We start from the raw sequence: 57,671 nt of genomic DNA on the forward strand, positions 1-57,671 counted from the left end.
CTTTGTACTCACCCTCTCGGGCTTTCCTCCGGGCGCTTCCCTTCGGTCTTGCGTTTCCGACTCTATCAGACCGTTTCCGTATCCGATTTCCTCGGTGCTTTCCAGGTTCCCGCTTCCGCGTTTCCCTTTCCGGCGAGTCCGACTCTATCAGATCCTTTCGGGCCTGATTTCCTCGGTGCTTTCCAGGTTTGCGCTTTCGCACTTTCCTTTCCGGCGACTCCGACTTTATCAGAATCTCTGAGTCGGAATTCCCGCCCCACTCGGGGACTGGTTCCGGCGCACGAAGGTGCCGGGTTCCCGTTCAGGCGGAGACGTAAACGTACTGGAGCGGGGCTCCCCGATGCAAATCGGGGAGCCCCGCTCCTGGTTGGCGCTTGTCGGGGTCAGACCTCGACGACGACCGGGAGGATCATCGGGCGCCGGCGGTAGTTGTCGGAGACCCACTTGCCCAGCGTGCGGCGGATGAGTTGCTGCAGCTGGTGGGGCTCGACCACGCCGTCCTGAGCGGAACGTTCCAGGACTTCCGTGACCCTCGGGATGACATCGGCGAACGCGGAGTCGTCGATGCCGGAGCCGCGTGCCTGCACGTGCGGGCCGCCCGTGAGCTTGCCGGTGCTGGAGTCCATCACCACGAAGACCGAGATGATGCCCTCGTCGCCGAGGATCTTGCGGTCCTTGAGCGCGGGCTCACCGACGTCACCGACCGAGAGGCCGTCGACGTACACGTACCCCGCCTGGACCTTGCCGGAGATCTTCGCCTTGCCCTCGATCAGGTCGACGACGACGCCGTCCTCGGCGATCACGATGCGGTCGTGCGGGACGCCCGTCAGGGCTCCGAGCTCGGCGTTGGCGCGCAGGTGGCGCCATTCGCCGTGGACCGGCATCAGGTTGCGCGGCTTGCAGATGTTGTAGAAGTACAGCAGCTCGCCCGCGGAGGCGTGACCGGAGACGTGCACCTTGGCGTTGCCCTTGTGGACGACGTTCGCGCCCCAGCGGGTCAGGCCGTTGATGACGCGGTAGACCGCGTTCTCGTTGCCCGGGATCAGGGACGACGCCAGGATCACCGTGTCGCCCTGGACGATCCGGATCTGGTGGTCGCGGTTCGCCATCCGGGAGAGGGCGGCCATCGGCTCGCCCTGGGAGCCCGTACAGACGAGGACGATCTGGTGATCCGGAAGGTCGTCGAGCGTCTTGACGTCGACCACCAGGCCCGGCGGGACCTTCAGATAGCCGAGGTCGCGCGCGATGCCCATGTTGCGGACCATCGAGCGGCCGACGAAGGCGACCCTGCGGCCGTACTCGTGGGCGGTGTCGAGGATCTGCTGGATGCGGTGGACGTGGCTGGCGAAGCTCGCCACGATGATCCGCTTGCTGGCGCCGGCGAAGACCTGGCGCAGCACGTTCGAGATGTCGCGCTCGGGCGGGACGAAGCCCGGGACCTCCGCGTTCGTGGAGTCCGAGAGAAGGAGGTCGATGCCCTCTTCGCTCAGGCGCGCGAACGCGTGCAGGTCCGTGAGGCGGCCGTCCAGCGGCAGCTGGTCCATCTTGAAGTCGCCGGTGTGGACGACCATGCCCGCGGGGGTGCGGATGGCGACCGCGAGGGCGTCCGGGATGGAGTGGTTGACCGCGACGAACTCGCAGTCGAACGGGCCGATGCGCTCGCGGTGCCCTTCGGCCACCTCGAGCGTGTAGGGCCGGATGCGGTGCTCCTGGAGCTTCGCCTCGATGAGAGCGAGGGTCAGCTTGGAGCCGATCAGCGGGATGTCCGGCTTCTCGCGCAGAAGGAACGGGACGCCGCCGATGTGGTCCTCGTGGCCGTGCGTGAGCACGATGCCCTCGATGTCGTCGAGGCGGTCCCTGATGGACGTGAAGTCCGGCAGGATCAGGTCGATTCCGGGCTGCTCCTCCTCGGGGAAGAGCACTCCGCAGTCGACGATCAGCAGGCGGCCTCCGTACTCGAAGACCGTCATGTTCCGGCCGATTTCGCCGAGACCGCCGAGCGGGGTGACCCGGAGGCCGCCCTTCGGGAGGACCGGCGGTTTGCCGAGTTCAGGATGCGGATGACTCAAAAGACTCTCCTCACCACTCACGCCACGTACCTGGCAAGGCACGTGGCGCGCGTGACGTTCGTGCAGTAGCAGTTGTCTGTGTGGGGTGCAGGCCGATGGCCTGCGGGTCCTGCGTATTCAGTTGTGAAGTCCGTGTTTAGAGCTCTACCCCGCCGGCGCCAAGATCGATCTTGAGCTGGATGGTCTCCTCGGGGGACAGTTCGACCATCGGGGCGCGCAGCGGACCGGCGGGCAGGCCCTGGAGGGCGAGCGCGGCCTTGGTCGTCATGACGCCCTGGGTGCGGAACATGCCGGTGAAGACGGGCAGCAGTTTCTGGTGGATCTCGGTGGCCTTCTGCACGTCGCCCGAGATGTACGCGTCGAGCATCGCGCGCAGTTCCGGGGTGACGACGTGGCCCACGACGGAGACGAAGCCCACCGCGCCGACGGAGAGCAGCGGCAGGTTCAGCATGTCGTCGCCGGAGTACCAGGCGAGGCCGGAGCGGGCGATGGCCCAGCTGGCGCGGCCGAGGTCTCCCTTGGCGTCCTTGTTGGCGACGATACGCGGGTGCTCGGCGAGCCGCACCAGGGTTTCGGTGTTGATCGGGACGCCGCTGCGGCCGGGGATGTCGTAGAGCATGACCGGCAGTTCGGTCGCGTCGGCGATGGCCGAGAAGTGCCGGTACAGGCCCTCCTGCGGGGGCTTGTTGTAGTACGGCGTCACGGTGAGCAGGCCGTGTGCGCCGGTCTTCTCGGCGTCGCGGGCCAGCTCGATGCTGTGGCGGGTGTCGTTCGTGCCGACGCCGGCGACGATGTGGGCGCGGTCGCCCACCGCCTCCAGTACGGCGCGTACGAGCTCCGATTTCTCCGCGTTGCTGGTGGTCGGGGACTCACCGGTGGTGCCGTTGATGATCAGGCCGTCGTTGCCTGCGTCCACCAGGTGGGTGGCGAGCCGCTGAGCGCCGTCGAGGTCGAGTGCGCCGTCCGCCGTGAAGGGCGTGACCATGGCGGTGAGGACCCGCCCGAAGGGGGTCTGCGGAGTGGAGGTCGGAGCCATGGGTAATACGCTACTCGCTGCTCAACGCGGGGTCTGCCCTCGGGGGATACGACAAAGCATGACAAAGGTGGAACCCGGCACTGCCTGCTCGGGGGTTCAAGCAGTGCCGGGTCCGTTTGATCAGGCTAGATGAACTTCGCGAAGTGTCGCAATACGGACACTTCGCTCGGCTGGTCCGTACATCTGTGCCGAACGGGTGCGCTGGGGCGCGTTACGGCGCCACGCGCCCGTTGGCGTTGTAGGCCGCGTGCGTGAGCGGCATGAGCCTGGCCCACTCCGCCTCCATCTTCTCGCCGACCATCTCGATCTCCCGCTGCGGGAAGGACGGGACCTTGGCGAGCTCGTGCTGGGTGCGCAGGCCGAGGAAGTGCATCAGCGAGCGCGCGTTGCACGTGGCGTACATCGAGGAGAAGAGGCCGACCGGGAGCACGGCGCGGGCCACCTCGCGGGCCACACCGGCGGCGAGCATCTCCTGGTACGACGCGTACGCCTCGCGGTAGGAGTCCTCCATCACACGACCCGTGAGCTCCTGCTGCGCCTGCGTGCCCTCGACGAAGACGTACTTGCCGGGGCGGCCCTCCTGGACCAGCTTCCGGGAGGCGTCCGGGACGTAGAAGACCGGCTCCAGCTCCCTGTAGCGGCCCGATTCCTCGTTGTACGACCAGCCGACGCGGTGCCTCATGAACTCGCGGAAGACGAAAATCGGGGCGCTGATGAAGAAGGTCATCGAGTTGTGCTCGAAGGGGCTGCCGTGCCGGTCCCGCATCAGGTAGTTGATCAGGCCCTTGGAGCGCTCCGGGTCCTTCTGCAGCTCTTCCAGCGACTGCTCTCCGGCGGTGGAGACACGGGCGGCGAAGAGCACGTCGGCGTCGGAGGCCGTGTGCTTGATCAGCTCGACGGTGACATCGCTGCGGAAGCTGGGCTTAAGGTCGTCGGCTGAGGTGTCGGTCACGGTGCGGAGGGTCCTTCCCATCACTGGCTCGGGCGGCGACCACTCTACGGCCCGGCACTGACAACGGGGCGTTCGGTGCCGTGCCGCGACATTCGCCTGCGAACTTCTGCGAATTCGGAGAATCTGGGCACCTCTTGGGCCATTCGACCGTCTGTATGAGTGAGAATGATGAGTTCGAGTCGCTTTGTCGCCGGACCGTCGTGTCCCCGCGAGCCCCCCAGAGGAGAAGCACCGCTCATGTTCCGTCGGCGCGAGCCCGTCCCGTTCGCCTTCATCGCCGAAGCCGACCAGTTCCGCAGCAATGTCGCTCCCCCGCCCCGCGAGCGGCCCTCCGCCGGGCAGATGGCCGGCCGGTGGCTCATCGGCCTCACCGTGATCGCCGGGATCGCCGGGTCCCTGATCCTCGGGATGCCTGCCCTGTCACAGGATCAGTCACCTGCGCGGACGCAGGGTTCCCAGGCGTCGGACGGCCGCTGACTCTCTTCCGGACCCCCAAGGGTGGTGACCCGGCATCCGGCTCGATAACCTCACCGGGCACAGCCCATGCGTGGATTGAGTGAGGATCAGTCGTGCCCCTGCCCTTCCTGACGGCGGACCGCGTCTTTGACGAGGCGGCGGAGGATGTCGCGCTGCCCTTCGACGACCGCGACCGCTGGCGGCGCCCCTACCGGCCCGGCCCGTGGCGGGTGGGCGCGGCCGCGCTCATCCTGCTGCTCGCCTCGTATGTGCTCGTCGCGGCCGTGATCATCGGCGTGGCCGGGACGCTGCCTGCCGCCGGGGCCTGTATGGCCGGGGCGACGGCCGCCATACTGTGCGCGCTGCGGCTGCTGCGCGTGGGTGCGTGGGTCAGCGCCCGAGGGCTGCGCAGGGTGGGCTTCTTCGTCACCCACACGACTCCGTGGGAGCAGGTCGTTGCGGTGCGCACGGTGCAGCAGCCGGTGCGCTGGCTGGGACTGCCCCGCACGGTTCAGGGCCAGGCCCTGACGCTCGTACGCGGCGATCGTGCGCCCGGGGACGTGCCGCCGCTGATGACCACGCACAACGCCGACTTCCTGGCGCGTACGGAAGCCTTCGACCGGGCGGCGGACGCCGTCGAGGTCTGGGCCGACGAGTACCGCCGGGTCTGAGACTCCCGCCTCGGCGGATCTCCGCACACGGCTTCGACGACGAAGGGCCGGCCCGCTCAGCGCGGGCCGGCCCTTCGTCGTACAGCCTGGTCAGGCTTCCAGCGTCCGGCCCTCGTGGAGGGCGATGGCCCGCTGCATGGCCTTGCGGGCGCGCGGGGTGTCGCGGGCGTCGTGGTAGGCGATCGCGAGGCGGAACCAGCTGCGCCAGTCGCCCGGGGCGTCCTCGGTCTCGGCCTTGCGGCGGGCGAAGACCTCGTCGGCCGAGTCGCGGTCGATGCGGCCGCCCTCGGTGCGCCTCAGCTCGTCCGGAGGCAGACCGCCCTCGGCGTCGAGCACGGCGGCGAGCCGGTTGGCCTTCCGGACGAACTGGGTGTTCTGCCAGAGGAACCAGACACCGATGACCGGCAGGATGAGCACCGAGACGCCGAAGGTGACGGTGATCAGGGTGCCGTGCTGGATGAGGAGCACGCCCCGGCTGCCGACCAGGACGAAATAGACGACCAGGACGGCGGCCGTGATGGCATAGGTGATCTTCGCGCGCATGTCTGCCGGCTAACTCTTGTACGTCCCCCGGCTCAGCCGAGGTCCAGGAAGTGTTCCAGGCCGAAGGTGAGGCCCGGAGTGGTCACCACGCGGCGGGCGCCGAGCAGGATGCCCGGCATGAAGCTGCTGTGGTGGAGGGAGTCGTGGCGGATGGTCAGCGTCTCGCCCTCGCCGCCGAGCAGGACCTCCTGGTGGGCGAGGAGGCCGCGCAGGCGGACCGCGTGCACCGGCACGCCGTCGACGTCGGCGCCGCGGGCACCGTCCAGGGCGGTCACCGTGGCGTCGGGCTGCGGAGCGCTGCCCGCGCGCTCCCGGGCCGCCGCGATCAGCTGAGCCGTGCGCGTGGCGGTGCCGCTGGGGGCGTCCACCTTGTTCGGGTGGTGCAGCTCGACGACCTCGACGGACTCGAAGTACGGCGCGGCGACCTCGGCGAACTTCATCGTCAGCACGGCCCCGATGGAGAAGTTGGGCGCGATGAGCACGCCCGTCTCCGGGGAGGCCGCCAGCGAGGTGCCGAGCTGCGCGAGGCGCTCCTCGGTCCAGCCGGTCGTACCGACCACGGCGTGGATGCCGTGCCGGACGCAGAAGTCGAGGTTGCCCATCACCGAGGCCGGAGTGGTCAGCTCGACGACGACCTGCGCCCCCGCGTCGACCAGCGTCTCCAGCTTGTCGCCGCGGCCCAGCGCGGCCACCAGCTCCATGTCCTCGGCGGCCTCGACGGCTCGTACCGCCTCGGCTCCGATCCGGCCCTTGGCACCGAGGACCGCCACGCGCAGCTTGCTCATTGCTTCGTTCCTTACCGAGACGGGATTTACGCGACCGCGTCGTGCAGTCGGGACGCCTGCTTGTCCTTGACCGGGCCGATGACCGCCAGCGAGGGCCGCTGTCCGAGGACGTCCCGGGCGATCGAGCGGACCTCGTCCGGGGTGACGGACGCGATCCGGGCCAGCATGTCGTCGACCGACATCTGCTCGCCCCAGCACAGCTCACTCTTGCCGATCCGGTTCATCAGCGCGCCGGTGTCCTCCAGACCGAGGACCGTGGAGCCCTGGAGCTGACCGATGGCGCGGCCGATCTCGTCGTCCGAGAGGCCGTGCTCGGCGACCTTGTCCAGTTCGTCACGGCAGAGCTTGAGGACGTCGTGGACCTGGCTCGGGCGGCAGCCCGCGTAGACGCCGAAGAGGCCGCAGTCGGCGAAGCCCGAGGTGTACGAGTACACGCTGTAGGCCAGGCCGCGCTTCTCACGGACCTCCTGGAACAGCCGCGAGGACATGCCGCCGCCCAGGGCGGTGTTCAGGACCCCGAGGGCCCAGCGGCGGTCGTCGGTACGGGCCAGGCCCGGCATACCGAGGACGACATGGGCCTGCTCGGTCTTGCGGCCGAGCAGTTCGACGCGGCCCGCGGTGCGGATGGTGCGGTCGCCGTCGCGCGGGGCGATGGGAGCCGCCGCGGCGTTCTTGAAGGCTCCGGCCTTCTCGAACGCGGTGCGGACCTGGCGTACGACCTTGTTGTGGTCGACGTTGCCCGCGCAGGCCACAACGAGGTGGGTCGGGTCGTAGTGCTTCTTGTAGAAGCGGCGGATGCGGTCCGCGGTGAGGGCGTTCACCGTGTTGACCGTGCCGAGGACCGGGCGGCCGAGGGGTGTGTCGCCGAGCATGGTGTGCGCGAACAGGTCGTGCACACAGTCGCCCGGGTCGTCCTCGGTCATCGCGATCTCTTCGAGGATCGCGCCGCGCTCGACGTTGACGTCGTCCTCGAGGATGAGCGAGCCGGTCAGCATGTCGCAGACGACGTCGATGGCCAGCGGCAGGTCGGTGTCGAGCACGCGTGCGTAGTAGCACGTGTACTCCTTGGCCGTGAACGCGTTCATCTCGCCGCCGACCGCGTCGATCGCCGAGGAGATGTCCAGGGCGGACCTGCGGTTCGTGCCCTTGAAGAGCAGGTGCTCCAGATAGTGCGTGGCGCCGTTCAGCGACGGCGTCTCGTCACGGGAGCCCACGTGCGCCCAGATGCCGAACGTGGCGGAGCGCACGGAGGGGAGCGTCTCGGTGACGATGCGCAGGCCGCCGGGGAGGGTGGTCTTGCGGACCGTACCGATGCCGTTCGCGCCCTTGATGAGGGTTTGGGTACGGGCGACGGCCCGCGCCTCCGAGGAGGTGCGGGCCGTCGTCGTGGAGCTACTCGACGTCACTTGTCGGTGTCGTCCTTCTTCTCATCGTCGCTTTCGCCCTCGATCACGGGGATCAGGGAGAGCTTGCCGCGGGAGTCGATCTCGGCGATCTCGACCTGGACCTTGGAGCCCACGCCGACGACGTCCTCCACGTTCTCCACGCGCTTGCCACCGGCGAGCTTACGGATCTGCGAGATGTGCAGCAGACCGTCCTTGCCCGGGAGCAGCGACACGAACGCACCGAAGGTCGTCGTCTTCACGACGGTGCCCAGGTAGCGCTCGCCGACCTCCGGCATGGTCGGGTTGGCGATCGAGTTGATCGTGGCGCGCGCGGCCTCGGCCTGCGAACCCTGCTGGGCACCGATGTAGATGGTGCCGTCGTCCTCGATCGTGATGTCGGCGCCGGTGTCCTCCTGGATCTGGTTGATCATCTTGCCCTTCGGGCCGATGACCTCACCGATCTTGTCCACGGGGATCTTGACGGTGATGATCCGCGGGGCGTTCGGGGACATCTCGTCCGGCGTGTCGATCGCTTCCATCATCACGTCGAGGATGTGGAGGCGGGCGTCGCGGGCCTGCTTGAGGGCCGCGGCCAGGACGGAGGCCGGGATGCCGTCCAGCTTGGTGTCGAGCTGGAGGGCGGTCACGAACTCCTTGGTGCCGGCGACCTTGAAGTCCATGTCACCGAAGGCGTCCTCCGCACCGAGGATGTCGGTGAGGGCGACGTAGTGCGTCTGGCCGTCGATCTCCTGGGAGATCAGACCCATGGCGATACCCGCGACGGCGGCCTTCAGCGGCACACCGGCGTTGAGCAGCGACATGGTGGAGGCGCAGACCGAGCCCATGGACGTCGAGCCGTTGGAGCCGAGGGCCTCGGACACCTGACGGATCGCGTAGGGGAACTCCTCGCGGGTCGGCAGGACCGGCACGATCGCGCGCTCGGCGAGCGCGCCGTGGCCGATCTCGCGGCGCTTCGGGGAGCCGACGCGGCCCGTCTCACCGACGGAGTACGGCGGGAAGTTGTAGTTGTGCATGTAGCGCTTGCGGGTCACCGGGGAGAGGGTGTCCAGCTGCTGCTCCATGCGGAGCATGTTCAGGGTGGTGACGCCCAGGATCTGGGTCTCGCCACGCTCGAACAGCGCCGAGCCGTGCACGCGCGGGATGGCCTCGACCTCGGCGGCCAGCGTACGGATGTCCGTGACGCCGCGGCCGTCGATGCGGACCTTGTCCTTGATGACGCGCTCGCGGACCAGCTTCTTGGTCAGCGCGCGGTACGCGGCGGAGATCTCCTTCTCGCGACCCTCGAACTGCGGGAGCAGCTTCTCGGCGGCGATCTCCTTGACGCGGTCCAGCTCGGCCTCGCGGTCCTGCTTGCCGGCGATGGTGAGCGCCTGGGCGAGCTCGCTCTTGACCGCGGCGGTGAGGGCCTCGAAGACGTCGTCCTGGTAGTCCAGGAAGATCGGGAACTCGCCGGTCGGCTTGGCGGCCTTCGCGGCGAGGTCCGACTGCGCCTTGCACAGGACCTTGATGAAGGGCTTCGCGGCGTCGAGACCGGCGGCCACGACCTCCTCGGTCGGCGCCTCGGCGCCACCCTGGACCAGCGTGATCGTCTTGTCGGTGGCCTCGGCCTCGACCATCATGATCGCGACGTCGCCGTCCTCGAGGACGCGACCGGCGACGACCATGTCGAAGACGGCGTCCTCGAGCTCGGTGTGCGTCGGGAACGCGACCCACTGGCCGTTGATCAGCGCGACGCGGACGCCGCCGACCGGGCCGGAGAAGGGCAGACCGGCCAGCTGGGTGGACGCGGAGGCGGCGTTGATCGCCACGACGTCGTACAGGTGGTCGGGGTTGAGCGCCATGATCGTGGCGACGACCTGGATCTCGTTGCGAAGGCCCTTCTTGAAGGACGGACGCAGCGGGCGGTCGATCAGACGACAGGTGAGGATGGCGTCCTCGGAGGGACGGCCCTCGCGGCGGAAGAAGCTGCCGGGGATCTTGCCGGCGGCGTACATCCGCTCCTCGACGTCCACCGTCAGGGGGAAGAAGTCGAGCTGGTCCTTGGGCTTCTTGGAAGCGGTGGTGGCCGACAGCACCATGGTGTCGTCGTCCAGGTACGCGACGGCGGAGCCGGCGGCCTGCCTGGCCAGCCGGCCCGTCTCGAAGCGGATGGTGCGGGTACCGAAGGAACCGTTGTCGATAACGGCCTCGGCGTAGTGGGTCTCGTTCTCCACTAGTGTTTTCTCCTCGTCTTCGTCCCGTCCTGCCCGTGTGGCAGGGGGACGGTGGCGGAGAGGCGCTCCTTCTGGTGCGGGCCGGTCTTCGATCGAAGCACCCGGGGTTCTTTCGTCCGGGGGCCACTACCGAGGACCGGCGGCGGCGAGGCGCGCTTCTCCTCGTTCGTTGTCGTGAGATGCCCTACCCGGCGGGTACGGCGTCGTCACGCTGTGTTCGTACGTGCGGTTTCCTGCGTATTGCGTTGTGCTACCACACTACAAAGCGTCGGTGACACTCCGCACGTAGAGAGCACGTGCGGCAGCACATACGGCAAAGGGAGCGGCTCCCAAGATGTGGGAACCGCTCCCTTCACGGCGTCTTACTTGGCGCCGCCGGCCGCACCACGGCGGATGCCCAGGCGGTCGACCAGCGCGCGGAAGCGCTGGATGTCCTTCTTGGCCAGGTACTGAAGCAGGCGGCGACGCTGGCCGACCAGGATCAGAAGACCACGGCGGGAGTGGTGGTCGTGCTTGTGGGTCTTGAGGTGCTCGGTCAGGTCCGAGATCCGGCGCGAAAGCATGGCGACCTGGACCTCGGGGGAGCCGGTGTCGCCCTCCTTCTGACCGAACTCGCTGATGAGCTGCTTCTTCGTAGCGGCGTCGAGCGGCACGCTTACTCCTTGTAGTCTCGTGTCTGCCACCGAGTGCCCCTGGTCGAATTCTCAGGGGAGCTTCCGTTACTCGGGAGGCGGGATCCGTTGGGCGCGGCCTCCGGAGCAGCGCTCCGGGGGTGCGTACACAAACGGCCGTTACACAGGGTACCAGCCTGGCCGGATACGCCTGCCCAGGTCCACGAACCTTCCCGGACGGCGCGGACCAGGCCACTAGGGTGACGGCAGAGGTCATTCGTACGTGGGGAAGGGGCCGGCGGAACATGGCCGAGGAAGCGGAGAAGGACGTCAAGGCGCGCAAGGAGCGGGAGAAGGACGAGCTCTACGCCCTCGACATCTCGGACGTCGCATGGCAGAGCGCACCGGGTACGGAGGAGCACGAGGAGCGCGTCGAGATCGCGTACCTGCCCGAGGGCGCGGTGGCCATGCGGTCGTCGCTCGACCCCGGGACGGTCCTCCGGTACACGGAGGCGGAATGGCGGGCCTTCGTGCTGGGCGCCCGGGACGGAGAGTTCGACCTGGAGCCCGCGCCGCACACCGGCGGTCTGCCGACGGAGTAGCGAGGCGGCCGGGGTGGCCGGGACACCGGCCGACCGGGCCTCGCGGGCGTACGGACGCGACCGGGCATCGTGGGCCGGCCGGAACGCCGGGAACTGCGGGGCCGGCACGGAGAGGTTCTCCGTGCCGGCCCTTTCTCTGTCCGCTTCCCCTGTTCTCTGTCCGCTTCCCCTGTTCTCTGTCCGCTTCCCCTGTTCTCCGTCCGCTTCCCCTGTTCTCCGTCCGCTTCCCCTGTTCTCCGTCCGCTTCCCCTGTCCGCACCCGCTGGCCCCTGTCCGCCTCGCGGCCCTCGCCCCCTCAGTCGCTCGTCGACTGGAGACAAGTGGCCCTGTCGATGCCATTGTTTGTCCGCTTTGAGAGTCAATGGTGAGCGTGCGTACGCCACTTCTGGGCAGGGTGTGACGTAGCGGGCGGTCGCGCGTGGGTGGACAGGCCTGCCCCACGGACAGTCATGGTGATTAGGCTGGGACCGGGCGCGATGCCAGAACCCGTGGACGGGTGGCTCGTGTTCCAGGGGGAGCCGGGTCAATTCGGACAACCTCGCACGGACTTCGGGCGGCCTCGGTCGCCCAAGGACGTCCATGGACGACAAGCAGACGGTCGCCCCGGCACGGCTTGAGGGTGCTCGACCACACCAGGAGGAATTGTGAACAGCGATCGGGACGGGATCCGCGGGGGCTGGGCCACGCCCGGCGATGACCAGTCCGACGCCGAGTCCGCCGTCGAGACGACGGGCGAGTTCACCATCGACTACGCCCCGCCCGCCTGGTACACGCAGAACGCCTCGGGCGGTTCCGGGGATTCGGGGGACCCGGAAGGCTCGGAGGACTCGGCGGCTTCGGGTGCCTCGACGACTTCGGAGAACCCTACGGCTTCCGACGGTTCGGATTCCGGGAACGGGGACCTGGAGAGCGGTGCGACCATGCGGTTCTCCGCTGTCGCCCTGAAGCGTGAGATCGCGGAACGGTCGGCCTCGGAGGACTCCGAGCCCGCGCCTGTGGATGCGGTCTCGGATGAACCCTCGGACGTGCCGGCGGCTACGCCCGCGGCTGCGACAGCGACCGGCTCCGACAGCGAGGGCCCGGAGGGCCGGGCGCTCTCGGAGGCCGATGGCGCGGCGGAGGCCGTGTCCGAGGCCGAGGTCGGCGCCAAGTCCGGTAGCGAGGGCGGAGACAGGGGCGACAGCGGCGCGACGGACGTCCAGGGCGAGGCAGAGGGCGAGGCCCCGAGCGCGCCTGTAGCCCTGGTCGAGCCCGACGCCGAGGTCCAGCCCGTCGCGGACATCCAGTCCGACGCCGAGGTCCAGCCCGCCGCCGAGGTCCAGCACCAGCCCGTGGCCGTACCCGAGCCCGTGACCGTCCCCGAGCCCGTGACCGTCCCGGAGCCGGTGGCCGCGCCCGACCCCGTCATTGATCCCGTGCTCGCCTACCAGTCGCTGGAGGCCGCCTCCCAGCGGGCGGGCGTGACAGACGCACAGGTGGCGGACCGCGCCGCCGATGACGTGGTCGCGTGCCCGGGCGCCGAGTACGCCGGGGAACCGATCGACGCCTCCGCGGAGGCCGAGGCCGCCGATGACGTGGAGCCGCGTTCCGCGGACGACGAGGTCGGCACGGACCACGCGACCCATGAGGCCGGCCGGCCCGGGCCGCAGGACGACATCCAGGACGCGGTGCCGGCGCGGGGGGAATCCCTCGTCGAGGAACCGCAGGACGTCGTCCCCGAGGTCAGCGAGCCCCAGGACGCGGTGCCCGCGGTCCGGCCTGATGAGCCGGAGGACGTGCAGGACACACCCCCCGCCTGGGCTCCGCCTCCGCTGCCGCAGGGTGGGCTGCCGCCCTTGCCGCCCGCCTACCAGCCCGCGGCGCCCGCACCGGCCCCGCAGTGGCCCGCCTCCACGGAGCCCGCACCTGCCGCGCAGAGCCAGGTGCCGGTGCCGTACCAGGCACCGGTGGCGCAGCAGGCCCCCGCCGCACCGGCACCGGGCCAGCCCTTCCAGTCACCCGCGCAGGCACCCGCTCCCGGCCAGCCCTTCCAACCGCCCGCCGCGCAGGCACCCGCTCCCGGCCAGCCCTTCCAGCCCGCCGCTCCGAGCCAGCCCTTCCAACCCCCCGCCGCACCAGCTCCGGGCCAGCCCTTCCAGTCACCCGCGCAGGCACCCGTGCCCGCTCCGGGCCAGCCCTTCTCGTCACCCGTGCCGCAGCCCGTGCCGTCGGCTTGGCCCTCCCCCGGCACGCCCGTTTCCGCGGGTTCGCCGCAGGGGCCCGTACCCGTGCAGCCGGCCGTGTCCGAGGGCCCCGTACCGGCTCCACCGCAGGCTCAGCCGCCGGTACCGCCAGCCCCGGTCGCGGAGGCGCCCGCGCCGAATCCACCGCAGCAGGGGAACTACGGGTTCCCCCAGCCCGGCACTCCGGACCCGGCTCCCGCCCCGCAGGGCAGCTACGGCTTCCCTCGGCCCGGCGCGCCCGCCCCCGCTCCGGTGACCCCGCCCGCCCAGGCTTCTGGGTACGGGTTCCCGCAGCAGAGTGCCGCCGCCCCGGACCAGCAGGCCCCCACTCCGCCCGCACCGGCACCCGCACCCGCACCCGCACCCGCACCCGCACCGGGCTACGGATTCCCGCAGCAGAACACCGGGCCGCAGGACCAGCGGCCCCCCTACCCGGGCGCCCCGCAGGCTTCCGGTTACGGTTTCCCGCAGCCTCCCGTGCCCGCGCCGAACGCCGTGCCGCCGCAGGCACCGGCTCCCGCTCCCGTCCCGGAGCAGGGCTACGGATTCCCGCAGCCGGCGGCCGACTCGCCCGCCCCGCAGCCCGGTTACGACCTCGCGCAACCGCAGCCCCCGGCGCCGGCCCAGCCGCAGCCTCCGCACCAGCCGGGCCCGCAGCCCGTGCAGCAGCACCCCGCCGCTCCGACGGCCCCCGTCGACCCGCGGACCGGCACCGCCTGGCCTCAGCCCGTGCGGCACGATCAGCGGCAGCCCACCAACCCCGGGGCGGCTCCGCTCGGGTACACCGCGGCCGTGGAGCTGTCTTCCGACCGGCTGCTCAACAACAAGAAGCAGAAGGCCAAGAGCGGTCGCCCGGCCGCCGCGTCGTCGCGCTTCAAGCTGGGCGGGAAGAAGGAAGAGGCCGAGCGCCAGCGGAAGTTGGAACTGATCCGTACTCCGGTGCTCTCCTGCTACCGGATCGCCGTCATCAGCCTCAAGGGCGGTGTCGGCAAGACGACCACGACCACCGCGCTCGGCTCCACGCTCGCCACCGAACGGCAGGACAAGATCCTCGCCATCGACGCCAACCCGGACGCCGGCACGCTCGGCCGCCGGGTGCGTCGCGAGACCGGCGCCACCATTCGTGACCTCGTGCAGGCGATCCCGTACATCAACTCGTACATGGACATCCGGCGGTTCACCTCCCAGGCACCCTCCGGGCTGGAGATCATCGCCAACGACGTCGACCCGGCCGTGTCCACGACCTTCAACGACGAGGACTACCGGCGCGCGATCGACGTCCTGGGCAAGCAGTACCCGATCATCCTGACCGACTCCGGTACGGGTCTGCTGTACAGCGCGATGCGCGGGGTGCTCGACCTCGCCGACCAGCTCATCATCATCTCGACGCCGTCGGTGGACGGGGCGAGCAGCGCCAGTACGACACTGGACTGGCTGTCGGCGCACGGCTACGCGGACCTCGTCTCGCGCTCGATCACCGTCATCTCCGGGGTGCGCGACACCGGCAAGATGATCAAGGTGGACGACATCGTCAGCCACTTCGAGACGCGCTGCCGCGGTGTCGTGGTCGTGCCGTTCGACGAGCACCTGTCCGCCGGCGCCGAGGTGGACCTCGACATGATGCGGCCCAAGGTGCGGGAGGCGTACTTCAACCTCTCCGCGATGGTCGCCGAGGACATCGCGCGGCACCAGCAGTCGCTCGGGCTGTGGACGAACGACGGCAACCCGCCGCCGGTCGCCGCGCCGCCGATGCCGGGCCAGTACGTGCCCGGACAGCCCGGACAGCCCGGACAGTACGTTCCTGGACAGCAGGTGCCCGGACAGCAAGTTCCGGGACAGCCGGCTCCGGGACAGGCTCCGCAGCAGCCGCAGCCCGGACAGCCGTACGCCCAGCCGGGGCAGCCCTACCCGCAGCAGCCCGGGCAGCCCTATCCCCAGGGGCCGGGTCAGGGGTACCCGGCGCCCGGGCAGGCGTATCCGCAGCCCGGGCAGCCCTATCAGCCGGACCACGGACAGACCCCGCCGCCTCCGGCACCCCCTCAGCAGTAACCCGATCGGCCCCATCGAGGGACCGATTCCCGCTCGGGCCCGCACCGTTCACGGACGGTGCGGGCCTTCGCGTTTCCGGGAACGGCACAAGCGCGTGTACAGGGACGTCAGAAGCCGTCACGCCGTCACCTGGGGGGCTTCACCGGTCTGAACCAATGAGCGAGAAATTCGCGTCAACTCGTTATTTCCGCAGGCCACATGGGGTTCATGCGCCGTTGACTCGTGCAGACCACCGCTGGTAGACACACACATCAACCCGCCGGCGTCAGCCCGATCACGTCGTTCAACCAGCCATCTCTGTGCAAGCGATGACGCGAGGTCACCGACCCATGAACACACAAGATCAGCACCACAGAGGCCTGCTGCGCCCCCGGCTCATCGCCGCCGCAGGAGTCGCCGCCCTCACCCTCTCCGCCGGTCTCGCGACCCCCCTCAACCCCACGCCGCAGCAGGCCCAGGCCAAGGAGAACAAGAAGGTCCTCACCGTCGCGGTCGCGCAGAGCGTCGACTCGCTGAGCCCCTTCCTGGCGTCGCGGCTCGTCAGTACGAGCATCCACCGGCTCATGTACGAGTACCTGACCAACTACGACCCGGCGGACAACCACGCGATCCCGGGCCTCGCCACCAAGTGGGAGCCGTCCGCGGACAAGCTGACCTGGACGTACACGATCCGCTCCAACTCCAAGTGGTCCGACGGACAGCAGGCCACGGCCGAGGACGCGGCGTGGACGTTCAACAAGATGATGACCGACGACGGCGCGGCCACCGCCAACGGCAGCTTCGTCGCCAACTTCAGGAAGGTCACCGCCCCCAGCGCCACCCAGCTGGTGATCGAACTGAAGAAGCCGCAGGCCACGATGGCCGCGCTCGATGTGCCGATCGTGCCGAAGCACGTCTGGGAGAAGGTCGGCGACTTCTCCAAGTTCAACAACGACAAGAGCTTCCCGATCGTCGGCAACGGACCGTTCGTCCTGACGGACTACAAGGCCGACAGCTACGTACGTCTGAAGCCCAACAAGAGCTTCTGGCGTGGGGCGCCCAAGTTCGACGAGCTGGTATTCAAGTACTACAAGGACGGGGACGCGGCCGTCGCGGCGCTGCAGAAGGGCGAGGTGTCCTTCGTCTCCGGTCTGACTCCGGCGCAGTCGGCCGCGCTCGAGTCCGAGCGGAACATCAAGGTCAACGACGCCCCGGGACGCCGCTTCTACGCCCTGGCCAGCAACCCGGGTGCCCAGGCCAAGGACGGCAAGCGCTTCGGTGACGGCGCCGAGTCGCTGCTCAACCAGAAGGTCCGCCAGGCGCTGTTCCTGTCGATCGACCGGCAGACGCTGATCGACAAGGTCTTCCAGGGGCACGCCGTCGCCGGCAAGGGCTACATCCCGCCGCGCTTCTCGACGTACTTCTGGAAGCCGTCGGCGAGCCAGACGCTGGCGTACGACCCGGCCAAGGCGGCGAAACTCCTCGACCAGGCGGGCTACAAGAAGAACGGCGACGGCAAGCGCGTCGAGAAGAACGGCAAGCCGATCACCTACCGGATCCTGTGCCACGCGACCGACCCGAACGACAAGGCGGTCGGGCAGTACGTGAAGGAGTGGTTCGGGAAGCTGGGCATCGGGGTCACGCTCAACTGCCTGGACAACGTGACCGACCCCTGGCTGGCCGGCGAGTACGACCTCGCCTTCGACGGCTGGTCCGTCAATCCGGACCCCGACTTCGTGATGTCGATCCACACCTGCGCCGCCCTGCCCGCCACCCCCAAGGACACGGGCGCGACGGACAACTTCATCTGCGACAAGAAGTACGACGAGCTGTACGACCAGCAGCTCGCCGAGTACGACACCACCAAGCGGACGGACCTCGTCAAGCAGATGGAGTCGCGGCTGTACGACACCGGGTACATGAATGTCATGGCGTACCCGAACGCGGTCGAGGCCTATCGCACCGATCAGATCAAGTCGATCGAGACGATGCCGAAGGCCGCGGGCAACATCTACGGCCAGGACGGTTACTGGAGCTGGTGGTCGGCGGTTCCGGCGGGCTCCTCCGGTGCGTCCTCCGACGGTTCGGACTCGACGGGCGTCATCATCGGCATCGTCGCGGGCGTCGTCGTCCTCGTGGGGGCCGGTGTGTTCTTCGCGATGCGCCGCCGCTCGACGGCCGAGGACCGTGAGTAGCGCACGCAGCGCACCCGAGGGCACCCCGCACGTACACCCGCGGGGTCCCGATGAACGTACGAGCGAATGAGTAGTTCATGACCGCTGAGGCAACACCCTCGCTGGTCGAGGCGACCGGCGGTCCGGCAGCGGCCGGGCCGTCGGTCCGCGGGACGAAGGCGCGCACCCGTACCGCCTACCCGCGTTACGTGGCGGGCAAGTTGGGCGGCGCGGCCGTCTCCCTGCTCGCCGTCCTCGTCACCAGCTTCTTCCTCTTCCGACTCATCCCCGGCGACCCGGTCAAGTACATGACGGGCGGCCGTCAGGTGTCCGCCGAACAACTCGCCAACTACCGCAAGGAGTTCGGGCTCGATCTGCCCATGTGGGAGCAGTTCACCGACTACTGCGGCAAAGCGCTCACCGGCGATCTCGGCACCTCCTACCAGTTCCGCGCCCCCGTCATCGACAAGATCACCGAGGCGCTGCCGAACACCCTCCTGCTCACCGGGACGGCGTTCGTCCTGTACACCGCGCTCGGCATCTTCATCGGCACCCGCTCCGCGTGGCACAACGGCGGGAGGAGCGACCGCATCAACACCGGTCTGGCGCTGATCCTCTACTCGATCCCGTCCTTCTGGCTGGGGCTGCTGCTCATCATCGTCTTCTCGGTGGGCATGGGCCCGATCCCCGGTCTGTTCCCGACCGGTGGCATGGAATCGGGGGGCGAGGAGGGCTTCGCGTACGTCCTCGACGTCGCCCACCATCTGGTCCTGCCGGTGGTGACCCTGGTCGCCGTCGAGTACGGGCAGACCCTGCTGGTCACGCGCTCGGCCCTGCTCGACGAGATGGGCAGCGACTACCTGACCACGGCCCGCGCGAAGGGGCTGCGGGACGACCTCGTACGCCGTCGGCACGCCGTGCCCAACGCACTGCTGCCCACCGTCACCCTGATCTTCATCAACCTCGGCCGGACGGTCGCGGGCGTGATCCTCGTGGAGACCGTCTTCTCCTGGCCCGGCCTCGGCGGGCTCTTCTACCAGGCGCTGAGCGTGCCCGATCTGCCGCTGGTGCAGGGGCTGTTCTTCATCTTCGCGGCAGCGGTGATCGTGATGAACACGCTGGCCGATCTGATCTATCCGCTGCTGGACCCACGGGTGGGCCGATGACCACGACCGAGCCGGACGGGCCGATGCCGGCCGAAGCACCACCGCGGGTGGCCCAGCCGAGTCCGCGGGCCCTCGCGTGGCAGCGCCGCCGTCGCTCCGCCGCCCGTTTCTGGAAGCAGTACCGCACCCACCGGGCGGGCGTCTTCGGGCTCGCCGCTCTCGGCCTCTTCGGGCTGATCGCGGTGACCGCGCCGCTGACGGTGGGATCCGACGTGCAGAGCGTGACCAGCGCGCCGGGCGACCCGCTGGAGAGCCCGAGCGCCGAGTTCCCGCTCGGCACGGACCAGTTCGGCCGCAATCTGCTCGGTCTGGTGGTGTGGGGCGCCCGCGTCTCGCTGCTGGTCGGACTGCTCGCCGCCGTGCTGTCGGTGGCGATCGGGGCGCTGATCGGGATCACCGCCGGGCACTTCCGCGGCTGGTACGCGACCGTACTGATGCGGATCACGGACTGGTTCCTGGTGATGCCGACGCTGGTTCTCGCCATCGCGCTGGCGACCGTGATGACCCGCTCCCTGGGCACGATCATCCTGGCGATCGGCGTCACCACCTGGCCCACGACGGCCCGGCTGGTGCGCGCGCAGACCCTCGCGGTGGAGTCCCGGCCGTACATCGAGCGGGCCAAGGCACTCGGCGGCGGCCACTGGCACATCATGTCCCGCCATGTGCTGCCCAATGTGATGCCGCTGGTCCTGGCCCAGACGACGCTCATCATCTCCTCGGCGATCCTCGCCGAGGCTACGCTCGCGTTCCTCGGCCTCGGCGATCCGACCGTCGTGTCGTGGGGCGGGCTGCTCCAGGACGCGCGCGAGGCGGGTGCGGTCAGCGCGGGCAAGTGGTGGTACCTGGTGCCGCCGGGTGTCGCGATCGCGGTGGTCGCGCTGGCGTTCACGCTGTGCGGTCGCGCGGTCGAGTCGGTACTCAACCCGAAGCTGGGGGTGGCGCGTTGAGCACGGCGACCGAGGGAACTCCGAGTGCTCCGAGCACGTCGAGCGGGCGACGGCTGCTGGAGGTCCGGAATCTCGACGTGACGTACCCGGGCGGCGCCGCCGCGGTACGCGGGGTGGATCTCTCGCTCGACGCGGGCCGGAAGCTCGGCATCGCGGGCGAGTCCGGCTGCGGCAAGTCCACACTGGCGCTGGCACTGCTGCGACTGCTGCCCGCGGGCACCCGCACCAGCGGGGAGATCCTCCTCGCGGGCGAGGACGTGCTGAAGATGAAGTGGGGGCGGGTGCGAGCGGTGCGCTGGGCGGGCGCGTCCATCGTCTTCCAGGGCGCGATGCACTCGCTGAACGCCGTGCACCGTATCGGCGACCAGATCGCCGAGCCGATCCTGCTCCACAAGAAGGCGACCCCGGCGGGCGCGCGGAGGAAGACCGGCGAACTGCTCGAACAGGTGGGGCTGCCGGCCGCACACGCGGACGCCTATCCGCACGAACTCTCCGGCGGCCAGCGCCAACGCGTCATGATCGCCATGGCGTTGGCCTGCGACCCCCGGCTGGTCATCGCCGACGAACCGACGACCGCGCTCGACGTGATGATCCAGGCGCAGATCCTCCGTCTGATCCAGCAGCTCGTCAGCGAGCAGGAGGTGGGGCTCGTCATGATCAGCCACGACCTCGCCGTGCTGGCCGACACCTGTGACCGGCTCGCGGTGATGTACGCGGGCCGCGTGGTCGAGGAGGGGCCCGCCCGGCAGGTCTACGACGATGCCCGGCACCCGTACGGCAAAGCCCTCTCGGCGGCCTTCCCGCGCATCGGCGACGCGGCGTCACGGTTCGCGCCGCGCGGGCTACCCGGTGATCCGCCGGACCCGTCGGCGCTGCCGTCCGGCTGCACCTTCCACCCGCGCTGCCCGGTGGCGCTGGACGTGTGCGCGACGGAGGACCAGGTGCTGCGGGACGCGGGGGCGGGACGATGGGCGGCCTGTGTCCATGCGGGCACGGCCGTGGGCGCGGAACCGGTCAGGAGCACGCCATGACGACAACCCCCGTGACGACCGGGCCGCTGCTGCGCGCCGAGCGCCTGCACGTCTCGTTCCCCGGCCGGCAGGGCGCCGCCCGTGCCCGTGCCGTCGACGGCGTCGACCTCGACATCCGGCCCGGCGAGATCGTCGCCCTGGTCGGCGAGTCGGGCTGCGGCAAGACGACGCTGGCCCGCTCGCTCCTCGGCCTGGTCCCGCCGACCGGCGGCGGTGTCACCTTCGACGGCAAGGCGCTGGACTACTCCTCACGCGCCCTGAAGGCGTACCGCAAGCGGGTCCAGCTGGTCCTCCAGGACCCCAGCGGCTCGCTGAACCCCCGGCACACGGTCTACGACGCGGTGGCCGAGGGCCTGCGCATCCACAGGTACGGCGGCGACGAGCGGGCGGCGGTCGCCGAGGCCCTGTCCCGGGCGGGCCTGCGCCCTCCGGAGCGCTTCTTCCTGCGCTACCCGCACGAGCTGTCCGGCGGCCAGCGCCAGCGCGTCGTCATCGCCGGCGCACTCGTCCTGGATCCCGAACTCATCGTCGCCGACGAGCCGGTGGCCTCCCTCGACGCCTCGGTCCGCGGCGAGATCCTCGCGCTGCTCCTGCGGCTGCGTGACGAACTCGGCCTGTCAGCGCTGGTGGTGACGCACGATCTGGGCCTGGCGTGGAACATCGCCGACCGGGTCGCGGTGATGTACCTCGGCCGGATCGTGGAGACCGGAGCCGTCGAGCAGGTCCTGACGACACCTCAGCATCCGTATACCCAGGCCCTGTTGTCCGTCCTTCCGGAGGCCCCGGGCGATCCCGTCGTGCTGAGCGGCGAGCCCCCGGACCCCTCCCGTATCCCCGGAGGCTGCCGGTTCCACGCCCGCTGTCAGATTCTGGCGAGCGGTGCGGCCGAACGGGCGGGTGTGGCGGACGCATGCCGGAGCCAGGACCTCGAGGTCCTGGACGGCGGCGGCGGGACGCAGGTGGCGTGCCACTGGGCGCGGGCGGTACGCGGCGACGCCTGACGGAGCGAGGGGGCGGCCGGTGCCGGGCGAAGGCGCCGGCCGCCCCCGTCGTCGCACACCTGAGCCGACCGCACACGAACGGCCCGTCGGGGACGGGTCGTTCGGGGTGAGGGTCTGCGAAGGAACAGCCGTGCCGAAGCCCGGAAGGTCGGACGCCGGCCGGCGACCGGCGAGTGGAACGGGTCGAGGAGGGCTACTCCCCGTCGTACGCCTCGATCAGTTCACGCGAGCGCTTCACGTCGTCGCCGATGGCTTCCAGCAGGGCCTCGATGGACTCGAACCTGGCCTGGCCGCGGACGAAGGCGAGGAAGTCGACGGCGACGTGCAGGCCGTAGAGGTCGAGGCCCACGCGGTCGATGGCGTACGCCTCCACCGTGCGCTCGGTGCCGTCGAACTGCGGGTTCGTGCCGACGGAGATCGCGGCGGGCATGGCCTCGCCCTGGACGTGCAGCCAGCCCGCGTACACGCCGTCGGCGGGGATCGCGGTGTGCGGGAGGGTCTCGACGTTCGCCGTGGGGAAGCCGAGCTCGCGGCCGCGCTGAGCGCCGCGGACGACGATGCCCTCGACGCGGTGCGGCCGCCCGAGGATCTCGCGCGCGCCCTCGACATCGCCCTCGGCGACGAGCCGCCGGGTGAGCGTGGAGGAGAACGGCTCGCCGCCGCCCGCCTCGCCGGACACGGAGAGGTCCACGACCTCGACCTCGAAGTCGTACGTCTCCCCCTGCTCGCGCAGGAAGCCGACGTTGCCCGCGGCCTTGTGGCCGAAGCGGAAGTTGGGGCCCTCGACGACGGCCTTGGCGTGCAACCTGTCGACCAGCACCTTCGCCACGAAGTCGGCGGGCGACAGCTTCGAGAACTCGGTGGTGAACGGCAGGATGAGCAGGGCGTCCACGCCCAGGTCGGCCATCAGTTCGGCGCGCCGGTGGTGCGGGGCGAGCAGCGGGGGGTGGCTGCCGGGGCGGACCACCTCGCTGGGGTGCGGGTCGAAGGTGACCACGACGGAGGGAACACCCAGCTCACGGGCGCGGTCCACGGTATGCCGGATGATCAGCTGGTGTCCGCGGTGCACCCCGTCGTAGGAACCGATGGTGACGACGCTGCGCCCCCAGTCCTCGGGGATGTCCTCCAAGCCACGCCAGCGCTGCACTGTGACCGCTCCTTGTCGAACCCGTGTCCGTGATTGCCTCAATCGCAGCTCTAAGGGTGCCATGCCGTGTGCGCTCGGCTTGCATCGGCATCGGGCTGTGACGCATTGCTCAGCGCCACGGAGTGCCGTGGCGGGCATGGTTCAGGCGGGAACCCCTGTCCCGGCCAGGCTCTCGATCATGCGGCGGGTGCTGGGGCCGACCACGCAGGACCACTCCTCGGGGGTGTCGGTCAGCCAGCGGGCGACCAGGGCGGCGAAGCCCGGGACGCGCCGGGCCAGGTCGACGAGGCCGCGGTCGAAGCCGGTGGCCCCGGCCGGTGTGCGGACGAGGAGGAGGCCGACCCGGTGCACCAGCTCGCGGGTGGACTCCTCGCCCCGCCGGTCGGCACCGTCGGCGGCGGCCCTCAGAACGGTGTCGAGCACGACCGGATCCCGTTCGTGCGCCAGCAGCAGATCGAGCAGCTCGCGCCGCGACGGGGCCGACGCCTTGCCGCCCGGCGCGGCGAGGATCTGGGCGAGCGCCGCCCGCGGCGGTGCGGCACACCCTTCCAGCAGGCCGCCGACCAGGAGAAACAGCACGTCGTCGGTGGCACTCCCGTGGTCGAGGCGCCGGTCCACGTAGGCGGCCAGGTGCGCTGCGGCTCCGGGGCACAGCTCCAGGGACTCCAGCATCGTCGCGGCGACACGGCGGGCCAGCGCCGGTGTGGCGGCGTCGGCGAGGGTGCGCAGCAGCTCGGCCGTGTCGGGGCCGGACCGCCGCAGCCGGTCGCGGAAGGCGGCGAGCACGGGCTCCGGATGGGTGGTGAGCGCGGCGGCCGGCGCGCTCGGGGGCAGCCGTGGGTCGCCGTCCGCGAAGCGCTCCAGGGCCTGCGGCAGATAGTGGGCGCGGGTGAGCGGATCGCGTACGAGGATGCCGAGGGCCCCGCCGTGCAGCGTGCAGTCGGCCGGACGGGCGAGCAGGGTGAAGGCGGCGTATCGCAGCAGCTCGCGGTCCGCCCGGGTCCCCACGAACGGCGCCGCCCGCAGCCCGTAGGCGACCGCGGCCACCCGTCGCGCCGGCTGTTCGTCGTGCGCCCACCGGTCCACCGCCCGGCACACGGCCGACGGCTCCTCCTCGGCCAGGACGGCCAGCAGCTCGTCGCCCCGCCGGTGCGCGCAGGCCACCAGGGCCTCGGCCAGATCGTCCAGGGCCCGCCGCCGGTGCGCGTACAGCAGTGCCTGCGCGGCCGTCGCCACGGTCGCGTGCGGGGTCGCGGGCAGGGGGCGCTCGTCGTCGAACCAGCGGGTGAGGTGGCGGTGCGCGGCGATGGGGTCGGCGGCGAGGAGCCGGGAGACGGTATCGAGGTAGCGCGGGGCGGCGGAGGCCTCGCCGGGGCGCGGGGACTCGGCCCCGGGGGCTCGGCCGGGGTCGGCGGTCACCAGGCGCCTGAGCAGGTCGAAGCGTTCCGTGTCCGGTACGGGCAGCGCCGTCCAGAAGGCCGGGCCGAACTCCGCCGGCACGGCCCTTCCCTGCTCCCGCCAGGCCACGATCCGCTCGGTGAGCAGCCGCAGCACGCCGATGTACGGGGTCGCGTCGGGCACCCGGAGCAGGACGGTGGAGCAGAGGTGGCCGGCCCACCAGAGCGGGTCGCCGAGCGGGTCCGGCGCCCGTGGCAGCAGATCGTCGACCGCGTGGACGAGATCCTCCAGACGGAAAGTCAGTTCCTCGGTCCCTTGTTGACGGGCGAGCAGGAGCAGGGTCTCCACGACGGGGCCGATGCGGTGGCGGGGGACGGGAGGGATGTCCGCCGCGGAGTCCGGTGCCGTGGTCCGGGAGCGGCGGGCGTGCCGGCGGCTCGATGCCGTGGTGCCCGTGCCACCGGAGTCGGGGGCGGGTGCGGCGCGCCTGCGGTGGACCAGGGTGTGCAGCGCCGCGTCCAGGTCGAGGTGGGTGCCCTGGATCCAGTCGGCGAGCTCCTCGTGGGCGAAGCGGTAGCCGTCGCCCGCGGGGACGAGGAGTCCTTCGGTAAGCACGGCGGACGCCCATCCGGTGATGCCCGCCAGGCGGCGGCCCGGGGCGGGGCCCCAGGGAAAGACGGCTTCGAAGGACGCCCGGTCCAGCTCGCCCTGCCCGGGGCCGAGGCAGCGTCGCGCGGCCTCGTGCACCTGGCCGGAGACCCGGGCGGCGAGCCGGCGGACGGCGGTGCCGCGCAGTCCGTTCGCCGCGGCGAGCCGGACGGCGACGCGCAGGCACATCAGGTCGAGATGGGCGGCGAACACGTCGTCGCGGCCGAGCGGCTCGGCGGGCGGGTCCGGCAGCGTGGCCCGTACTTCGGAGAGCAGGCGCAGCATCAGGGGGTGGCGGGCGTCGGCCGGCGCGAGAACGCCCTCGGGGATACCGGCACACGACCGTGCCCGCAGGGCCTCGTCCTCGGTCAGATCGCCGAGCCGCACACAGGCGGGCAGGGCCCCGTCCGCGTCCGGCCACGGCTGCCCTCCCGGGTACCCCGACGACGGGCCGGCCGGCCGGTGCAGCAGTTCCGCGGGAAATCCCGCCCCGGCCCGTTCCCAGTGTTCCGCCCTGCACCCGACCACGAGGCGTGCGCCGGTCTCCCCCAGCCAGGCGGCCGTTCCCTCGGTCCAGGCGGGGAGCCGGTGGGCGAGCTCGGGCGGCATCTCCTCGGGTCCGTCGAGAAGGAGCAGCAGCGGCCGGCCGGCGGCGCGCGCCAGCCGGGCCAGCCGGTCGGGCCCGATGTCGCCGAGTTCCCCGCCGTATCCCTGGGGAGGCAGTACATCGGCGGCCGCCGACCGCCACGCGGTCTCCCGGCCGCCGGTCCCGGGGCTCTGCCGCGACGCCGCCACGATCCGCCCCGCGCGCTCCAGGGCGCGTGTCGCCGCGTCCGCCACCGAGCTGTCGTCGGCGAGGAGGTCGGCGCCGCGCAGCCACAGCGTGGGGGCCGGTGCCGGGCCCCGGAGGCGGCGGGCGGCGAGGGCGGCCAGTTCCGTCGTACGGCCGCTGCCGGGCGGTCCGACGAGTCCGAGGACGGCGGCCGGTCCGCTCTCGAACGCCGTGAACTCCCTGATGACCTCGGCCCGTTCGACGGGTCCGGGGTCCGTGCCCGCGCCCCCGGCCGGTGGACGGGGTCCGTCCGATCCGACCGAGGTCGCGGCGAGCTCCAGCGCGCCCGCGAGATTCAGATCGGCGCCGTAGGCGGGCACGGTCGCCGCGTTGCGGGCCAGCAGTTCGGCGAGCGGCCCCGCGACGCCCCGCAGGGGGACGGCGAAGCCGGCCGCCCGATGGCCGGCCGGGGTCTCCCCCTGCGCGGTGCCGTCCAGGGCCCGGGGCAGCAGGGCGGTGCCGACGACCGCCACCACGGCGCCGGTCTCGGCGTCGAGGACCGGTCCCCCGGCCGCTCCGCCGCCCAGCCGGAGCGCGTCAGCGCCCGCCGTGCCGATCGCCAACTCCAGCGCGTCGCCCAGGAGATGGAAGCGGTCGGTGGCCGTGTACGTCACGGTGGAGGAGCCCAGCACCCGCGCCTCACGCCAGCCGCCCGCCGCGATCCGGACGTACGTACCGGTCTCGACCCGGTCCCGCACGGTGACGGGGAGCGGGCCGAGGCCGAGACCTTCGGTGCGTACGAGGGCCAGACCGGCGTCGGGCAGGGGTGTGACGGCGTCGGCGGTGACGACGCACGTGCGGTCGCCGGAGATGTGCAGGACGAGTCGGGCCAGGCCGTCGACGGCCTCGTGGCTGGTGATCACGGTGCCGTGGTGGTCGGCCGCGAAACCCGTGCCGCGTGGGCGCCCTGCCAGGTCGCAGACGCGTACCAGGGCATCGTCCCGTGGCTGTCCGGCGTCGTCCGCCGCCTCTTCGTCCCCGGTCCGCGGGCCTCGTCCCGCCATGCTCGAACCTCCCCGCCGCGCTCCTGACTTCCGACGGTAGGGGCGAGGTGATCAGCGGGACAGATCGCGTGGCGAACGCGCCCCCTTCTGCTCCCTGGGTTCACTCCGAGCGCCTGCCCGATGGGGTGAATACGGGAGGTCGGATGGATACACCCTTGGGTGGGGGAGACGAGGGGGAACCGTGGAGCGGCGGGCACGAGACCCCGTGATCGCCGCTCCACGGGCGGAGCGTCCGCCCGGCCGCCGCACGGCCTTCGCAGCCGGCGTCCGCGCGGGAACCTCAGCCGAAGACGGCGAGGCTCTTCGCCTTGCCCTTCTGCTCCTCGACCAGCGCGAGGAACTGCCCCTCGGGGTCGAAGACCGCCACGGTGCCCTTGCCCGCGTACTCCTCGGGCATCTCGAGCCGGACGCCGTTCAGCAGCAGCCCGGCCCGCCTGGTGTCCACGTCCCAGCGCGGGAACGCGGCCGCGGCCGCCTCCGCGATCGGCATCACCGTCAGCTCCTCCTGGAGCTGTTCGAGGGTGCGCGCGGAGTCCAGCTTGTAGGGGCCGACGCGGGTGCGGCGCAGAGCGGTGAGGTGACCGCCGACGCCCCCCAGGTCCGCGCCGAGATCGCGGGCGAGCGCCCGGATGTACGTCCCGGAGGAGCAGACGACGGAGACGACCAGGTCGAGCACCGGGGTGCCGTCCTCGGCGACGGCGTCACGGATGTCGTACACCGCGAAGGACGAGATGGTCACCGGGCGGGCCGGGATCTCGAACTCCTCGCCCTCACGCGCCCTCTTGTACGAGCGCACACCGTCGATCTTGATGGCGCTGACCTTGGACGGCACCTGCATGATGGCGCCGGTCAGCTTGGCGACCCCGGCGTCGATCGCGTCGCGCTTCACGCCGGAGGCGTCCGCCGAGGAGGTGATGTCGCCCTCGGCGTCGTCGGTCAGCGTGTTCTGGCCGAGCCGGATCGTGCCGAGGTACTCCTTCTCGGTGAGCGCGAGGTGACCGAGGAGCTTGGTGGCCCTCTCGACACCGAGGACGAGCACGCCCGTCGCCATGGGGTCGAGGGTGCCCGCGTGGCCGACCCGGCGCGTCCGGGCGATCCCGCGCATCTTGGCGACCACGTCGTGCGAAGTGAAGCCCGACGGCTTGTCGACAATGACAAGCCCGTCGGGCGTCTGGGGCTTCTGCGTCATTCCGCGGCGTCGTCCTCGTCGTCCTCGTCGTCCTCGTCCGGCTTCTTGTACGGGTCCGCGTCACCCGCGAAGGCGGCGCCGGCCGAGACCTCGCGCACCTTCGCGTCCGAGGCCCGCGCCTTGTCGAGCAGGTCCTCGATGGTCTTGGCGGTGTCCGGCAGGGCGTCCGCGACGAACGTCAGCGTCGGCGTGAACTTCACGCCCGCCGCCGCGCCGACGGCCGAGCGGAGCACGCCCTTGGCGCTCTCCAGGCCCGCGGCCGCCTCGGCACGCTGCTCGTCGTCCCCGTACACCGTGTAGAAGACGGTGGCCTCCCGGAGGTCCCCGGTGACCCGGGTGTCCGTGATGGTGACGTGAGTGCCGAGCCGCGGGTCCTTGATCCCGCGCTGCAGCTTCTTGGCCACCACCTCTCGGATGAGGTCCGCCAGCCTCTTCGCCCGCGCGTTGTCGGCCACTGGTCCGTCTCCTTCTTCGCCTTGCTTGTTTCGTCAGTCTTCGTCTGTGTGGAGTCTGCGTCGTACCGACAGCAGTTCCACCTCCGGCCGCGCCGCGACCAGCCGTTCGCACCGGTCCAGTACGTCGGTCAGGTGCGTGGTGTCCCCGGAGACCACCGCCAGGCCGATCTCTGCCCTGCGGTGAAGGTCCTGATTGCCCGTCTCGGCGGCACTCACCGCGTACTTCCGCTGGAGTTCGGCCACGATCGGCCGGACGAGAGAGCGTTTCTCCTTGAGCGAGTGAACATCGCCCAGGAGCAGATCGAAGGACAGCGTCCCCACATACATGTGTAACCGGATGTCCCGCCGGTACGGGATAGATGGCCTGCCAATGCACTTGGCAGGGACATCAGAACCGTACAACGAACCGTCGGCTCGCTCGACGGGGTTTCCGGGCCCCCGGGTCGTTCGCCGGCCGGGGCCGGTCACGCGTTTCCCCGCGCCCCCGAAGGAGGGACGCGGGGAAACGCGTGAGCAGACAAACGGCAAGCTGGCCGGCGGTGACTGCTCACCGCCGGCCAGCTTACGCAACCGCTTTACGAGCGCGGCTTCTCGCGCATCTCGTACGTCGCGATGACGTCGTCGACCTTGATGTCGTTGAAGTTGCCGAGGTTGATACCACCCTCGAACCCTTCGCGGATCTCGGTGACGTCGTCCTTGAAGCGACGCAGCCCGGAGATGTTGAGGCTCTCCGCGATGACCTTGCCGTCGCGGATGAGGCGCGCCTTGGTGTTGCGCTTGACCTCGCCCGAGCGGACCAGGACACCGGCGATGTTGCCCAGCTTGGACGACTTGAAGACCTCGCGGATCTCCGCCGTGCCGAGCTCGACCTCCTCGTACTCCGGCTTGAGCATGCCCTTGAGGGCCGCCTCGATCTCCTCGATGGCCTGGTAGATCACCGAGTAGTACCGGACGTCGACGCCCTCGCGCTCCGCCATCTGCGCCGCGCGGCCCGCAGCGCGGACGTTGAAGCCGATGACGATGGCGTCGGAGCCGGTCGCCAGGTTGATGTCGGACTCGGTGACCGCACCCACACCGCGGTGCAGGACGCGGATGTCGACCTCTTCGCCGACGTCGAGCTGGAGCAGCGAGGACTCGAGAGCCTCCACCGAACCGGACGCGTCGCCCTTGATGATGAGGTTGAGTTCCTGCACCAGACCGGCCTTGAGGGCCTCGTCCAGGTTCTCCAGGGAGAACCGGACACCCCGGCGGGCGAAGTTGGCGTTGCGCTCACGCGCCGCGCGCTTCTCGGCGATCTGACGCGCCGTGCGGTCCTCGTCGACAACCAGGAAGTTGTCGCCGGCGCCCGGGACGTTGGTGAGGCCGAGGACGAGGACCGGGGTCGAGGGACCCGCCTCTTCCACGTTCTCGCCCTTGTCGTCGAGCATCGCTCGGACACGGCCGTACGCGTCGCCGACCACCATGGTGTCGCCGACCCGCAGGGTGCCTCGCTGGACCAGGACGGTCGCGACGGCGCCGCGGCCACGGTCGAGGTGGGACTCGATCGCAATACCCTGCGCGTCCTGCTCCGGGTTGGCCCGCAGGTCGAGCGAGGCGTCCGCGGTCAGGACCACGGCCTCCAGCAGGCTCTCGATGTTGAGGCCCTGCTTGGCGGAGATGTCGACGAACATGGTGTCGCCGCCGTACTCCTCGGCCACCAGACCGAACTCGGTGAGCTGACCGCGCACCTTGGTCGGGTCGGCACCCTCGACGTCGATCTTGTTGACCGCGACCACGATCGGCACGTCGGCCGCCTTGGCGTGGTTCAGCGCCTCGATCGTCTGGGGCATCACACCGTCGTTGGCCGCCACCACGAGGATCGCGATGTCGGTCGACTTCGCACCACGTGCACGCATGGCGGTGAACGCCTCGTGACCCGGGGTGTCGATGAAGGTGATCTTGCGCTCTTCACCGTTGACCTCGGTCGCCACCTGGTACGCACCGATGTGCTGGGTGATACCGCCGGCCTCGCCCGCGACGACATTCGTCTTGCGGATGGTGTCGAGAAGGCGGGTCTTACCGTGGTCGACGTGACCCATGACGGTCACGACCGGCGGACGCGCGACGAGGAACTCCTCGCCACCCTCGTCCTCGCCGAACTCGATGTCGAAGGACTCGAGGAGCTCGCGGTCCTCCTCCTCCGGGCTGACGATCTCGAGGACGAAGTTCATCTCGTCCGCGAGGAGCTTCAGCGTCTCGTCGGAGACGGACTGCGTGGCAGTGACCATCTCGCCGAGGTTCATCATCACGCCGACGAGCGACGCCGGGTTGGCGCCGATCTTCTCCGCGAAGTCGGTGAGGGACGCACCGCGCGACAGGCGGACGGACTGTCCGTTGCCGCGAGGCAGCATCACGCCGCCGACCGACGGGGCCTGCATGGCCTCGTACTCCTGGCGCCTCTGCCGCTTCGACTTGCGACCACGACGCGCCGGACCGCCGGGACGGCCGAACGCACCCTGCGTGCCACCACGGCCACCGGGACCACCCGGACGACCGCCGAAGCCGGGACGGCCACCGCCGCCACCACCGGGACCACCGGGACGACCGGCGAAACCGCCGCCGCCACCACCGGGACCGGCCGGACGACCGGCGAAACCGCCACCGCCGCCACCGGGACGACCGGCGAAACCGCCGCCGCCACCCGGACGACCGCCACCGCCGCCACCGGGACCACCGGGACGACCGCCGCCGCCACCGGGACCACGGCCACCGGGGCCGCCGCCGGGACGCGGGCTGCCCGCGGCCGGACGCTGAGGCATCATGCCGGGGTTCGGACGGTTACCGCCCGGACCGCCGCCGGGACGCGGAGCGCCACCCTGCGGACGAGGCATACCGCCCGGAGTCGGACGAGCACCGCCCGGACCGCCCTGCGGACGCGGAGCGCCGCCGGGACCGCCCTGGGGACGGGGAGCACGGTCCTGGCCGCCGGCGCCCTGCGGACGCGGACCACCGGGAGCACCGGCGCCACCGGGACGCGGGGCACCGCCCGGACGGGGCGTCTGAGGACGCGCCATGCCGGTGGAGCCACCAGAGGTGAACGGGTTGTTGCCCGGACGGGGACCGGCCGGACGGGCGCCGGGACGCGGAGCCTGGCCGGCGGGACGCGGAGCGCCCGGACGGTCGCCGCGCTCGGGACGGTCACCGCGCTCGGGACGGTCGCCACGACCCTGACCACCCTGACCGGGACCACCGGCCGGACGGGCACCGGGACGCGGAGCCTGGCCGGCGGGACGCGGAGCGCCCGGACGGGGGCCCGCGGCGGGAGCCGAGGGAGCGGACGACGCAGCCGGCGCCGACGGGGGCGCGGTGAACTCGGCCGCGACCGGAGCCGGAGCCGCCGGAGCGGGCTTCGGGGCCGGCTTGGGACCCGGAGTCGGGCGCGGACCCGAGGCGGCCGGGGTGACCGGAGCAGCCGCGGGCGTCTCGGCCGCGGCCGGCTTCGGGGCCGGCGGGCGCGGGGCGGCCGGACGGGCCGCCTGCGCCGGAGAGGGGGCGCCCGGCTTGGCCGGGGCAGCCTTGCGGGGGGCGGGCTTGCCGCCACCGTTGCCCTGCTGGAGGGCATCTGTCAGTTTGCGTACGACGGGGGCCTCGATAGTCGAGGACGCCGAACGGACGAATTCACCGAGTTCTTGGAGCTTGGCCATGACGACCTTGCTCTCCACCCCGAACTCCTTGGCGAGTTCGTATACCCGGACCTTAGCCACTTCGCTCCTTTTAGGTCCGGGTTTGCGTCCGGACCGTCGCTACTTCATGGGCGTACTCATCGCGTGCTCATCGAGTGCTCATCGCAATCTCGACCTACTTCCAACTCGCGGAATACCAGGGCCGCACGGGGGTTCCGTGCGACGCTTCTTACGGTGTTGCCTGCTCGACGTAGTGGCGCAACGCCGCCGTGTCGAGCGGTCCCGGGGCGCGCAGCGCCCGTGGGATCGCCCGGCGGCGGACCGCCTGGTCGAGACAGACCAGGGCGGGATGCACGTACGCACCCCGGCCGGGCAGCGTACCGCGATGATCGGGGGCGCATTCGCCCTCGACCGCCACGATGCGCAGCAAGTCTCTCTTGGCCGCTCGCTCCCGGCACCCCACACAGGTGCGTTCAGGGCATGCGCGGGCTCGCGTCCGGCCAGACACTCTTAAGTCTACCTCCCCGTACCGACCTCACCCCTTTGGGGCAAAAATCGAACGGTTGTTGTCGTGATGTAAGCGATCTACGGCTCGGATCTATTCCCCGGACTACTCGCCGCGCTGCTCGGTGTCCGGACGGATGTCGATCCGCCAGCCCGTGAGGCGGGCGGCGAGGCGGGCGTTCTGGCCCTCCTTGCCGATCGCCAGCGACAGCTGGTAGTCGGGGACCGTCACGCGCGCGGAGCGTGCCGCGAGGTCGACGACCTCGACCTTGGAGACCCGGGCCGGGGAGAGCGCGTTCGCCACCATGTCGGCCGGGTCGTCCGACCAGTCGACGATGTCGATCTTCTCGCCGTTCAGTTCGGCCATGACGTTGCGGACCCGGCCGCCCATCGGGCCGATGCAGGCGCCCTTGGCGTTCAGACCGCTGCGGGTGGACCGGACGGCGATCTTCGTGCGGTGGCCGGCCTCGCGGGCGATGGCGGCGATCTCGACGGAACCGTCGGCGATCTCCGGCACCTCCAGCGCGAAGAGCTTCTTCACGAGGTTGGGGTGCGTACGGGAGAGGGTCACGGACGGACCGCGAACACCCTTGGCCACCCGTACGACGTACGAGCGCAGGCGCAGGCCGTGCTCGTAGTTCTCGCCGGGCACCTGCTCCTGCACCGGCAGGATGGCCTCCATCTTGCCGATGTCGACGAGCACGTTCTTGGGGTCGCGGCCCTGCTGGACCACGCCGGTGACGATGTCGCCCTCACGGCCCGCGTACTCGCCGAGGGTCGCGTCGTCCTCGGCGTCCCGCAGGCGCTGCAGGATGACCTGCTTGGCGGTGGTCGCGGCGATCCGGCCGAACCCCGACGGGGTGTCGTCGAACTCGCGCGCCTCCTGCCCCTCCTCCAGATCCTGGGGATCCTCCTTCGCCCACACGGTCACATGACCGGTCTCCCGGTCGAGCTTCACGCGCGCACGCCTGCGGCTTCCCTCGGTGCGGTGGTAGGCGATGAGGAGGGCCGACTCGATCGCCTCGACCAGCAGGTCGAAGGAGATCTCCTTCTCCCGTACCAAACCCCGCAGGGCACTCATGTCGATGTCCACGGCTACGCCTCCTCTTCCTTCTTGTCCTTGCGGTTGAACTCGACCTGGACGCGGGCCTTGGCGATGTCCTCGAAAGCGAGCCGCCTGGCGGTGGGCTTGCGCCCCTTCACACCCGGCACTTCGACATCGAGACCGTCGTCCTCGACCAGCAGGATCCGGGCGAGCAGTTCGCCGCCTTCCGCGAGCTGGAACTTCACCAGGCGGTCGGTGGCGCGTACGTAATGGCGGTGCTCCTTGAGCTCGCGCTCGGCACCGGGGGTTCCGACCTCGAGGGTGTATTCACCCGCACCCATCGCGTCCGTCTCGTCGAGCTTCGCCGAGAGCGCGCGGCTCACATCGGCGATCGCGTCCAGGTCGGCACCCTCGTCCGAGTCCACGACGACGCGCAGAACACGCTTGCGGCCTACGGACTCCACTTCGATCTCTTCCAGATCGAGGCCCTGGGAGCTCACGAGCGGATCCAGGAGTTCTCGCAGCCTCTCGCTCTGGGTCGTGCTCATCCGGGTGACTCCTCGGCCGCGTGTGCTGTTGTGGGTTGGTCGCGTGTCAGGTCAAAGGGTATCCGGTCGCGGAGGGTGTTGCCGTCCACCGGGACGGGTGCGCTTGCCCGGACTCGTCCCGGAGGGGGTCCGCGAAATCACGCCGGAGGCAGATGGGAGAGAGCCGCTGGGCGGTGATCGGCCGATGCGCGGGTACCGTGATCACGGGCAGCTCGCCCATACATTCGTACGAGCCCTCCGAGGACGTCTGCCGTGTCGTTCCCCCTGCCGTCGCGCACCCCGTCGGGTCCGCGCCGAAGGACCCTGCTCGCGGCCGCCGCGGGCACCTTCGCGCTCGCGGGCTGTTCCACTCCCGAGCCGTCCAGCGACACGACGGGCGGCAGCCCCTCGGCCGCGGACCGGGCACGCGCGCGTGCGGCCCGCGACAGCACGACGCTGGCCGGCCGGTACACCGCCGTGATCGCCGCCCATCCCGGCCTGGAGGAACGGCTGACCCCGCTGCGGGCGGAGGTCGTCCGGCACGCGAAGACGTTCGGGGCCGGCCCCGGCGGACCGTCGGCGTCCTCGTCGCCCTCGGCGCCGAACTCGGCATCCGCCTCCGCATCCGCTTCGGCGTCGGCCTCCGCGTCGGCGAGCGCCTCCCCCGGCGTCGCGGACCGTCCCAAGGACGCGCTCGCCGACCTCGCCACCGCCGAGCTCGCGCTCGCGGACGAGCGGACACAGGCCCTGGTTGAGGTTCCCGGCGAGCTGGCCAGGCTGCTCGCCTCGGTGGCGGCGGCCGGGGCCGCCCACGCGTTTCTGCTGACGAAGGCGGCGAAGTGAGCAAGCGGAACAGGACCGAGGAAGCCGAGCTCAAGGCTCTGCAGGCCGCGTTGGGCGCCGAGCACGCGGCCGTCTACGGCTACGGCGTCGTCGGCGGCCGGATCGGTGAGGCCCGGCGGACGGACGCCCGGTCGGCGTACGACGCCCATCGGGCCCGCCGGGACGAGCTGGCACGGGCGGTGCGGGACGTGGGTGGGACGCCCGAGGCCGCGTCGGCCGCCTACGAACTGCCGTTCCCGGTGACGGACTCCGCCACGGCCGTACGGTTCGCGGCCGAGCTGGAGGAGCGGGTGGCCGCCGTGTACTCCGACCTCGTACGCGCCGCCACGGGCGACCGGCGGCGCTCGGCGGCCGGGGCGCTGCGGGAGGCGGCGGTCCGCGCGGTCCGCTGGAGCGGCGAGAGCGTAGCCTTCCCTGGGCTCGCCGAGCGGGCGGGCACCCCGTCCGCCACGGCGCCCTCGCCGACATAACGCGACCTGAAAGGAAACATCTCGCGCATGGACTCGCGCATGGCCTTCGAACCGCCGCAGCGCCTTCTTCGGGCGCTCGGCGAGACCCGGCGGAGCCGGTCGGAGGGGGCCGACGAGTGGCTGGAGAAGCTGCCCGGGCTGGCCCAACAGGCCGTTGATCTGCGCGAGTTGACCGTGGAGCGGGTACAGGCACCGGGTGGCCGCAGCAGTCTGGTCATCCTGGTGCGGCAGACCGACGGGACGCCCGCCGTGCTGAAGCTGGCGCCCGAGCGGGCGCGTCCGGAGAGCGAGCGGGCCGCGCTCGCCCACTGGGACGGCCGCGGCGCGGTCCGTCTCCTCAACCCCGGTGACGCCCACGGTGTCCTGCTGCTGGAGCGGCTGCGCCCGGACATGTCCGTACGGTCACTGTCCGAGGCGAAGGCGCTGCTGGAGGCGGCCGGGACGCTGCGGCGGCTGTGGGTCGAGCCGCCCGCCGGTCATGTCTTCGAGACCGTCGCGGAGCGGACCGGACGGCAGGCCGAGGCGATGCGGGCCGCGGCCGGTGCCGAAGCCGGTGCCGAGGCCGGCGCTCTGGTCGACGCGGCGCTCGCGGCCCGCGACGAGCTGCTGGCCGGGCCGCCCGAGGCACGGCTGCTGCACGGCACCTTCCGGCAGAGCAAGGTGCTCGCCGGGGAACGCGCGCCCTGGCTGGCCGTGGGGCCGGACCCGGTGGTCGGCGAGTGCGCGTTCGACCTGGCCCGGCTGGTCCGCGACCGGGTGGAGGACCTCATCGCGTCGCCCTCGGGCCCCTCGATCACCCGGCGCCGGGTCAAGCGGCTCGCCGAGTCCCTGGAGGTGGACCAGGAGCGGCTGCGTGGCTGGACCCTGTTCCGCGCGGTCGAGTCGGGCATCCGGGCGGGCCGGGTCGGCCGGCTCCGGGACGCCGAACTGCTCCTGGAGTTCGCCGGCTGGCTCTAGCCTCGATTCCCCCTTGGACGGGGTGAGTTCAGGTGCCCCGGCCGTCGCGGTGAACTCCGGTCGGGCAAGCGGTCCCCGCCCCCGCGGATCACCGCCGGGGCACGCTGGGAACACGCCGAGGCCGCTCCCCTCCGCAGGACGCACGACGCTCTGTCACGTCCTGCGCGGGCGGGGAACGGCCTGGGAGGAAAGGCCGGGCGGCGCCCAGGACAAGGCTTCTGGGCGCCGCCCGGTCAACGGCTACGCCGTCAGGCGGGCGATCGCCTCGTCGACGGTCAGCTCCTCGCGCTCACCCGTACGACGGTCCTTCAGCTCCACCACACCCTCGGCCGAGCGGCGGCCGGCGACCAGGATCTTCGGTACGCCGATGAGCTCCGCGTCGGTGAACTTCACGCCCGGGGAGACGCCGGCGCGGTCGTCGACCAGGACGCGGACGCCCGCGGCCCCCAGTTTCTCGGACACGTCGAGGGCCAGCTCGGTCTGCAGGGCCTTGCCCGCGGCGACCACGTGCACGTCGGCGGGAGCGATCTCCTTGGGCCAGCACAGACCCTGGCCGTCGGCGGACTGCTCGGCCAGCGCGGCGACCGCACGGGAGACGCCGATGCCGTACGAGCCCATGGTCACGCGGACCGGCTTGCCCTGCTGGCCGAGAACGTCGAGGCCGAAGGTGTCGGCGTACTTGCGGCCGAGCTGGAAGATGTGGCCGATCTCGATGGCGCGGTCCAGCTTGAGGCCGGCGCCGCACGCCGGGCAGGGGTCGCCCTCCTCCACCACGACGACGTCGAAGTAGTCGTCGACCTCGAAGTCGCGGCCGGCCACGACGTTCTTCGCGTGCGTGTTGATCTTGTTGGCGCCGGTGATCCAGGCCGTGCCGGGGGCGATGCGCGGGTCGGCGATGTACCGGACCTTCTGCAGGCCCTGCGGGCCCACGTAGCCGCGTACGAGATCGTCCCGGCCCTCGAAGTCCTCGGCCGTGACGAGCTCGACGACGGCCGGGGCGAGGTGCTCGCCCAGCTTGCCGAGGTCGACCTCGCGGTCGCCGGGGACACCCACGGCCACGATCTCGCCGTCGACCTTGACCAGCAGGTTCTTCAGGGTCGCGGAGGCGGGCACGCCGAGGTGTTCGGCGAGCGTCTCGATGGTCGGGGTATCGGGAGTGTCCAGCTCCTCGACCGGGCCGTGCTCCTCGGAGACGGGCGTGAGCTTGAAGGTCACGGCCTCCGTGTTGGCGGCGTAGTCACACGCCGGGCAGTCCACGAAGGTGTCCTCGCCGGCGGCGGCGGGCGCGAGGAACTCCTCGGAGGCCGAGCCGCCCATGGCGCCGGAGACGGCGGACACGATGCGGTAGTCGAGGCCGATGCGCGCGAAGATCTTCTGGTAGGCCTCGCGGTGCAGACCGTACGACTCGGCGAGGCCCTCGTCCGTGATGTCGAAGGAGTACGAGTCCTTCATCTGGAACTCGCGGCCGCGCAGCACGCCCGAGCGCGGACGGGCCTCGTCGCGGTACTTCGTCTGGATCTGGTAGAGCATGACCGGCAGGTCCTTGTACGAGGCCACCTGGTCCTTCACGACCAGGGTGAAGATCTCCTCGTGCGTCGGGCCGAGCAGGTACTCCGCGCCCTTGCGGTCCTTGAGGCGGAAGAGGAGGTCGCCGTACTCCTCCCAGCGGGCCGAGGCCTCGTAGGGCTCCTTGGGCAGCAGGGCCGGGAGGAGGACCTCCTGGGCACCGATCGCGTCCATCTCCTCGCGGACCACACGGGAGATGTTGTCGAGGACCTTCTTGCCGAGCGGCAGCCAGGTCCAGATGCCCGCGGCGTTGCGCCGCACGTAACCGGCGCGGACGAGCAGCTTGTGACTGAGCGTCTCGGCATCCGCAGGGTCGTCACGCAATGTCTTGACCATCAAACGGGACATGCGCTGGACCTGGGCCATGATTCTCGACTCCTGCTGCGTAAGGGTGATGCCAGGAGGTTAGCCGGGCAGCGCCCGTCCCCGGAAATCCATTAGCGGTGGCGCAGCGGGAGCGGGGCGCCCATCACGGCGTACGGCTTGGGCGCGCTGGGGAACAGGACCTGCCGTGCGAGGTCCTCGTAGCCGAGGGAGCGGTAGAGGCCGCGGGCCGGGCTGTCGACGTCGATCGCGGAGAGGATCGAGGCCGGTTCGGCCGCGGTGTCGGTGATGGAGGTGATCAGGGCGCGGCCGACACCGCGGTTCTGGAAGCGGGGGTGGACGTGCAGTTCGGTGATCACGAAGGAGTTGTCGAGCCAGCCGTCGTGGCCCTGGCCGCGCAGATACGGCTCGACGACGGTGGACCACCAGTGCGCGCGGTCGTTCGGCATGCCGTAGACGAAACCCACGAGGCGTCCGTCGACGGTGGTGGCGCCGAGCGCGTGGGCTCCCGGGTACGTGAGGTGGCGCAGCACGATCTGTCGTCGTACGGCGATCTCGTCGGCGCCGAGCCCGAAGGCGAGCGCCTGCACGGCGAGCGCCTCGTCGACGCGCGCGGCGAGATCCAGCGGGCCGATGACCACGTCGTCGGAGTCGCGGTGGCCCTGACCGGGGAAGCGCAGCATGCCGGGAGACTACCTGGCGGACAGCGGGCGGTGTGAGGTCCCGCGGGGCCCGCTCCTGGCGTCAGAACAGGACACTCATGAACGCGCCGACCTCTTGGAACCCGACCCGGCGGTACGTCGCGCGCGCCGCCGTGTTGAAGTCGTTGACGTAGAGACTGGCGACCGGGGCGACATCGGCGAGGGCGTAGCGCAGGACGGCCGCCATGCCGGGGGCCGCGACTCCCCGGCCGCGGTACTCGGGGGCCACCCACACTCCCTGGATCTGGCAGGCCTGAGCCGTCGCGGCGCCGATCTCGGCCTTGAAGACGACCTTGCCGTCCTGGTCGACGCGGGCGAAGGACCGGCCCGAACCGACGAGTTCGGCCACCCGGGCCTGGTAGAGCAGACCGCCGTCACCGGCCATCGGCGAGACGCCGACCTCCTCGGTGAACATCGCCACGCACGCCGGCATGATCGTCTCCATCTCGTCCTTGCGGATGCGGCGGACGAACGGATCCGGGGTGATGTCGGCGGGCAGCCGGTCGGTGACCATCAGCGGCTGGTGCGCGCGGACCTCGCGGGCGGGCCCCCAGCTCGGTTCGAGGAGCCGCCACAGCTGGGCGGTGGATTCGGCGGGCCCGACGATCGAGGAGCAGCGGCGGCCGCCCCGGCGGGCCCGGTCGGCGAAGCCGCGCACGGCGCGCGGGGTGGCGCAGATCGGGACGAGATTGGCGCCCGCGTAGCAGAGGGACTGCAGCATGCCGTCCTCGTACCAGCCCCATATCTCGCCGCCGAGCCGCCATGGGTCGAGCCCCGCGACGCGTACGCGGGAGGCCACGAAAGCGTTCGCCACCGGCTCGCGGCCGAGAACCGCGAGCGCGGCGTCCAGGTCACTCGGTTCGAGGACCCTGGTGGTGGTCTGGGTCAACACGTGCGGGGGCCTCACCCTGGGGTCTGCTGATCTCCGCACTGTACCTGGAGAGGTTGTACCCCGCCGCCCCTTGTGCCGGGGGTGGGGCCTCCCACGGCGGCGCGTCCTCGGCACCGGCCACGGACGCGTGGGGTCCCCGGCGCGAAGGCCCCCGTCGGCCACGGGGGGCGTGCGGGGCGGAGCGGCGGACTCCGGCGGCCGTGGGGGTGGCGGCGTACCGCGATCGCGGGGGGCAGGGCAGCGGGAAGGACCAGGAGACGGGGGCGGGAGGCGCCCGGCAGGAGGGCGGGGAGCGGCTCAGGCCTGGTCGGCGATCTGCCGGCCCAGGTCGAGTTCGGCGCCGTCCGGCCGCTGCAGACCGCGGTCGAAGAGGCGCCGCACCCGGTAGGCGTTCTCCGGGCGGCCGGAGGTGCGGAAGAAGGTCGCGAGACTGGCAGCCGACTCCTCGTGGGGAATCGGCAGGCTGCCGTCGATCAGGGCCTTGGCGCCGGCCACCGCCACCTTGTCGAAGCCCGCGATCCGGCGGGCGAAGGCGTCGACGAAGCCGTCCAGCTCGTCGGCGGGCAGGACCCGGTTGACGTAGCCGTACGCGGCGGCCAGTTCGGCCGGGAAGTCGTCGGCCCCCAGCATGATCTCCATGGCCCTGCCGCGGCCGACCAGACGGGTCAGCCGGCCCATCGGGTTGCCCCCGGGGACCGATCCCACGCCCACCTCGAACTGCCCGAGGACGGCCTGGGGGCCGGCGAACCGGATGTCGGTGGCCAGCACGAACTCGCTGCCCGCGCCCCGGGCCCGTCCGTTGATCGAGGTGATCGTCACCGCGGGTACCCGGCTGAGACGGACCAGGTTGTCCGCGTAGGGGTGCAGTCCGGTGGGGCCGGGCCGCATGGCGGCGACTCGGGCCTGGTCGGACAGCATGTCCCAGTGCGCCATGAAGAAGTCGGGGTTGGCGCTCCGGAACACCACGACGGTGAGTTCCGGGGCCTGTTCGATACGGGCCACCAGATCGGCCAGCTGCTCGACGCTGTCGACGTCGTACAGGTTGATCTCCCCGTTGGCGAAGGTCACCTGCCAGTAGGAGGCCGACACCTCGTCCACGTGAAACTGCGAGTCATCGCTCATGGTCCGACGGTAGGAGCCCAGCGTGCGGTCTCCGCGGTTGTCCAGGACGGTGCCTGCGAATGTCCCCCCGATAGCGGACAGTCAGGTGTCACCCGTCGAACGTCCGCCCTGCAGGCCACGCCCGCTCCGGGGCGGGCGTGGCCGGGGGGTACGTGGCCAGCGGGCGACGCGCTGCCGGCCGCCGTCCGCGTCGAAGGTCGCGCCGGTGAGTGGTTCCCGTCGGCGGACCTCGTCCGGAGCGGAGCGGGCCGGACCGCCGAAAGCCCCCAGGCCCCCGCACTCTCCTGGAGCCCCTGCCGGTCCGGTGCTCGGAACGCGGGGGTGCGGGAGTGCGGGGGCCTGGGGCAAGGTGCGGAACCGCTGGGGGCGGGTCAGCCCGCCACGGACACCGACGGTTCGCCGGAGGCGATGCCCTCGGCCTCCATCTGCTCGGCGAGCTTCATGGCCTCTTCGATCAGGGTCTCCACGATCTTCGACTCGGGGACGGTCTTGATGACCTGGCCCTTGACGAAGATCTGGCCCTTGCCGTTGCCGGAGGCCACACCGAGGTCGGCCTCGCGGGCCTCGCCCGGGCCGTTCACGACGCAGCCCATGACGGCGACGCGCAGCGGGACCTCCATGCCGGTGAGACCGGCGGTGACTTCCTCGGCCAGCTTGTAGACGTCGACCTGGGCGCGTCCGCAGGACGGGCAGGAGACGATCTCCAGGCCGCGCTGCTTGAGGTTCAGCGACTCCAGGATCTGCAGGCCGACCTTGACCTCCTCGACCGGCGGGGCCGACAGGGAGACGCGGATGGTGTCGCCGATGCCCTCGGAGAGCAGGGCGCCGAAGGCGACGGCGGACTTGATGGTGCCCTGGAAGGCGGGGCCGGCCTCGGTGACGCCGAGGTGCAGCGGGTAGTCGCAGGCGGCGGAGAGCTGGCGATAGGCGTTGACCATGACGACCGGGTCGTTGTGCTTGACCGAGATCTTGATGTCCCGGAAGTCGTGTTCCTCGAAGAGGGAGGCCTCCCAGAGCGCGGACTCGACGAGCGCCTCGGGCGTCGCCTTGCCGTACTTCTGGAGCAGGCGCTTGTCGAGCGAGCCCGCGTTGACGCCGATCCGGATCGGGGTGCCGGTGTCCTTCGCGGCCCGCGCGATCTCCTTGACCTGGTCGTCGAACTGCTTGATGTTGCCGGGGTTGACGCGGACGGCCGCACAGCCGGCGTCGATCGCGGCGAAGACGTACTTCGGCTGGAAGTGGATGTCCGCGATGACCGGGATCTGGGACTTCTTGGCGATCGTGGCGAGCGCGTCGGCGTCGTCCTGGGTGGGGCAGGCGACGCGCACGATCTGGCAGCCGGACGCGGTCAGCTCGGCGATCTGCTGCAGCGTGGCGCCGATGTCCGACGTACGCGTGGTCGTCATCGACTGCACCGAGACGGGTGCGTCTCCACCCACGGCCACGGTTCCGACCTGGATCTGCCGGGTCTTGCGGCGCTCGGCCAGCTTGGTCGGAACGGACGGCATGCCGAGAGAAATCGCAGTCATCTGCTGTGCAACCCCAAGTTGTGGATCAAGGTCCCGGAATCGTGGGCTCCAGGCTTCGAGATTACGGTACGGGCGCACAGCGGAGCACATCACGCCCCCGCCCCTAAACCCACTCGATGGAAGGCGGCCGGACACCCAGGGTGCCCGGCCGCCGCCAACGCCGTCCTGCTACGAGATTTTCACCGGGTTGACGACGTCCGCGATCAGGACGAGGACGGTGAAACAGACGAAGATTCCGGCCACCACGTAAGCCACCGGCATCAGCTTCGCCACGTCGAAGGGGCCCGGGTCCGGTCGCTTCAGCACCTTTGCCGTGTTCCGCCGCAGCGACTCCCACAGCGCGCCCGCGATGTGTCCGCCGTCGAGCGGGAGCAGCGGGAGCATGTTGAACAGGAACAGGGAGAGGTTGAACCCGGCGACCAGCAGCAGCATCATCGCGACCTGCTGCGATGCCGGGATGTCCAGCGTGAAGACGTCGCCGCCGATGCGGGCCGCGCCCACGACGCCCATCGGGGAGTCGGCCTTGCGCGGGCCGTCGCCGAAGGCCGCGTCCCACAGGTCGGGGACCTTGCCGGGCAGCGCCACCAGGGACTCGACGCCGTTCTGCATCATCTCGCCCATGCGGTCCACGGACTGCCCGAAGCCCTGCTGGACGATGCCGGTGGCGGGCGTGAAGCCGAGGAAGCCGGCGTACACGTACTTGCCCTCGACATAGCCGCCGTTGCCGTCGGTCTTGCTCACCTGGTTCTTGATCAGGTGGGCCTTCAGGTCGACCTGCTGGCCCTTGCGCTCGACGGTGATCGTGACGTCCTTGCCGGGGTTGGCCCGGATGTCGTCCTGAAGGGCGGCCCAGTCCGCGACCGCCTTGCCGTCGAACGCGACGATCTTGTCGCCGCCCTTGAGGCCCGCGGCCTTGGCGGGCGCGGCCTCGTCGCCCTTGGCGCACTTCGACCGGTTCTCGCTCTGCTGGATGACACAGTCCGAGACCTTGCCGACCGTGGTGGTCTGGGCCTGGACGCCGAACGTCATCATCACGCCGAGGAAGATCACGACGGCCAGGACGAGGTTCATGAAGGGACCGGCGAACATCACGATCACGCGCTTCCACGGCTTGCGCGTGTAGAAGAGCCGGCTCTCGTCGCCGGGCCGCAGCTCCTCGAAGGCGGCCGACCGGGCGTCCTCGATCATGCCCCGGAAGGGGGACGTCGAGCGGGCCTCGATCTTGCCGTCCGGGCCGGGCGGGAACATGCCGATCATGCGGATGTAGCCGCCGAGCGGGACGGCCTTGATGCCGTACTCGGTGTCGCCCTTCCTGCGTGACCAGATGGTCGGGCCGAAGCCGACCATGTACTGCGGCACCCGGATGCCGAAGAGCTTGGCCGTCGACAGATGTCCCAGCTCGTGCCACGCGATCGAGATGAGCAGGCCGACCACGAAGACGACTATGCCGAGGATCATCATCAGGGTCGTCATGCACGAGCCTCCGCGGTTGTCGTCTGTGCTGTGAGTTCACGGGCCCGGGCGCGCGCCCAGGTCTCCGCTTCGAGGACGTCCGCGACCGTCAGAGAAGTTCCCGTACGCGGTGTGCCGTGTTCCTCGACGACCCGGGTGACGGTCTCCATGATCCCGTTGAACGGCAGTATGCCGTTCAGGAACGCGTCCACGCACTCCTCGTTGGCGGCATTGAACACCGCCGGCGCCGTACCCGCGAGCTGCCCCACGTGCCGGGCGAGCCCCACCGACGGGAACGCGTCGTTGTCGAGCGGGAAGAACTCCCAGTTCGACGCCTTCGTCCAGTCGAAGGCGGGTGCCGCGTCCGGGACCCGCTCGGGCCAGCCGAGCCCGATGGCGATCGGTCCCCGCATGTCCGGGGGCGTCGCCTGGGCGATCGTCGATCCATCCGTGAATTCCACCATCGAGTGGACATACGACTGCGGGTGCACGACCACCTCAATCCGATCGAAGGGAATGTCGTAGAGGAGGTGCGCCTCGATGACCTCCAGTCCCTTGTTGACCAGGGTCGCGGAGTTGATCGTGATGACGGGGCCCATGGCCCAGGTGGGATGGGCGAGGGCGTCGGCGGGCGCGACGTCCGCCAGCTCGGCCTTCGTACGGCCGCGGAACGGGCCTCCGGAGGCGGTCACGACGAGTTTGCGCACGTCCGCGCGGGTGCCGGAGGCCAGCGCCTGGAACAGGGCGGCGTGCTCGGAGTCGACGGGGATGATCTGGCCCGGCTCGGCCAGCGCCTTCACCAGCGGGCCGCCGACGATGAGCGACTCCTTGTTGGCGAGCGCGAGGGTGCGGCCCGCCTCCAGGGCGGCGAGGGTGGGCGCGAGGCCGATGGAACCGGTGATGCCGTTCAGGACGGTGTGGCAGTCGGAGGCGGCGACCTGGGTGGCCGCCTCGGCTCCGGCGAGGATGTCGGGAAGGGGCTCGCCGGGGCCGTACCGGTCCGCGAGGGCCTCCCTCAGCGCCGGGACGGCGTCCTCGCGCGCGACGGCCACCGTCCGCACCCGCAGCCGGTGGGCCTGCTCGGCGAGCAGGGCGACCCTGCCGCCGGCGGCGGAGAGCGCGGTGACCCGGAACCGGTCGGGGTTGCGCAGCACGAGGTCGATGGCCTGGGTGCCGATCGAGCCGGTGGATCCGAGGATCACCACATCCCGGACTCCGTCCACGGGATCGAAGACAAGATGTGGATCAGCGAGGGGGGCTGGACTGTCGCTCATCCCCCCATTGTGGCCGCATCGGGTGGGCGGAAGGACAGGGCGTCCCCCATTCCCGCCGCCGCGCCCCCGATTCCTGGAGCCCGGCGGTGCCGAGGGGCTCGCGCGCGACGTCGACGCTCCGCTCGGGCGGCGGCGGGCGGGTGCGCATCGGCGGGGGTTCCGGCGGGGCCGGGCGCCTTACTGATCCGCAGGTCAGCGCTTGCGGCGGCGCCTGGCCCTGGATCGCGGCGGCCGGGCGCGGTTCCGGGCGGGTGGGCCGGCGGTGGGTTCGGGGGCGGTCGGCGGGGGCGCGGATTCCTCCGTTCGGGCGAACGCGCCTTCGACCATGCCGTCCGCCGTGTCGAGCGTCGGCGCGGTGAAGGTGAGGCCGCCGGTGCGGTCGCGGCGTTCGAGGGTCTCGGTGGCCGGGGCCGCGGCGTCGAGGTTGAAGACGTAGCCGACGGACTCCTCCTTGATCGCGTCGGTCATCGCTCCGTACATGTCGAAGCCCTCGCGCTCGTACTCGATGATCGGCTCGCGGCCGAGTGTCCAGCGCAGGCCGATGCCGTCGCGCAGGTAGTCCATCTCGTAGAGGTGCTCGCGCCACTTGCGGTCGAGGACGGAGAGGACGACGAGGCGCTCCAGGCCGCGCAGGGTCTCGGAGCCGAGTTCCGCCTCGCGCTCCTCGTAGCGGGCGCGGACGTCGTCGGTGACCGTCTCGACGATCAGCTCGGTGGTCAGGTTGTCGCGGCCGCCCTCGCGGTCCTCCAGCTCCTCGACGGTGATCCCGACGGGGTACAGCTGCCCGAGCGCGCCCCACAGCCGCTCCAGGTCCCATTCCTCCCCGAAGCCCTCGCCGGTCTCCTGCTCGATGTACCCCCGGACGGTGTCCTCCATGAAGTGGACGATCTTGGCGCTCAGGTCCTCGCCGTCGAGGACGCGGCGGCGTTCGGCGTAGATGAGCGTGCGCTGCCGGTTGAGGACCTCGTCGAACTTCAGGACGTCCTTGCGGGACTCGAAGTGCTGCTGCTCCACCTGTGCCTGGGCGGAGGCGATGGCGCGGGTGACCATCTTGTTCTCGATGGGTACGTCGTCGGGGACGTTCGCCATGGCCATCACGCGGTCGACGACGTTGGCCCGGAAGAGCCGCATCAGGTCGTCCTCGAGCGAGAGGTAGAAGCGGGAGGCGCCGGGGTCGCCCTGCCGGCCCGAGCGGCCGCGCAACTGGTTGTCGATGCGCCGTGACTCATGGCGCTCGGTGCCCAGCACGTAGAGTCCGCCGAGTCGCTTGACCGCTTCGTGCTCGGCCTCGACCGCGGTGGTGATCCGGTCGAGCACACCGCGCCTCTCCTCCGGGTCCGCGTCCTCCCCGGTCTCGGCGAGGGCCATGGCCTCCGGGTTGCCGCCGAGCATGATGTCGGTGCCGCGGCCGGCCATGTTGGTGGCGACGGTGACGGCGCCCCGGCGTCCCGCCTGGGCGACGATCTGTGCCTCGCGCTGGTGGTTCTTGGCGTTGAGGACCTCGTGCCGTATCCCTTGCCTCCGGAGTCGCGCGGAGAGCACCTCCGACTTCTCGACCGAGGTGGTGCCGACCAGGACCGGCTGGCCGAGCTCGTGCTTCTCGGCGATGTCGGCGAGGATCGCGGCGTACTTCGCCTCCTCGGTGCGGTAGATCTGGTCGGGGTCGTCGCGCCGGACCATGGGCCGGTTGGTGGGGATCGGCACGACGTGCAGCTGGTAGATCTGGTGGAACTCGGCCGCCTCGGTCATGGCGGTGCCGGTCATGCCGGCGAGCTTGTCGTAGAGGCGGAAGAAGTTCTGCAGGGTGATCGTGGCGAGGGTCTGGTTCTCGTCCTTGATCGTGACGCCTTCCTTGGCCTCGATGGCCTGGTGCAGGCCTTCGTTGTAGCGGCGGCCGGCGAGGATGCGGCCGGTGTGCTCGTCGACGATGAGCACCTCGCCGTCCACGACGACGTAGTCCTTGTCCTTCCTGAAGTGCTCCTTGGCCTTGAGGGCGTTGTTGAGGTGCCCGATCAGCGGGGTGTGGTCGGCCTCGTAGAGGCTGTCGATGCCGAGCTGGTCCTGGAGGTACTCGATGCCGCGGTCCAGGATCGCCACGGTGCGCTTCTTCGGGTCGTACTCGTAGTCGTGCCTGGTCCGCAGTTCGGCGAGGCGGTCCTTGTCGGACGGCGTGGTGAACTGCTCCTCCTGCACCCGTACGCCCGTCATGTGCCGCGCGAACGCGGCGAAGGCCTCGTACCAGTGCGTCGGCTGGTCGGCCGGACCGGAGATGATCAGCGGGGTGCGCGCCTCGTCGATGAGGATCGAGTCGGCCTCGTCGACGATCGCGAAGTGGTGCCCGCGCTGGACGAGTTCCTCCTTCGACTGGGCCATGTTGTCGCGGAGGTAGTCGAACCCGAACTCGGTGTTGGTGCCGTAGGTGATGTCGCAGGCGTACTCGGCGCGCCGTTCGGCGGGGGTCGACTCCGTCCTGACGACGCCGACGGTCAGTCCCAGGAAGCGGTAGGCGCGCCCCATCCACTCGGCGTCGCGCCGGGCCAGGTAGTCGTTGACCGTGACGAGGTGGACGCCTTGGCCGGTGAGGGCGTTCAGATAGACCGGGAGGGTGCCGACGAGGGTCTTTCCCTCGCCGGTCTGCATCTCGGCGATGTTGCCGAGGTGGAGCGCGGCTCCGCCCATGATCTGTACGTCGAAGTGGCGCATGCCGAGGATGCGGCGGGACGCCTCGCGCATCGCGGCGAAGGCCTCCGGCAGCAGGTCGTCGAGGCTCTCACCGGCGGCGTAGCGCTGCTTGAACTCCGGCGTGAGCGACTGGAGTTCCTCGTCGGCCAGCGCTTCGAACTCTTCCTCCAGGGAGCCGACCTGCGCCGCGACGCGTTCGAGGCGGCGCAGCATCCGGCCCTCGCCCGCCCGCATGATCCTGCCGGTGATGGCGTCGAGACCTTTTCCTGGCATGGGGACTCCTCGGCGCAGCTGCCGTTCCCGTTCGCCGTTCCGTTCATTGTTGACGCACGGCTCCGGTGCGGCAAGCGGCGGAAGGGCGAACGGGACCGTTGTGCATTACCGGGGAAAAGGTCAGCGAATGGGCCGGTGGACGTTTTCCCGTTGGCTCGGGCCGGGCGTCGCGTCGGCGATCCAGGGGCCCTCGCCGGACGGGTCGATGACACCTTCCTCCAGCCAGGTGTAGGTGCCCGACAGAACGCCCTTGACCACCTTGGCGTCGAGGTCGTCGGTGTTGGTCCACAGGCGTCCGAAGAGTTCGTCGACGCGGATGCGGGACTGGCGGCAGAAGGCGTCGGCGAGCTGGTAGGCCTCGCGGCCGTGCTCCCCGGTGGTGCGCAGGAGTTCGGCCCGTACGCAGGCCGCGCTCATCGCGAAGAGCTCGGCACCGATGTCGACGATCCGGCCCAGGAATCCCTGCTTGGTCTCCATGCGGCCCTGCCAGCGCGACATCGCGTAGAAGGTGGACCTGGCCAGCTTGCGTGCGCTGCGTTCGACGTACCGCAGGTGCGGGGAGAGGTCCACTTCGTGGTGGAACTCGTTGAACGAGCGCGGGAGCTGACCGGCTCCGGCGACCAGCCTCGGCAGCCACTTGGCGTAGAAGACACCGGCGTTCGCGCCCGCCTTCGCCTTGTCCGAGAGGGTCTTGTCGGGGTCGATGAGGTCACCGGCCACCTTGAGATGGGCGTCGACGGCCTCCCGGGCGATCAGCAGATGCATGATCTCCGTGGAGCCCTCGAAGATGCGGTTGATGCGCAGGTCGCGCAGGACCTGTTCGGCGGGGACGGCGCGCTCGCCGCGGGCCGCCAGCGACGCGGCCGTCTCGAATCCGCGGCCGCCGCGGATCTGGACCAGTTCGTCGGCCATCAGGCAGGCCATCTCGGAGCCGTACAGCTTGGCGAGGGCGGCCTCGATGCGGATGTCGTTGCGGTTCTCGTCGGCCATCTGCGACGACAGGTCGAGGACGGCTTCGAGGGCGAAGGTGGTGGCCGCGATGAACGAGATCTTGGCGCCGACGGCCTCGTGGAAGGCGACCGGCTTGCCCCACTGCTCGCGCGCCGCCGACCACTCGCGGGCGATCTTCAGGCACCACTTGCCCGCGCCCACGCACATGGCGGGCAGCGAGAGGCGGCCGGTGTTGAGGGTGGTGAGGGCGATCTTCAGGCCCGCCCCCTCGGGTCCGATGCGGTTCGCGGCCGGCACCCGCACCTGGTGGAAGCGGGTGACGCCGTTCTCCAGGCCGCGCAGGCCCATGAACGCGTTGCGGTGCTCGACCGTCACTCCCTCCGAGCCGGCTTCCACCACGAAGGCCGTGATGCCGCCCTTGTGGCCCTCGGACTTCGGAACGCGGGCCATGACCACGAGGAGGTCCGCGACGACGCCGTTGGTCGTCCACAGCTTCACCCCGTCGAGGACGTAGTCGTCGCCCTCGGGTACGGCGGTCGTGGCGAGCCTCGCCGGGTCGGAGCCGACGTCCGGTTCGGTGAGCAGGAAGGCCGAGATGTCGGTGCGGGCGCAGCGCGGCAGGAAGGTGTCCCGCTGCTCCTGGGTACCGAAGAGTTTCAGCGGCTGCGGTACGCCGATCGACTGATGGGCGGAGAGCAGCGCGCCGATCGCCGGGTTCACGGAGCCGACCAGGGCGAGGGCCTTGTTGTAGTACACCTGGGTGAGGCCGAGCCCCCCGTACTTGGTGTCGATCTTCATGCCGAGGGCGCCGAGTTCCTTGAGCCCGTTGATGGTCTCGTCCGGAATCAGCGCCTCGCGCTCGATCCGGGCGGAGTCGATCTTCGTCTCGCAGAAATCACGCAGTTTGGCCAGGAACTCCTCGCCGCGCTGGGTGTCCTCGTCGGCGGGTAGTGGGTGCGGGTGGATCAGGTCGAGCCGGAAGCGGCCGAGGAACAGCTCCTTGGCGAAGCTGGGCTTCTGCCAGTCCTGTTCCCGCGCAGCCTCGGCGACCTGCCGGGCTTCGCGTTCGGTGACTGTGGGCTGGTGGGGTGTTGCGGACATGAGGCTCACCTCGCCGCGAATAGGGATCTTGGGGCTGTTCGTTACCGACCGGTTCTACTCGATCGTATTTACCTGATTCCGGGTGACCCCACCAGTCCTCGCGCAGCGTTCGGCCCAATGGGCGCCCGCCGGGACACCGACCGGGGTGCCGACCGAGACCCCAGCCACCTGGGCCCCGGCCCAGGCCCCCGCCTTCCCGGACAGGCACGTCGACGGTATTGCGCCAAAGGTCCCTTCCGGGGGACGGTCTGTGTACGCCGGTCGGGGGGCCGACACACGCTCACGAGGGCGCCGAACCGCATTCAGGAATTTCGCTGTCGAAGCGCTTCGACAACCTATGGACACGCTTCCTCCACCGGGCTAGTGTCGAGCCACCCTCACTCGCCCTATCCGCATCACGCGCACTGTCGAAGCGCTTCACAAAGCTTGGAGAGCTGGATGGTCACCCTCGCCGAGGTCGCCCAGCACGCCGGAGTCTCGGCGAGCACGGTGAGCTATGTCCTCAGCGGCAAGCGGTCCATCTCCGCGGGGACCCGGCAGCGGGTCGAGCGGAGCATCCAGGACCTCGGCTACCACCCGAACGCGGGCGCCCGGGCCCTGGCGAGCAGCCGGTCCAACATCATCGCGCTGATGGTTCCGCTCCGCACCGACATGTACGTACCCGTGATGATGGAGATCGCCATCGCGGTGGCCACGAGCGCCAGGACCCACGGGTACGACGTCCTGCTGCTCACCGGCGAGGAGGGGCCCGACGCGGTACGCCGGGTCACGGGCAGCGGGCTCGCCGACGCGATGATCCTGATGGACGTCGAACTCGACGACGAGCGGCTGCCGCTGCTGCGCGAGACGGACCAGCCGTCCGTGCTCATCGGCCTCCCCGCCGACACCACGGGCCTGACCTGCGTCGACCTCGACTTCGGAGCGACGGGCGCGCTGTGCGCCGAGCATCTCGCACTGCTCGGCCACCGTGACATCGCTGTCATCGGCGAGGCGCCCGCCGTCTACGAGCGGCACACCGGCTTCGCCGAACGCACGCTCGACGGACTCCGTTCCCGTTCACGGGAGCTGGGCCTGCGCGTGCTGCACCGCCCCTGCGAGGGCGGCTACGACGCGATGGCCCTCACCCTCGCCCGCATCCTCGACGAGCGCCCGGGCACCACGGGCTTCGTCGTCCAGAACGAGTCGGCGGTCGAACCGCTGCTCGCGCTGCTGCGCCAGAAGGGCCGTGCCGTGCCCGAGGACGTGTCGGTGATCGCGATCTGCCCGGACCAGGTCGCCACCCAGGCCTCGGTGCGGCTGACCTCGGTCGCCATTCCCGCGCAGGAGATGGGCCGGCACGCCGTCGAGCATCTGATCGCCAAGCTCGAAGGACACGGCAAGGACGAAGTCGTGCTGATCGCACCGGAGTTGACCGTTCGGTCGAGCACGGGGCCGGCCCCGGCCGCTCCCTGACCGGTCCCCCTCCCCTCCCCCTGACCCGGAACCTTTCGAGGGCGCTCCCGCAGACCCCTCCTCCCACCACCGCGTCCCCTGCCCGGGCACCTTCCTCGCACCCGCGCGCCCCGTCCCGGGCACCTCCCTGTCCGCACCCCTCCCTGTCCGTACCCCTTCATGTCTGCACTCCTTCAGGAGCACACCACGTGAATCAGCCCGCCGAAACCCAGCCCCAGGTCAGCCTCGCGCAGTCCTCCCCGACCGTCGGCACGTTCCGTGAGCGGGACGGCGCGCTGGAGTGGAGCGGCCGCACCGAGACCCTTCGGATCGAGCCCTGGGGCCCCGACGCCGTCCGGATCCGCGCCCGTCTCGGCGGCCCCGTGCTCGAATGCCTGCCCGGAGCCCTGATCGACGAACGGCAGGCAGCCGAGAGCACGGTCGAACTCCGCGGCAACGAGGGCCGGTTGACGGTCGGCGCGCTGACCGTCGAGGTGAGCGCCGAGGGGCTCCTCCGCTTCACCCGCACCGACGACGGCGGTGAACTCCTCGCCGAGGAGCGCGCCCACTTCTGGTGGCCCGGCCCGCGGCTTTACACCCCGACCGGCAACGGCCACCACCGCCTGGAGCAGCGCTTCGCCGCCTACGACGGCGAGAAGCTGTACGGCCTCGGGCAGCACCAGCACGGGCTGTTCGACCAGAAGGGCGCGGTCCTGGACCTGATCCAGCGCAACGCCGAGGTCACCATTCCGGTGCTCACCTCCAGCCGCGGCTACACCCTCCTGTGGAACAGCCCGGCCATCGGGCGGGTGGAGCTGGCGGGCAACGGCACCCGCTGGGTCGCCGACTCGGCCCGCCAGATCGACTACTGGATCACCGCGGGCACCCCGGCCGACGCCCAGCGCCGTTACAGCGCGGCGACCGGTCGTACGCCGATGCTGCCCGAGTGGGCGGCCGGATTCTGGCAGTGCAAGCTGCGCTACCGCACCCAGGACGAACTCCTCGACGTGGCACGGGAGTACAAGCGCCGGGGCCTGCCGCTGTCCGTCATAGTCTGCGACTTCTTCCACTGGACCCACCTCGGCGACTGGAAGTTCGACCCGGCCGAGTGGCCCGACCCGGCCGCCCTGCAGGCCGAACTCGCCGGACTCGGCATCAAACTGGTCGTGTCGGTCTGGCCGTCGGTCTCCCCGCTCTCCGAGAACCACCAGCTCATGGAGCAGCGGGGCTACTTCATCGGCACCGAGTACGGACCGATGGCGCACGCCGACTGGCCGGACAAGCAGGTCGCTTCCACGGTCCAGGTGGCCTTCTACGACGCCACGAACCCCGAGGCACGCGACTTCCTGTGGTCGCGGGTGAAGGACAACTACCTCGATCCGTACGGCATCTCGGCCTTCTGGCTGGACGCCTGCGAACCGGAGCTGAAGCCGGGCTTCTCCGAGAACCTGCGCTATCACGCGGGCCCGGGTCTGGAGGTCGGCAACCTCTACCCGCGCGAGAACGCCCGCACCTTCCACGAAGGCCTGTCCGCGGCCGGGGAGACCGAGATCATCTCCCTCAACCGCTCGGCCTGGGCGGGCAGTCAGCGGTACGGGGCCGCCCTGTGGTCCGGTGACATCGGGACCGACTTCGCGACCCTGCGCCGCCAGATCGCCGCGGGCCTCAACACCGCGCTGTCCGGTATCCCCTGGTGGAACACCGACATCGGCGGCTTCCACGGCGGCGACCCGGACGACCCGGCGTACCGCGAAGTCATGGTCCGCTGGTTCCAGTTCGGCGCGCTGTCCCCGCTGATGCGGCTGCACGGCTTCCGCGATCCGGGCCTGCCCCTCGGTCCCGACATGACCGGCGGCCCGAACGAGGTCTGGTCGTACGGCGAGGAGGCCGGCGCGATCATGGAGAAGTACCTGCGGCTGCGTGAGCGCCTGAAGCCGTACGTGCTGGACGTCATGCGCGAGGCCCACGAGGAGGGGCTGCCGGTGATGCGCCCGCTGTTCCTGGAGTTCCCGGACGACCAGGCGGCCTGGTCGGTGGACGACGCCTATCTCTTCGGCCCGGACCTGCTCGTCGCGCCGGTCCTGACCGCGGGCGCGACGGCCCGGACGGCATACCTCCCGGCGGGCGCGCGCTGGACGGACGCGTGGACCGGGAAGACGTACGAAGGGGGCGCGTCCGTGACGGTCGACGCGCCGCTGGACCGGATCCCGCTCTTCCTGCGGGACGGAGCACACCTGCCGGTGGCCGAACAGCCGGATGCGGCCGGCCTCTGAAGGGGCCGGCCGCACCGTCACGCGGTGATCAACTGCTGCTGACCGTCAGGTTGTTGGTGGCGAAGTCGAGGCCGCCGGCGGACGAGGTGATCTCGAAGCCGAACTGCACGTCGCCGATGGTCTCGCCGCTGGACATCCAGCCCTTGGTGTTCGCGATCCACCTCAGGATCGGGAGGATGTTGATGGTGCCGGACGTGGAGTCCGAGCTGCGCAGGAACGAGAAGACGTCGTTCGCGCCGTTGTTGCCCTTGTAGACGGTCCAGGTGTTGCCGTTCAGGGTGAGCGTGCCCTGCGAGGTGCCGAGGGCGCCGACGGCGCCGTTGTAGTTGACCCAGAGCATGGTCTCGTAGTCGTAGTCGGTGTCCCAGATGTCGTAGGACGTGTTGTACGAGCCGGCGGACGGGACGGTGACGTTGTAGGTGCTGGTGAGGGACGACAGCCCCGAGATCGTCTTGCCGACGTACTTCTTGGAGTTGGGGTAGGACTTGATACCGCCGGTGTTGGGGTGGTTGGCCCAGACTCCCCAGTTGGTGCCGGAGTTGGCCCAGACGCACTGGCTGCCCGCGCCGGAGCCCCAGATGTTGTTGTAGAGCGTGTACCCGTTGAGGGTGGTGTTGCCCCACTGGTCGCAGGAGGACCAGACGGCCGCCTGGGCGGGGGCAGCGGTGAGGCCGATCGTCGCGCCGAGCGCGAGCGCTGGAGCGACGAGAGCCTTGGTGATCCTGTTCAGTGTGCGAAGTGCCATGGTGTCCCTTCCATGGGTGGGGGGAGTGCGGGGGTCCACCGCGGCCCCAGGGTGAGGACGCGGTCTTCTCCGGCGCTCAGTGAGAGCGGTCGCGCGCCGGCGGAAGTCTGCAGATCGATGCGGCAGGTGCGGCCCGGTCGCAGCACGGCCGTGGCACCGTCGGGAGTCCAGGTGAGGTCGACCTCCGCGCCGAACCTCGTCCGGATGCCGCGGAGTTCGCCGCTCGGGAGGGCGGCCGGGAGCGCGGGGAGCAGGACGAGACGCTCCGGCGTGGAGTGGATCAGCGCCTCGATGAGCACGGCGGGCAGCGTGTGGGCGGCGTCGGCGTTGTAGACGTGCCGGTTCGGGTAGTGGCCGCTCATCAGGGAGACGTGGAAGAAGTCCCCGGCCAGGACGTTGTCGAGGGCGCCCGCCACGCGTTCCGCGTCCCCGAGCCGGGCGGCCACCAGGGCGTGGTGGAGGTGGCCGTGCGCCGAGTCGTTCTCGGCGCCGCGCAGTTCGAGGGCGCGATGGGCCGCTGCGGCGAGCTCGGGAGTGTCGTACGGGTTGATCTCGTCGAGGGGCCAGACCCCGTAGAGGTGGCTGAGGTGCCGGTGGTCGTAGCTGTCGTCGAGTCCGGGCCGGGCCCACTCGGCCAGCGCGCCCTCGGCGTTGATCCGGTGCGGCGGCAGCCGGTCGGCGAGCGCGCGCCAGCGCTCCGCGTCGGGCCCCGGGTGGTACGCGGCCGCCGTGCGCAGGGCGTGCCGGGCCGCCGAGAGATCCATGGCGGCGTTGACGGTGATCCATCCGGCGTTCGCGGGACGGTTCTCCGGGGAGTACGACGGCACGATCACCAGGTGGCCGTCGTCGTCGGTCCGGGTCAGGAAGTCCTCGTAGAAGCGGGCCGCCTCGGCGAGTGCCTCGGCCAGCCGCGGGTCACGTTCGCCGCGGGTCTCGTCGTGGTCCACGAGGGGTTTGAGCAGCCAGTCGGCGCCCGCGGTCCACACATGCAACGGGTACGCGCGGCTGAGGTGGTAGATGTGGCCGGACTCTCCGTCGGTGTGGGCGGGAGCCACGACGCCGCGTGCGCCGAAGACCGCCCAGGCGTTGTCCCGCCAGTGCGGCAGCTGGCCCTGGATCAGGGCGGCATGGGCCTCGGTGACCTCGGGGAGGGCGGCCGCGGCGGCCGACGCGGTCTGCAGATTGAGGTTGGCGTCCGTGGTGAACGCCCCGGACCAGGCGGTGTCCCAGTCGCCGGTCCAGAGCCCGGTCAGCCGGGGCGGCAGCGTGCCGGCCGCGGAGAGCAGGTGGTGGCGGCCGGCCGCGAAGAGCCGTTCCAGGAGGGCGGGGCTCTTCGGGCGCCGGATCAGTTCCGAGCCGGGAAGGGCCCGTTCGGACGGATCGGCGCGCAGGTCGAGGGTGACACGGAGGTACGCGGCGCGGTGCAGGGCGGTGTGGCGGGCGAGCAGGTGGGCGTAGGCGCGCTCGGCGTCGTCCTCGGCGTGGCCGGCCTCGGGCAGCAGTTCCCGCAGCGCGCGGACCTCGGCGAGAACGTCCAGCTCACCCGGGTGCCGGCGCACCCGGGTGAGCAGCAGCATCGAGCGGGCGCCCCGGACTCGTACACCGGGGAGGGCGGGACGGGTCCGGCCGTCCGTGACGAGGAGCGTGACGCCGGTGTACGCCAGGTCGCTGCCCGGATAGCGGGCGCGCAGCGTGAGCAGGGCGCCCTCGGGGGTGAGGACGGCTCCGTGCCCCACGGCCAGGTCGGCGGGCGCGCCCGGCAGCCGGTGGTCCAGCGTCACGTCGAGGGTGAGGTCGGGGGCGGTCACGTACTGCGCGATCACGTCGTCGGCGCGCGAGACGAAGACCTCACTGCGCCGGTCGTCGCACAGGGCGTGGACGACACCGGTGGTGAAGTCGGCCTCCCGCCGGTAGGCGCGCCACTCCGCGGCCGGGCGGCGCAGCCGCACCTGAAAGGCGGGGTGGAAGGGCTGCACCCACAGCAGCGGCCGTCCGTCGGTGAAGTCCTCCCCGGCGGTCACGTCTCCGGCCAGCAGCCGGTCCTGTACGTCGGTGAGGCGGTCGGCGAGTTCGGGCGGGCGCGCGTCCGCGCTGCCGTTCGGACGGATCAGACGGTGATGGTTGACGATCATCCGATCGTCGTTCGGATCACCGAACATCATGACGCCGTGTGTGCCGTTCCCGCTCAGGAAGGCGTCCTCCCAGCGGGCGGCGGGCCGGGGTTCCCAGGTGCCGTGGACGGGTGCGTCGGTACGGGCGCCATCCGTTCGGGTGGCGGCGATGGGGGCTCGTTCGCTTCGGGCACCCGCGCCGGGAGCGCCGTCGGCGTGCGTGCGGTCCCTCATGGCGCGAGCACCACCGCTCCGTGGCGCTCCAGTCGTACGGAGCCGGTGAAGGACGCACCGCCGAGCAGGTCGCGGTGACTGCCCGGGACCTCGACGGTCACCGCTTCGCGCCCATGGTTGAGCAGGAAGAGCAGATCGCCGCGCCGTACGGCCTCTACTCGGTCGGGCAGTCCGTCGAGCACCGGCCGGATGCCCGCGCCGTCCGCCGCCCCGGCCAGCAGTTCGCGCAGGGCCGCCGGTTCGGGAAGGGTGGAGAGGTACCGGGCGGTGCCCTTGCGGAGCACGGCGGGCAGTCCGTCCAGCTCACCGCCCCGGTAGCGGGTCTCGACGACCGCTGTCCCGTCCGGCTCGATCTCCTCGGACCAGAGCGTGCCCGAGAAGCCGTCGCACGCCGCGGTCTCCCCCGCGTCCAGCGG

At 70.8% G+C, this 57,671-nt stretch carries 43 protein-coding genes (1 of these 43 running past the window's edge); 14 read left to right on the plus strand and 29 right to left on the minus strand.

Going from position 1 to position 57,671, the window contains the following annotated elements:
- Positions 1–383: 383 nt before the first annotated feature.
- The 3 genes from ACWD68_RS22655 to thyX form a co-directional block, all read right to left on the minus strand.
- A complete protein-coding gene (locus tag ACWD68_RS22655; RefSeq protein WP_451808246.1) occupies positions 384–2,069 on the minus strand; it encodes a ribonuclease J in 1,686 nt (561 codons plus the stop codon).
- Between the two features lie 136 nt (positions 2,070–2,205).
- Positions 2,206–3,105 (minus strand): 4-hydroxy-tetrahydrodipicolinate synthase, encoded by a 900-nt coding sequence (gene dapA, locus ACWD68_RS22660; RefSeq protein WP_451808247.1) that lies wholly within the window; start codon positions 3,103–3,105, stop codon positions 2,206–2,208.
- 211 nt (positions 3,106–3,316) lie between these two features.
- The gene (thyX, locus tag ACWD68_RS22665; protein WP_451808248.1) at positions 3,317–4,057 is read right to left on the minus strand and encodes an FAD-dependent thymidylate synthase; all 741 of its coding nucleotides are present in this window, start codon (positions 4,055–4,057) and stop codon (positions 3,317–3,319) included.
- Positions 4,058–4,294: 237 nt separating this feature from the next.
- Here thyX and ACWD68_RS22670 point away from each other — a divergent pair, with 237 nt between their 5' ends.
- Both ACWD68_RS22670 and ACWD68_RS22675 read left to right on the plus strand, forming a co-directional pair.
- Positions 4,295–4,534 (plus strand): hypothetical protein, encoded by a 240-nt coding sequence (locus ACWD68_RS22670; RefSeq protein WP_451808249.1) that lies wholly within the window; start codon positions 4,295–4,297, stop codon positions 4,532–4,534.
- Positions 4,535–4,626: 92 nt separating this feature from the next.
- Positions 4,627–5,184 carry a hypothetical protein gene (locus ACWD68_RS22675; RefSeq protein ID WP_451808250.1) on the plus strand — a complete coding sequence of 186 codons (558 nt, stop codon included), beginning with the start codon at positions 4,627–4,629 and terminating at the stop codon, positions 5,182–5,184.
- A 90-nt stretch (positions 5,185–5,274) separates the two neighbouring features.
- Here the strand turns inward: ACWD68_RS22675 and ACWD68_RS22680 are convergent, their stop codons facing one another.
- From ACWD68_RS22680 to rpsO, 5 genes are all read right to left on the minus strand, one after another.
- Positions 5,275–5,727 carry a hypothetical protein gene (locus tag ACWD68_RS22680; protein ID WP_451808251.1) on the minus strand — a complete coding sequence of 151 codons (453 nt, stop codon included), beginning with the start codon at positions 5,725–5,727 and terminating at the stop codon, positions 5,275–5,277.
- 32 nt (positions 5,728–5,759) lie between these two features.
- Entirely contained in the window at positions 5,760–6,512 is a 753-nt protein-coding gene (gene dapB, locus ACWD68_RS22685) for a 4-hydroxy-tetrahydrodipicolinate reductase (RefSeq protein ID WP_266763348.1), read from the minus strand.
- Between the two features lie 26 nt (positions 6,513–6,538).
- Positions 6,539–7,918: a M16 family metallopeptidase gene (locus ACWD68_RS22690; RefSeq protein ID WP_451808252.1), complete on the minus strand. Its 1,380-nt coding sequence runs from the start codon at positions 7,916–7,918 to the stop codon at positions 6,539–6,541.
- On the minus strand, positions 7,915–10,131 hold the full coding sequence (locus ACWD68_RS22695) for a polyribonucleotide nucleotidyltransferase (protein ID WP_451808253.1): 2,217 nt from the start codon (positions 10,129–10,131) through the stop codon (positions 7,915–7,917). Before ACWD68_RS22695 ends, ACWD68_RS22690 begins: the two co-directional genes overlap by 4 nt.
- Before the next feature lie 362 nt (positions 10,132–10,493).
- Positions 10,494–10,784, minus strand: coding sequence for a 30S ribosomal protein S15 (gene rpsO / locus ACWD68_RS22700; protein WP_081219736.1), 291 nt, complete (start codon positions 10,782–10,784; stop codon positions 10,494–10,496).
- 263 nt (positions 10,785–11,047) lie between these two features.
- Between rpsO and ACWD68_RS22705 the strand changes: the two genes are divergently transcribed.
- The 7 genes from ACWD68_RS22705 to ACWD68_RS22735 all read left to right on the plus strand — a co-directional run bounded on the left by ACWD68_RS22705 (position 11,048) and on the right by ACWD68_RS22735 (position 21,913).
- Positions 11,048–11,344 carry a DUF397 domain-containing protein gene (locus ACWD68_RS22705; RefSeq protein WP_451808254.1) on the plus strand — a complete coding sequence of 99 codons (297 nt, stop codon included), beginning with the start codon at positions 11,048–11,050 and terminating at the stop codon, positions 11,342–11,344.
- Between the two features lie 644 nt (positions 11,345–11,988).
- Positions 11,989–15,615 (plus strand): SCO5717 family growth-regulating ATPase, encoded by a 3,627-nt coding sequence (locus ACWD68_RS22710; RefSeq protein WP_451808255.1) that lies wholly within the window; start codon positions 11,989–11,991, stop codon positions 15,613–15,615.
- A gap of 329 nt (positions 15,616–15,944) precedes the next feature.
- The gene (locus tag ACWD68_RS22715) at positions 15,945–17,789 is read left to right on the plus strand and encodes an ABC transporter substrate-binding protein (RefSeq protein ID WP_451808256.1); all 1,845 of its coding nucleotides are present in this window, start codon (positions 15,945–15,947) and stop codon (positions 17,787–17,789) included.
- Between the two features lie 77 nt (positions 17,790–17,866).
- A complete protein-coding gene (locus ACWD68_RS22720; protein WP_451808257.1) occupies positions 17,867–18,934 on the plus strand; it encodes an ABC transporter permease in 1,068 nt (355 codons plus the stop codon).
- Between the two features lie 23 nt (positions 18,935–18,957).
- Positions 18,958–19,881: an ABC transporter permease gene (locus tag ACWD68_RS22725; protein WP_451808318.1), complete on the plus strand. Its 924-nt coding sequence runs from the start codon at positions 18,958–18,960 to the stop codon at positions 19,879–19,881.
- The gene (locus tag ACWD68_RS22730) at positions 19,878–20,912 is read left to right on the plus strand and encodes an ABC transporter ATP-binding protein (RefSeq protein ID WP_451808258.1); all 1,035 of its coding nucleotides are present in this window, start codon (positions 19,878–19,880) and stop codon (positions 20,910–20,912) included. The genes ACWD68_RS22725 and ACWD68_RS22730 overlap by 4 nt, the downstream gene beginning before the upstream one ends.
- Positions 20,909–21,913, plus strand: coding sequence for an ABC transporter ATP-binding protein (locus ACWD68_RS22735; RefSeq protein ID WP_451808259.1), 1,005 nt, complete (start codon positions 20,909–20,911; stop codon positions 21,911–21,913). The genes ACWD68_RS22730 and ACWD68_RS22735 overlap by 4 nt, the downstream gene beginning before the upstream one ends.
- 193 nt (positions 21,914–22,106) lie before the next feature.
- On the opposite strand, the gene ACWD68_RS22740 is transcribed toward ACWD68_RS22735, so the two are convergent.
- From ACWD68_RS22740 to rimP, 9 genes are all read right to left on the minus strand, one after another.
- Positions 22,107–23,060 carry a bifunctional riboflavin kinase/FAD synthetase gene (locus ACWD68_RS22740; protein ID WP_451808260.1) on the minus strand — a complete coding sequence of 318 codons (954 nt, stop codon included), beginning with the start codon at positions 23,058–23,060 and terminating at the stop codon, positions 22,107–22,109.
- A 141-nt stretch (positions 23,061–23,201) separates the two neighbouring features.
- The gene (locus ACWD68_RS22745; protein ID WP_451808261.1) at positions 23,202–26,942 is read right to left on the minus strand and encodes a trypsin-like peptidase domain-containing protein; all 3,741 of its coding nucleotides are present in this window, start codon (positions 26,940–26,942) and stop codon (positions 23,202–23,204) included.
- A 280-nt stretch (positions 26,943–27,222) separates the two neighbouring features.
- The gene (truB, locus tag ACWD68_RS22750) at positions 27,223–28,131 is read right to left on the minus strand and encodes a tRNA pseudouridine(55) synthase TruB (protein ID WP_451808262.1); all 909 of its coding nucleotides are present in this window, start codon (positions 28,129–28,131) and stop codon (positions 27,223–27,225) included.
- Complete coding sequence (gene rbfA, locus ACWD68_RS22755; protein WP_451808263.1) at positions 28,128–28,586, minus strand: 30S ribosome-binding factor RbfA; 459 nt, start codon at positions 28,584–28,586, stop codon at positions 28,128–28,130. Before rbfA ends, truB begins: the two co-directional genes overlap by 4 nt.
- A 33-nt stretch (positions 28,587–28,619) precedes the next feature.
- The gene (locus tag ACWD68_RS22760; protein WP_351552929.1) at positions 28,620–28,913 is read right to left on the minus strand and encodes a DUF503 domain-containing protein; all 294 of its coding nucleotides are present in this window, start codon (positions 28,911–28,913) and stop codon (positions 28,620–28,622) included.
- Between the two features lie 248 nt (positions 28,914–29,161).
- A complete protein-coding gene (gene infB, locus ACWD68_RS22765; protein WP_451808264.1) occupies positions 29,162–32,329 on the minus strand; it encodes a translation initiation factor IF-2 in 3,168 nt (1,055 codons plus the stop codon).
- A 148-nt stretch (positions 32,330–32,477) separates the two neighbouring features.
- Positions 32,478–32,756 carry a YlxR family protein gene (locus tag ACWD68_RS22770; RefSeq protein ID WP_451808265.1) on the minus strand — a complete coding sequence of 93 codons (279 nt, stop codon included), beginning with the start codon at positions 32,754–32,756 and terminating at the stop codon, positions 32,478–32,480.
- Between the two features lie 102 nt (positions 32,757–32,858).
- A complete protein-coding gene (gene nusA, locus ACWD68_RS22775) occupies positions 32,859–33,845 on the minus strand; it encodes a transcription termination factor NusA (RefSeq protein ID WP_451808266.1) in 987 nt (328 codons plus the stop codon).
- Positions 33,846–33,847: 2 nt separating this feature from the next.
- On the minus strand, positions 33,848–34,345 hold the full coding sequence (gene rimP / locus ACWD68_RS22780) for a ribosome maturation factor RimP (RefSeq protein ID WP_451808267.1): 498 nt from the start codon (positions 34,343–34,345) through the stop codon (positions 33,848–33,850).
- Between the two features lie 252 nt (positions 34,346–34,597).
- Here rimP and ACWD68_RS22785 point away from each other — a divergent pair, with 252 nt between their 5' ends.
- Genes ACWD68_RS22785 through ACWD68_RS22795 form a run of 3 tightly spaced genes read left to right on the plus strand, consistent with a single transcriptional unit; the run spans position 34,598 to position 36,594 of the window.
- The gene (locus ACWD68_RS22785) at positions 34,598–35,167 is read left to right on the plus strand and encodes a hypothetical protein (protein ID WP_451808268.1); all 570 of its coding nucleotides are present in this window, start codon (positions 34,598–34,600) and stop codon (positions 35,165–35,167) included.
- Positions 35,164–35,637: a ferritin-like domain-containing protein gene (locus tag ACWD68_RS22790; protein WP_451808269.1), complete on the plus strand. Its 474-nt coding sequence runs from the start codon at positions 35,164–35,166 to the stop codon at positions 35,635–35,637. Before ACWD68_RS22785 ends, ACWD68_RS22790 begins: the two co-directional genes overlap by 4 nt.
- 39 nt (positions 35,638–35,676) lie before the next feature.
- On the plus strand, positions 35,677–36,594 hold the full coding sequence (locus tag ACWD68_RS22795; protein WP_451808319.1) for an aminoglycoside phosphotransferase family protein: 918 nt from the start codon (positions 35,677–35,679) through the stop codon (positions 36,592–36,594).
- Positions 36,595–36,834: 240 nt separating this feature from the next.
- Here the strand turns inward: ACWD68_RS22795 and ACWD68_RS22800 are convergent, their stop codons facing one another.
- From ACWD68_RS22800 to ACWD68_RS22840, 9 genes are all read right to left on the minus strand, one after another.
- Positions 36,835–38,526 (minus strand): proline--tRNA ligase, encoded by a 1,692-nt coding sequence (locus ACWD68_RS22800; protein ID WP_451808270.1) that lies wholly within the window; start codon positions 38,524–38,526, stop codon positions 36,835–36,837.
- Positions 38,527–38,597: 71 nt separating this feature from the next.
- The gene (locus ACWD68_RS22805; protein WP_451808271.1) at positions 38,598–39,167 is read right to left on the minus strand and encodes a GNAT family N-acetyltransferase; all 570 of its coding nucleotides are present in this window, start codon (positions 39,165–39,167) and stop codon (positions 38,598–38,600) included.
- Between the two features lie 61 nt (positions 39,168–39,228).
- Positions 39,229–40,077 (minus strand): GNAT family N-acetyltransferase, encoded by an 849-nt coding sequence (locus ACWD68_RS22810; protein WP_451808272.1) that lies wholly within the window; start codon positions 40,075–40,077, stop codon positions 39,229–39,231.
- Between the two features lie 297 nt (positions 40,078–40,374).
- Positions 40,375–41,199 (minus strand): enoyl-CoA hydratase/isomerase family protein, encoded by an 825-nt coding sequence (locus ACWD68_RS22815; RefSeq protein WP_451808273.1) that lies wholly within the window; start codon positions 41,197–41,199, stop codon positions 40,375–40,377.
- A 371-nt stretch (positions 41,200–41,570) separates the two neighbouring features.
- On the minus strand, positions 41,571–42,728 hold the full coding sequence (gene ispG / locus ACWD68_RS22820; RefSeq protein ID WP_451808274.1) for a flavodoxin-dependent (E)-4-hydroxy-3-methylbut-2-enyl-diphosphate synthase: 1,158 nt from the start codon (positions 42,726–42,728) through the stop codon (positions 41,571–41,573).
- A gap of 168 nt (positions 42,729–42,896) precedes the next feature.
- Positions 42,897–44,201: a M50 family metallopeptidase gene (locus tag ACWD68_RS22825; protein WP_451808275.1), complete on the minus strand. Its 1,305-nt coding sequence runs from the start codon at positions 44,199–44,201 to the stop codon at positions 42,897–42,899.
- Positions 44,198–45,454 carry a 1-deoxy-D-xylulose-5-phosphate reductoisomerase gene (gene dxr, locus ACWD68_RS22830; protein WP_451808276.1) on the minus strand — a complete coding sequence of 419 codons (1,257 nt, stop codon included), beginning with the start codon at positions 45,452–45,454 and terminating at the stop codon, positions 44,198–44,200. The genes ACWD68_RS22825 and dxr overlap by 4 nt, the downstream gene beginning before the upstream one ends.
- Positions 45,455–45,646: 192 nt before the next feature.
- Positions 45,647–48,409: a preprotein translocase subunit SecA gene (secA, locus tag ACWD68_RS22835; RefSeq protein ID WP_451808277.1), complete on the minus strand. Its 2,763-nt coding sequence runs from the start codon at positions 48,407–48,409 to the stop codon at positions 45,647–45,649.
- Positions 48,410–48,529: 120 nt separating this feature from the next.
- Positions 48,530–50,461: an acyl-CoA dehydrogenase family protein gene (locus ACWD68_RS22840; RefSeq protein WP_451808278.1), complete on the minus strand. Its 1,932-nt coding sequence runs from the start codon at positions 50,459–50,461 to the stop codon at positions 48,530–48,532.
- Positions 50,462–50,899: 438 nt separating this feature from the next.
- Between ACWD68_RS22840 and ACWD68_RS22845 the strand changes: the two genes are divergently transcribed.
- Together ACWD68_RS22845 and ACWD68_RS22850 are read left to right on the plus strand one after the other, a co-directional pair.
- Positions 50,900–51,913 carry a LacI family DNA-binding transcriptional regulator gene (locus ACWD68_RS22845; protein WP_451808279.1) on the plus strand — a complete coding sequence of 338 codons (1,014 nt, stop codon included), beginning with the start codon at positions 50,900–50,902 and terminating at the stop codon, positions 51,911–51,913.
- Between the two features lie 188 nt (positions 51,914–52,101).
- Positions 52,102–54,165 (plus strand): glycoside hydrolase family 31 protein, encoded by a 2,064-nt coding sequence (locus ACWD68_RS22850; protein ID WP_451808280.1) that lies wholly within the window; start codon positions 52,102–52,104, stop codon positions 54,163–54,165.
- A 28-nt stretch (positions 54,166–54,193) separates the two neighbouring features.
- On the opposite strand, the gene ACWD68_RS22855 is transcribed toward ACWD68_RS22850, so the two are convergent.
- The 3 genes in view from ACWD68_RS22855 to ACWD68_RS22865 are tightly spaced (each overlapping or abutting the next) and all read right to left on the minus strand, a layout consistent with a single transcriptional unit that may run on beyond the window.
- On the minus strand, positions 54,194–54,910 hold the full coding sequence (locus ACWD68_RS22855; protein WP_451808281.1) for a glycoside hydrolase family 12 protein: 717 nt from the start codon (positions 54,908–54,910) through the stop codon (positions 54,194–54,196).
- Entirely contained in the window at positions 54,892–57,255 is a 2,364-nt protein-coding gene (locus tag ACWD68_RS22860; RefSeq protein ID WP_451808282.1) for a glycosyl hydrolase family 95 catalytic domain-containing protein, read from the minus strand. The genes ACWD68_RS22855 and ACWD68_RS22860 overlap by 19 nt, the downstream gene beginning before the upstream one ends.
- Positions 57,252–57,671, minus strand: partial view of a beta-galactosidase gene (locus tag ACWD68_RS22865; RefSeq protein WP_451808283.1) — the 3' portion only. It continues 1,587 nt past the right edge of the window; only the last 420 of its 2,007 coding nucleotides appear in the window; its start codon lies off the right edge, out of view; its stop codon occupies positions 57,252–57,254. Before ACWD68_RS22865 ends, ACWD68_RS22860 begins: the two co-directional genes overlap by 4 nt.

Source organism: Streptomyces sp. NPDC005141, assembly GCF_053599975.1.

What these genes read in the sequence shown, in the direction of transcription:
- dapA (WP_451808247.1), bottom strand. Translation starts at nt 3,105, where the DNA reads ATGGCTCCGACCTCCACTCCGCAGACCCCCTTCGGGCGGGTCCTCACC.
- ACWD68_RS22670 (WP_451808249.1), top strand. Translation starts at nt 4,295, where the DNA reads ATGTTCCGTCGGCGCGAGCCCGTCCCGTTCGCCTTCATCGCCGAAGCC.
- ACWD68_RS22680 (WP_451808251.1), bottom strand. Translation starts at nt 5,727, where the DNA reads ATGCGCGCGAAGATCACCTATGCCATCACGGCCGCCGTCCTGGTCGTC.
- dapB (WP_266763348.1), bottom strand. Translation starts at nt 6,512, where the DNA reads ATGAGCAAGCTGCGCGTGGCGGTCCTCGGTGCCAAGGGCCGGATCGGA.
- ACWD68_RS22705 (WP_451808254.1), top strand. Translation starts at nt 11,048, where the DNA reads ATGGCCGAGGAAGCGGAGAAGGACGTCAAGGCGCGCAAGGAGCGGGAG.
- ACWD68_RS22715 (WP_451808256.1), top strand. Translation starts at nt 15,945, where the DNA reads ATGAACACACAAGATCAGCACCACAGAGGCCTGCTGCGCCCCCGGCTC.
- ACWD68_RS22720 (WP_451808257.1), top strand. Translation starts at nt 17,867, where the DNA reads ATGACCGCTGAGGCAACACCCTCGCTGGTCGAGGCGACCGGCGGTCCG.
- ACWD68_RS22725 (WP_451808318.1), top strand. Translation starts at nt 18,958, where the DNA reads ATGCCGGCCGAAGCACCACCGCGGGTGGCCCAGCCGAGTCCGCGGGCC.
- ACWD68_RS22735 (WP_451808259.1), top strand. Translation starts at nt 20,909, where the DNA reads ATGACGACAACCCCCGTGACGACCGGGCCGCTGCTGCGCGCCGAGCGC.
- ACWD68_RS22745 (WP_451808261.1), bottom strand. Translation starts at nt 26,942, where the DNA reads ATGGCGGGACGAGGCCCGCGGACCGGGGACGAAGAGGCGGCGGACGAC.
- truB (WP_451808262.1), bottom strand. Translation starts at nt 28,131, where the DNA reads ATGACGCAGAAGCCCCAGACGCCCGACGGGCTTGTCATTGTCGACAAG.
- ACWD68_RS22760 (WP_351552929.1), bottom strand. Translation starts at nt 28,913, where the DNA reads ATGTATGTGGGGACGCTGTCCTTCGATCTGCTCCTGGGCGATGTTCAC.
- rimP (WP_451808267.1), bottom strand. Translation starts at nt 34,345, where the DNA reads ATGAGCACGACCCAGAGCGAGAGGCTGCGAGAACTCCTGGATCCGCTC.
- ACWD68_RS22795 (WP_451808319.1), top strand. Translation starts at nt 35,677, where the DNA reads ATGGCCTTCGAACCGCCGCAGCGCCTTCTTCGGGCGCTCGGCGAGACC.
- ACWD68_RS22800 (WP_451808270.1), bottom strand. Translation starts at nt 38,526, where the DNA reads ATGGCCCAGGTCCAGCGCATGTCCCGTTTGATGGTCAAGACATTGCGT.
- ACWD68_RS22805 (WP_451808271.1), bottom strand. Translation starts at nt 39,167, where the DNA reads ATGCTGCGCTTCCCCGGTCAGGGCCACCGCGACTCCGACGACGTGGTC.
- ACWD68_RS22815 (WP_451808273.1), bottom strand. Translation starts at nt 41,199, where the DNA reads ATGAGCGATGACTCGCAGTTTCACGTGGACGAGGTGTCGGCCTCCTAC.
- ispG (WP_451808274.1), bottom strand. Translation starts at nt 42,728, where the DNA reads ATGACTGCGATTTCTCTCGGCATGCCGTCCGTTCCGACCAAGCTGGCC.
- ACWD68_RS22825 (WP_451808275.1), bottom strand. Translation starts at nt 44,201, where the DNA reads ATGACGACCCTGATGATGATCCTCGGCATAGTCGTCTTCGTGGTCGGC.
- dxr (WP_451808276.1), bottom strand. Translation starts at nt 45,454, where the DNA reads ATGAGCGACAGTCCAGCCCCCCTCGCTGATCCACATCTTGTCTTCGAT.
- secA (WP_451808277.1), bottom strand. Translation starts at nt 48,409, where the DNA reads ATGCCAGGAAAAGGTCTCGACGCCATCACCGGCAGGATCATGCGGGCG.
- ACWD68_RS22840 (WP_451808278.1), bottom strand. Translation starts at nt 50,461, where the DNA reads ATGTCCGCAACACCCCACCAGCCCACAGTCACCGAACGCGAAGCCCGG.
- ACWD68_RS22845 (WP_451808279.1), top strand. Translation starts at nt 50,900, where the DNA reads ATGGTCACCCTCGCCGAGGTCGCCCAGCACGCCGGAGTCTCGGCGAGC.
- ACWD68_RS22855 (WP_451808281.1), bottom strand. Translation starts at nt 54,910, where the DNA reads ATGGCACTTCGCACACTGAACAGGATCACCAAGGCTCTCGTCGCTCCA.
- ACWD68_RS22860 (WP_451808282.1), bottom strand. Translation starts at nt 57,255, where the DNA reads ATGAGGGACCGCACGCACGCCGACGGCGCTCCCGGCGCGGGTGCCCGA.